The 57,671-nt window shown below is 69.8% G+C and carries 36 protein-coding genes and 2 pseudogenes (1 of these 38 running past the window's edge); 19 read left to right on the forward strand and 19 right to left on the reverse strand.

Features of this window, described 5'->3' with window-relative positions:
• Positions 1-903 carry the 3' portion of a ribonuclease D gene (locus AB0937_RS25170; protein WP_366714442.1) on the forward strand. Its footprint begins 387 nt before the window's first position, so 903 of the gene's 1,290 nt are visible here — the last part of the coding sequence; the start codon falls outside the window, past its left edge; its stop codon occupies positions 901-903.
• 81 nt (positions 904-984) lie between these two features.
• Here AB0937_RS25170 and AB0937_RS25175 read toward each other — a convergent pair whose 3' ends face one another.
• The 3 genes and pseudogenes from AB0937_RS25175 to AB0937_RS25185 form a co-directional block, all read right to left on the reverse strand.
• Positions 985-1,815 carry a carbohydrate ABC transporter permease gene (locus tag AB0937_RS25175; RefSeq protein ID WP_366714443.1) on the reverse strand — a complete coding sequence of 277 codons (831 nt, stop codon included), beginning with the start codon at positions 1,813-1,815 and terminating at the stop codon, positions 985-987.
• Positions 1,812-2,762 carry a sugar ABC transporter permease gene (locus tag AB0937_RS25180; RefSeq protein ID WP_366714444.1) on the reverse strand — a complete coding sequence of 317 codons (951 nt, stop codon included), beginning with the start codon at positions 2,760-2,762 and terminating at the stop codon, positions 1,812-1,814. Before AB0937_RS25180 ends, AB0937_RS25175 begins: the two co-directional genes overlap by 4 nt.
• A pseudogene (locus AB0937_RS25185) lies at positions 2,762-3,661 on the reverse strand (ABC transporter substrate-binding protein); the annotation flags it as partial. The gene AB0937_RS25180 and the pseudogene AB0937_RS25185, both read right to left, overlap by 1 nt.
• Between AB0937_RS25185 and AB0937_RS25190 the strand changes: the two are divergent.
• The 6 genes and pseudogenes from AB0937_RS25190 to AB0937_RS25215 form a co-directional block, all read left to right on the forward strand.
• A pseudogene (locus AB0937_RS25190) lies at positions 3,656-3,934 on the forward strand (glycoside hydrolase family 2 protein); the annotation flags it as partial. The pseudogenes AB0937_RS25185 and AB0937_RS25190 sit on opposite strands and share 6 nt — an antisense overlap.
• Positions 3,931-4,974, forward strand: a complete 1,044-nt coding sequence (locus AB0937_RS25195; RefSeq protein ID WP_366714445.1) for a LacI family DNA-binding transcriptional regulator — start codon at positions 3,931-3,933, stop codon at positions 4,972-4,974. The pseudogene AB0937_RS25190 and the gene AB0937_RS25195, both read left to right, overlap by 4 nt.
• A gap of 120 nt (positions 4,975-5,094) precedes the next feature.
• Entirely contained in the window at positions 5,095-6,312 is a 1,218-nt protein-coding gene (locus AB0937_RS25200) for an acetyl-CoA C-acyltransferase (RefSeq protein WP_366714446.1), read from the forward strand.
• The gene (locus tag AB0937_RS25205; protein WP_366714447.1) at positions 6,309-8,438 is read left to right on the forward strand and encodes a 3-hydroxyacyl-CoA dehydrogenase NAD-binding domain-containing protein; all 2,130 of its coding nucleotides are present in this window, start codon (positions 6,309-6,311) and stop codon (positions 8,436-8,438) included. The genes AB0937_RS25200 and AB0937_RS25205 overlap by 4 nt, the downstream gene beginning before the upstream one ends.
• A gap of 162 nt (positions 8,439-8,600) precedes the next feature.
• On the forward strand, positions 8,601-10,049 hold the full coding sequence (locus AB0937_RS25210) for a cellulose binding domain-containing protein (protein WP_366714448.1): 1,449 nt from the start codon (positions 8,601-8,603) through the stop codon (positions 10,047-10,049).
• The gene (locus AB0937_RS25215; RefSeq protein ID WP_366714449.1) at positions 10,046-11,533 is read left to right on the forward strand and encodes a polysaccharide deacetylase family protein; all 1,488 of its coding nucleotides are present in this window, start codon (positions 10,046-10,048) and stop codon (positions 11,531-11,533) included. Before AB0937_RS25210 ends, AB0937_RS25215 begins: the two co-directional genes overlap by 4 nt.
• A gap of 84 nt (positions 11,534-11,617) precedes the next feature.
• On the opposite strand, the gene AB0937_RS25220 is transcribed toward AB0937_RS25215, so the two are convergent.
• The 3 genes from AB0937_RS25220 to AB0937_RS25230 form a co-directional block, all read right to left on the reverse strand.
• Complete coding sequence (locus AB0937_RS25220) at positions 11,618-13,387, reverse strand: glycosyltransferase (protein WP_366714450.1); 1,770 nt, start codon at positions 13,385-13,387, stop codon at positions 11,618-11,620.
• Positions 13,384-14,655, reverse strand: coding sequence for a nucleotide sugar dehydrogenase (locus AB0937_RS25225; RefSeq protein ID WP_366714451.1), 1,272 nt, complete (start codon positions 14,653-14,655; stop codon positions 13,384-13,386). The genes AB0937_RS25220 and AB0937_RS25225 overlap by 4 nt, the downstream gene beginning before the upstream one ends.
• Positions 14,656-14,884: 229 nt before the next feature.
• Positions 14,885-15,904: a hypothetical protein gene (locus AB0937_RS25230; RefSeq protein WP_366714452.1), complete on the reverse strand. Its 1,020-nt coding sequence runs from the start codon at positions 15,902-15,904 to the stop codon at positions 14,885-14,887.
• Between the two features lie 83 nt (positions 15,905-15,987).
• On the opposite strand from AB0937_RS25230, the gene AB0937_RS25235 reads away from it, so the two are divergent.
• A complete protein-coding gene (locus AB0937_RS25235; protein ID WP_366714453.1) occupies positions 15,988-16,359 on the forward strand; it encodes an NTP pyrophosphohydrolase in 372 nt (123 codons plus the stop codon).
• A gap of 174 nt (positions 16,360-16,533) precedes the next feature.
• Here the strand turns inward: AB0937_RS25235 and AB0937_RS25240 are convergent, their stop codons facing one another.
• From AB0937_RS25240 to ngcE, 9 genes are all read right to left on the reverse strand, one after another.
• Entirely contained in the window at positions 16,534-18,048 is a 1,515-nt protein-coding gene (locus AB0937_RS25240; RefSeq protein WP_366714454.1) for an amino acid permease, read from the reverse strand.
• Between the two features lie 162 nt (positions 18,049-18,210).
• Entirely contained in the window at positions 18,211-20,133 is a 1,923-nt protein-coding gene (gene dxs / locus AB0937_RS25245; RefSeq protein ID WP_366714455.1) for a 1-deoxy-D-xylulose-5-phosphate synthase, read from the reverse strand.
• A gap of 182 nt (positions 20,134-20,315) precedes the next feature.
• A complete protein-coding gene (locus AB0937_RS25250; RefSeq protein ID WP_366714456.1) occupies positions 20,316-21,608 on the reverse strand; it encodes a sugar ABC transporter permease in 1,293 nt (430 codons plus the stop codon).
• A complete protein-coding gene (locus tag AB0937_RS25255) occupies positions 21,605-22,396 on the reverse strand; it encodes an ATP-binding cassette domain-containing protein (RefSeq protein WP_010033972.1) in 792 nt (263 codons plus the stop codon). The genes AB0937_RS25250 and AB0937_RS25255 overlap by 4 nt, the downstream gene beginning before the upstream one ends.
• Positions 22,397-22,585: 189 nt before the next feature.
• A complete protein-coding gene (locus AB0937_RS25260) occupies positions 22,586-23,686 on the reverse strand; it encodes a sugar ABC transporter substrate-binding protein (RefSeq protein WP_366714534.1) in 1,101 nt (366 codons plus the stop codon).
• Between the two features lie 133 nt (positions 23,687-23,819).
• The gene (locus AB0937_RS25265) at positions 23,820-25,031 is read right to left on the reverse strand and encodes an ROK family transcriptional regulator (RefSeq protein ID WP_366714457.1); all 1,212 of its coding nucleotides are present in this window, start codon (positions 25,029-25,031) and stop codon (positions 23,820-23,822) included.
• Between the two features lie 476 nt (positions 25,032-25,507).
• Positions 25,508-26,431: a carbohydrate ABC transporter permease gene (locus AB0937_RS25270; RefSeq protein WP_366714458.1), complete on the reverse strand. Its 924-nt coding sequence runs from the start codon at positions 26,429-26,431 to the stop codon at positions 25,508-25,510.
• Between the two features lie 3 nt (positions 26,432-26,434).
• Entirely contained in the window at positions 26,435-27,361 is a 927-nt protein-coding gene (locus AB0937_RS25275; protein WP_366714459.1) for a sugar ABC transporter permease, read from the reverse strand.
• 42 nt (positions 27,362-27,403) lie between these two features.
• Positions 27,404-28,858 carry an N-acetylglucosamine/diacetylchitobiose ABC transporter substrate-binding protein gene (ngcE, locus tag AB0937_RS25280; RefSeq protein WP_366714460.1) on the reverse strand — a complete coding sequence of 485 codons (1,455 nt, stop codon included), beginning with the start codon at positions 28,856-28,858 and terminating at the stop codon, positions 27,404-27,406.
• 367 nt (positions 28,859-29,225) lie between these two features.
• Between ngcE and AB0937_RS25285 the strand changes: the two genes are divergently transcribed.
• The 8 genes from AB0937_RS25285 (at position 29,226) to AB0937_RS25320 (ending at position 44,057) form a co-directional block, all read left to right on the forward strand.
• Entirely contained in the window at positions 29,226-33,023 is a 3,798-nt protein-coding gene (locus AB0937_RS25285) for a GH92 family glycosyl hydrolase (RefSeq protein WP_366714535.1), read from the forward strand.
• A gap of 404 nt (positions 33,024-33,427) precedes the next feature.
• Entirely contained in the window at positions 33,428-34,486 is a 1,059-nt protein-coding gene (locus AB0937_RS25290) for a lytic polysaccharide monooxygenase (RefSeq protein ID WP_366714536.1), read from the forward strand.
• 98 nt (positions 34,487-34,584) lie between these two features.
• Positions 34,585-36,270: a murein biosynthesis integral membrane protein MurJ gene (murJ, locus tag AB0937_RS25295; RefSeq protein ID WP_366714461.1), complete on the forward strand. Its 1,686-nt coding sequence runs from the start codon at positions 34,585-34,587 to the stop codon at positions 36,268-36,270.
• 246 nt (positions 36,271-36,516) lie between these two features.
• Positions 36,517-39,441, forward strand: a complete 2,925-nt coding sequence (locus tag AB0937_RS25300; protein WP_366714462.1) for a SpoIIE family protein phosphatase — start codon at positions 36,517-36,519, stop codon at positions 39,439-39,441.
• The gene (locus AB0937_RS25305; RefSeq protein ID WP_366714463.1) at positions 39,441-40,523 is read left to right on the forward strand and encodes a substrate-binding domain-containing protein; all 1,083 of its coding nucleotides are present in this window, start codon (positions 39,441-39,443) and stop codon (positions 40,521-40,523) included. The genes AB0937_RS25300 and AB0937_RS25305 overlap by 1 nt, the downstream gene beginning before the upstream one ends.
• A gap of 14 nt (positions 40,524-40,537) precedes the next feature.
• Positions 40,538-41,317 carry an ATP-binding cassette domain-containing protein gene (locus AB0937_RS25310; RefSeq protein WP_366714464.1) on the forward strand — a complete coding sequence of 260 codons (780 nt, stop codon included), beginning with the start codon at positions 40,538-40,540 and terminating at the stop codon, positions 41,315-41,317.
• The gene (locus AB0937_RS25315) at positions 41,314-42,615 is read left to right on the forward strand and encodes a sugar ABC transporter permease (RefSeq protein ID WP_366714465.1); all 1,302 of its coding nucleotides are present in this window, start codon (positions 41,314-41,316) and stop codon (positions 42,613-42,615) included. The genes AB0937_RS25310 and AB0937_RS25315 overlap by 4 nt, the downstream gene beginning before the upstream one ends.
• 86 nt (positions 42,616-42,701) lie before the next feature.
• Entirely contained in the window at positions 42,702-44,057 is a 1,356-nt protein-coding gene (locus AB0937_RS25320) for a sugar ABC transporter substrate-binding protein (protein ID WP_366714466.1), read from the forward strand.
• A gap of 97 nt (positions 44,058-44,154) precedes the next feature.
• Here the strand turns inward: AB0937_RS25320 and acnA are convergent, their stop codons facing one another.
• Positions 44,155-46,872 (reverse strand): aconitate hydratase AcnA, encoded by a 2,718-nt coding sequence (gene acnA, locus AB0937_RS25325; RefSeq protein ID WP_366714467.1) that lies wholly within the window; start codon positions 46,870-46,872, stop codon positions 44,155-44,157.
• Positions 46,873-47,173: 301 nt separating this feature from the next.
• On the opposite strand from acnA, the gene AB0937_RS25330 reads away from it, so the two are divergent.
• From AB0937_RS25330 to AB0937_RS25340, 3 genes are all read left to right on the forward strand, one after another.
• Positions 47,174-47,374: a DUF4236 domain-containing protein gene (locus tag AB0937_RS25330; RefSeq protein WP_366714468.1), complete on the forward strand. Its 201-nt coding sequence runs from the start codon at positions 47,174-47,176 to the stop codon at positions 47,372-47,374.
• Positions 47,375-47,458: 84 nt separating this feature from the next.
• Positions 47,459-48,988 carry a UDP-N-acetylglucosamine 1-carboxyvinyltransferase gene (locus tag AB0937_RS25335; RefSeq protein ID WP_366714469.1) on the forward strand — a complete coding sequence of 510 codons (1,530 nt, stop codon included), beginning with the start codon at positions 47,459-47,461 and terminating at the stop codon, positions 48,986-48,988.
• A 190-nt stretch (positions 48,989-49,178) separates the two neighbouring features.
• Entirely contained in the window at positions 49,179-50,144 is a 966-nt protein-coding gene (locus AB0937_RS25340) for an alpha/beta hydrolase (protein WP_366714470.1), read from the forward strand.
• Here AB0937_RS25340 and fxsT read toward each other — a convergent pair.
• The 3 genes from fxsT to fxsB all read right to left on the reverse strand — a co-directional run bounded on the left by fxsT (position 50,114) and on the right by fxsB (position 57,314).
• Entirely contained in the window at positions 50,114-54,043 is a 3,930-nt protein-coding gene (gene fxsT / locus AB0937_RS25345) for an FxSxx-COOH system tetratricopeptide repeat protein (RefSeq protein ID WP_366714471.1), read from the reverse strand. The genes AB0937_RS25340 and fxsT overlap by 31 nt on opposite strands.
• 360 nt (positions 54,044-54,403) lie before the next feature.
• The gene (locus AB0937_RS25350; RefSeq protein ID WP_366714472.1) at positions 54,404-55,174 is read right to left on the reverse strand and encodes an AAC(3) family N-acetyltransferase; all 771 of its coding nucleotides are present in this window, start codon (positions 55,172-55,174) and stop codon (positions 54,404-54,406) included.
• Positions 55,167-57,314 carry a radical SAM/SPASM protein FxsB, inactivated metallohydrolase extension form gene (gene fxsB / locus AB0937_RS25355; RefSeq protein ID WP_366714473.1) on the reverse strand — a complete coding sequence of 716 codons (2,148 nt, stop codon included), beginning with the start codon at positions 57,312-57,314 and terminating at the stop codon, positions 55,167-55,169. Before fxsB ends, AB0937_RS25350 begins: the two co-directional genes overlap by 8 nt.
• Between the last annotated feature and the right edge of the window lie 357 nt (positions 57,315-57,671).

Raw genomic sequence — 57,671 nt, forward strand, 5'->3', positions numbered from 1 at the left:
CGCGAGATAGGCATGGTGCCCACCCGCCTGTTCGACACGGAGCTGGCCGGTCGGCTCGCCGGGTTCCCCCGGGTCGGCCTCGGCGCGATGGTCGAGAGCGTGCTGGGCTTCGTCCTGGAGAAGGGCCACTCCGCGGTCGACTGGTCGACCCGGCCCCTGCCCGAGCCCTGGTTGCGCTACGCGGCGCTGGACGTCGAGCTGCTCGTCGACCTGCGCGACGCGCTGGAGAAGGAGCTGGACCGGCAGGGCAAGCTCGAATGGGCCCGCCAGGAGTTCGACGCGATCGCCTCGGCTCCCCCGCCGGAGCCCCGCAAGGACCCGTGGCGGCGTACGTCCGGCATGCACAAGGTGCGCCGGCGGCGGCAGCTGGCCGTCGTACGGGAGCTGTGGCAGACCCGGGACCGGATCGCGCAGCGGCGGGACGTCTCGCCGGGCAAGGTGCTCGGGGACGCGGCCATCGTCGAGGCCGCGCTGGCGCTTCCGGCCAATGTGCACGCGCTGGCCGCGCTGAACGGTTTCGGCCACCGTGTCGGCAAGCGGCAGCTGGAGCAGTGGCAGGCGGCGGTGGACCGGGCGAAGGCGCTGAGCGAGGCGCAGTTGCCTCAGCCGGGGCAGCCGGTGGCCGGCCCTCCGCCGCCGCGCGCCTGGGCCGACAAGGACCCCACGGCCGCGGCACGGTTGTCCGCGGCACGGGCCGGGGTGACGGCGCTGGCCGAGCAGCTGAACATGCCGCAGGAGAACCTGATCACCCCGGACACGGTGCGGCGGGTGTGCTGGGAGCCTCCGGCGGTGGTGGACCCGGAGTCGGTTGCCGCCGCTCTGGCCGGGCACGGCGCCCGGCCGTGGCAGGTGGAGCAGGTGACGCCGGTTCTCGTGACGGCGCTGTCCGCCAAGGAGGCCTAGCCGCCGTAGGGCTTCGCGTCGTACGGCGGCTGGGGGATGTCTTCGGCTTGTCGCGCGGTTCCCCGCGCCCCCGAGGGGCCTCTACTTCGTGGCACCTCGGGTGAAACCGTTGTAGATGAACCGCTGGAGGAGCAGGAAGACGACCAGAGTGGGGACGATCACCAGGATCGCTCCCGCCGAGATCGTCTCCCAGTGGGCTCCGAACGGGCCCTTGAAGCGGAACAGCGACGTCGAGATCACGCCAAGATCTTCCGAGGGCATGTAGATGAAGGGGATGTAGAAGTCGTTGTAGACGGTGATCCCCTTCACGATCATGACCGTCGCGATCGCCGGTTTCAGCAGCGGGAAGATGACCTTGCGGTAGACCGTGAAGGCGTTGGCGCCGTCGATGCGGGCCGACTCGTCCAGCGAGACCGGGATGGACCGGACGAACTGCAGGAAGATGTAGATCGAGACGATGTCCGTGCCCGTGTAGAGCGCGATCGGCGCCCAGAGGCTGTCGAACAGGCCGAAGCTGTTGACGATCTGAAAGGTGGCCACCTGGGTGGTCACGCCGGGGACCAGCGCGGCGACCAGGAACAGGGCCAGGACCCAGGCGCGGAAACGGAACCGGAAGCGGTCGATGGCGTAGGCCGTCATCGAGCCGATGAGGACCGTGCCGCCGATGGCGACGAGCAGGATGACGGCCGTATTGCCGAAGGCCGGGAGCATCCGGCCGTCCTGGAACGCCGTCACGTAGTTGTCGACGTTGAACGGATCATCGGGCAGCGCGAGCGCTCCGCTGCCGTCCGCCATCTCCTTCCCGGTCTTCAGGGACGTCAGGAAGACCGCGCCCAGCGGGAGCAGGACCACCGCGGTCGCGGCGATCAGGGACAGGTACACGAGGACGCGGGCCACCGCGCGGCGTGTCATACGAGGTCCGCCTTGTCGTCGGGGGCGAGGCGCCGCTGCACCCAGGTCACCGCCAGGACGATCAGCAGCAGCACGACCGCGGCCGCCGAGGCCAGCCCCGTCTTGTTGAACTGGAACGCCAGCTTCACGGTCTGGATCACGAACGTCTCGGTGCCGGTCGCCCCTCCGGTCATGATGTACGGGATCTCGAAGACCGAGAGCGAACCGGAGATCGAGAGGATCACCGTCAGGCTCAGGACCGGCCTGATGCCCGGCGCGATGATGTGGCGGAACTGGTGCCAGCGGTTGGCGCCGTCCAGTTCGGCCGCCTCGTACAGCTCCCCGGGGATCGACTGGATCGCGCCGAGGAACAAAACGAAGTTCAGGCCCAGGTAGCGCCAGACGGAGACGGCGGCCAGGGAGGTGTTCGCCGACTCCGGGGTGCCGAGCCAGGCGCGGTCGCTCTCCACGCCGGACAGGCTCAGCACCGAGTCGAGGGTGCCGCCGTCCTGGAAGAAGTAGAGGAAGACGAAGCCGATCGCCACGCCGTTGATCAGGTACGGGAAGAACAACATCCCTTTGAAGAAGTTACGGAAGCGGACGTCGAAGCTGAGGATCGTGGCGAAGTAGAGCGCGGCCACGATCTGCACGACGGAGGCCACCAGGTAGTAGCCGCTGACCCAGAAGACCTCGAACAGCTGCGGCCGGGTGAAGAGTTCGGCGTAGTTCTCGGTGCCCGTCCAGTGCAGTTCGGGGCTCACTCCGTCCCAGTCGGTGAAGCTGTACGCGACCATGTTGGCGATCGGCGCGTAGGTGAAGACGATCAGGAGGGCCAGCGGAGCGGCCAGGAAGAGCCAGGGGGTGGCCCCGCGCCACAGACGCGCCCGGCGCGGGGCGGGGGCCGGAGCGGGGGCGGCGACCGCCCCCGGGGCGGCCTCGGCGGCCGCCGTCTCGGTGGTGCCCGTCATCAGGACCCCAGCGACTTCTGAGCCTCGGTCCACCTCTCGCCGAGGCCGTCGAGGAAGTCGTCCGGATCGCCCTTCCTGGCGCCGCGGGCCATGTCGACGAGTTCCTTGCGGTAGTCGGGCGTGCTGATGCCGGCCTCGGACCGGCTCTCGACGGTCTTCAGCTCGGCGCCCTTGCTGTCGTCGAGGTCGAGGAGTTTGACGCCCGCCTGCTCGTAGGGCTTCAGGACGCCGGGCAGCGGGGCGTCCTTGAGCGGGGACAGCGCCAGGTTGTCCTGGGCGTAGCCGGACTTGTCGGTGAACCAGTCGATCCAGGCGCGGGCGGCCTCCTTGTGCGAGGAGTGGAGGTTGACGGCCTGGTTGTAGTCGGGCGACGTCACCGCGCAGAACGTGCCGTCCTTCTGGGCGGGGAAGGGCATGAACCCGATGTCGTCCGGGTCGGTGCCGGCCTGCTTCGCCGCGCCCCGCATCTGGATGACCGCCCAGGAGCCGAGCCACATGGTGGCGATCTCGCCCTTGGCCAGCCTGGGCTTGGACGCCTCCCAGTTGGTGGTCGTCGGGTCCTTCTCGACGAGTCCCTCGTGCACGATGTCGTACAGCAGCTCGTCCGCCACCCGCAGTTCGCCGCCCTCGGACCAGGGGTTGCCCTCGGCCCACAGGGTGGTGGCCTGCTCGTCGCAGCTGACCGAACCTCGGACCCCCGTCCACTGGCTGAGCGGCCACCCGTCCTTGAAGTTGGTGTAGTAGGGGATCGCGTCGGTCTTCGACTTGACCGCCTTGAGGGCGGCGAGGAACTCGGCCGGTGTGGTGGGCCAGTCGGTGACCCCGGCCTCCTTCCAGACCTTCTTGTTGTAGACGAACCCGGGGACCGCGCCGAGCGGGCTCCGGCCGTAGACCTTGCCGCGCTGCACTTCCCGGTGCCCGACCGCGACGTCCCCTACCCCGCTCCGGAGTTCGACGTCAGGCTCGCGCCGGGTGGCGTCACCGTGACCACCCGCACCCTGGTCCGGGACCTGCTGCTCCAGGCCGACCGGCTGGAGCCGGGGGCGCGGGCCGACCGGGGGCTGGTGACCCTGCTGCCGGGCGAAGAGGTGACCATCGGGGTGCGCGGCTGGAAGACTCCGGACGCGAAGACCGCCCGTTCGGCCCTGTACTGCGTGGAGCCCACCCGATGACGGCAACGCCGACCCCCCGCGTCACCATCAAGGACGTCGCCGCGCGGGCCGGCGTGTCCAAGGGTGCCGTCTCCCTCGCGTTCAACCACAAGCCGGGGCTTTCGGAAGCCACCCGGGACCGGATCTTCCGGGCGGCGCGCGACCTGGGCTGGGCACCGAGCCTCACCGCTCGGACCCTGGCCGGATCGCGCGTGGACGTGGTGGGACTGGCGGTGTGCCGGCCGGCCCGGGTCCTGGGGCTCGAACCCTGGTACATGGAGTTCGTGTCCGGTGTGCAGAGCGTGCTGGCCGAGCACTCCAGCTCGCTGCTGCTGCGACTGGTGCGGAACATGGACGAGGAGGTGGGCGTCCAGGAGACGTGGTGGCGAGCGCGGCAGATCGGCGGGTCGATCCTCGTCGACTTCCGCGCCGACGATCCCCGGGTGGCCCTGACGGAGCGCCTCGGGATGCCGGTGGTGGCCGTCGGGCATCCCTCGCTGACCGGGGGGCTCACGTCGGTGTGGACGGACGACGCCACGGCCGTGACGGAGGCGGTGCGGTATCTGGCCGCCCTGGGGCACCGGCGGATCGCCCGGGTGGGCGGTGCGGCGGACCTCGGGCACACGGCGATCCGGACGGCGGCGTTCGACGAGGCGGCGGGAGCGCTGGCGCTGGCCGGGGCGTGGCAGGTCGCGACGGACTTCTCGGGGGACGCGGGGGCGCGGGCGACGCGCTCGCTGCTGACCGCGGCGGCGGCCGACCGGCCGACCGCGATCGTGTACGACAACGACATCATGGCGGTGGCGGGCCTGTCGGTGGCGGCGGAGATGAGGCTGCGGGTGCCGGCGGACGTGTCGCTGCTGGCCTGGGACGACTCGCAGCTGTGCCGGCTGACGCACCCGACGCTGTCGGCGATGAGTCATGACGTGCACGGTTTTGGAGCGGAGGTGGCCCGGACGTTGTTCTCGGTGATCACCGGGGGCGCGGAAGCGGCCGGATCACACCCCGTGCCCACGCCGGTACTGACGCCGAGAGGGTCCACGGCACCTCCGAAGGTGTGACCTTCACCGCTCCCCCCGCCAGGACTGTGCAGCTACGTTACTCATAAGTAGCATGGGCCTGAGCGCGCGCTCAGCGCATCGCAGCAGCAATGCAGATCCTGACCCTGGAGGAGAGCCATCGTGCCTCGTACCGTCAGGGACGTCGTCTTCGTCGACGGCGTCCGCACCCCGTTCGGCAAGGCGGGCCCGAAGGGCATCTACCACGAGACCCGCGCCGACGACCTCGTCGTGAAGGCGATCCGGGAGCTGCTGCGCCGCAACCCCGGACTCGACCCGAAGAAGATCGACGAGGTCGCCATCGCCGCGACCACGCAGATCGGCGACCAGGGCCTGACCATCGGCCGTACCGCCGGGATCCTCGCCGGTCTCCCCCAGTCCGTGCCGGGCTACTCCATCGACCGCATGTGCGCCGGCGCCCTGACCGCCGTCACCTCGGTCGCCGGTTCCGTGGCCTTCGGCGCCTACGACATCGCCATCGCGGGCGGCGTCGAGCACATGGGCCGTCACCCCATGGGCGAGGGCGTGGACCCGAACCCGCGGTTCGTCTCCGAGAAGCTGGTCGACGAGTCGGCTCTCTTCATGGGCATGACCGCGGAGAACCTGCACGACCGCTACCCGCAGATCACCAAGCAGCGTGCCGACGAGTACGCCGTGCGCTCCCAGGAGAAGGCCGCCAAGGCGTACGCCAACGGCAAGATCCAGGCCGACCTGGTGCCGGTCTCGGTGCGCCGCACCAACGCCGAGGCCGGTGAGACGGGCTGGGGCCTGGTCACCGCCGACGAGCCGATGCGCCCGGGCACGACCCTGGAGAACCTCCAGGGCCTGAAGACCCCGTTCCGCGTCCACGGCCGGGTCACCGCCGGCAACGCGGCCGGTCTGAACGACGGCGCCACCGCCTCGCTCATCGCCTCCGAGGACTTCGCGCGGGAGCACGACCTCCCCGTGAAGATGCGCCTGGTCTCCTACTCCTTCGCGGGCGTGGAGCCTGAGGTCATGGGTTACGGCCCGATCCCGGCGACGGAGAAGGCGCTGGCCCAGGCGGGTCTGTCGATCTCCGACATCGGCCTGTTCGAGATCAACGAGGCCTTCGCCGTCCAGGTCCTGGCCTTCCTGGACCACTACGGCATCGCCGACGACGACGAGCGCGTCAACCAGTACGGCGGCGCCATCGCGTTCGGCCACCCGCTGGCCTCCTCCGGCGTCCGCCTGATGACGCAGCTGGCCCGCCAGTTCGAGGAGCAGCCGCACGTCCGCTACGGCCTGACCACCATGTGCGTCGGCTTCGGCATGGGCGCGACGGTCATCTGGGAGAACCCGCACTTCGAGGGGGACAAGTGAGCACCACCGCCGAGCTTCTCAAGCAGGCTTCCGAGCTGTTCCCGGACGAGGTCGTCACGAGTGCGCACGTACGCCACTTCGACCTCCCCCTCGGTGCCGGGCGCTTCGCCCTGATCACCCTGGACAACGGCCACGACCACACCAAGCCGACCACCTTCGGCCCGGCCTCGCTGGCGAACCTCAACGCCGCCATCGACCAGGTCGAGAAGGAGGCCGCGGACGGCGAGATCGTCGGCGTCGGCCTCACCGGCAAGCCGTTCATCTTCGCGGTCGGCGCCGACCTCAAGGGCGTGGAGATCCTCAAGGAGTACGAGCACGCCCTCGCCATCGGCAAGGGCGGCCACGAGGTCTTCAAGCGGCTGTCGAAGCTGGCCGTGCCGACCTTCGCGTACTACAACGGCGCCGCGATGGGCGGCGGTGTCGAGGTCGGTCTGCACTGCACCTACCGCACCGTCTCCGCGGCCCTGCCGGCGTTCTCGCTGCCCGAGGTCTTCCTCGGTCTGGTCCCGGGCTGGGGCGGCTGCGCCCTGCTGCCGAACCTGATCGGCCCCGAGAAGGCCGTCTCGGTGATCATCGAGAACAGCCTCAACCAGAACAAGCAGCTCAAGGGCAAGCAGGTCTTCGAGCTCGGGATCGCCGACGCGATCTTCGAGGGCGCGGACTTCCTGGAGCAGTCGCTGATCTGGACCGCGGCCGTCCTCAAGGGCGAGCTGGAGATCGTGCGCCCGGTCATCGACCGCGGCGAGGCCTGGGACCAGGCCGTCGCCAAGGGCCGCTTCATCGCGGACTCCAAGGTGCACGGCGCCGCCCCGGCCGCCTACCGCGCCCTGGACATCATCGCCGCCGCCAAGAACGGCGACCTCCAGCAGGGCTACGACGCCGAGGACAAGGCTCTCGCCGACCTCATCATGGGCGGCGAACTGCGCTCCGGCATCTACGCCTTCAACCTGGTGCAGAAGCGCGGCAAGCGCCCGGCCGGCGCCCCGGACAAGAACCTGGCCCGCCCGGTCACCAAGGTCGGTGTCGTCGGCGCCGGTCTGATGGCCAGCCAGCTCGCGCTGCTGTTCCTGCGCCGCCTCGAGGTGCCGGTCGTGCTGACCGACATCGACCAGGAGCGCGTCGACAAGGGCGTGGGTTATGTCCACGCCGAGATCGACAAGCTGCTCGGCAAGGGCCGCATCAACCAGGACAAGGCCAACCGCCTCAAGGCGCTGGTGTCCGGTGTGCTGGACAAGGCCGAGGGCTTCGCGGACGCCGACTTCATCATCGAGGCGGTCTTCGAGGAGATCGGCGTCAAGCAGCAGGTGTTCGCGGAGGTCGAGGCGGTCGCCCCGGCGCACGCCATCTTCGCGACGAACACCTCCTCGCTGTCGGTCTCCGAGATGGCGTCGAAGCTCAAGAACCCCGAGCGGGTCGTGGGCTTCCACTTCTTCAACCCGGTGGCGGTCCTCCCGCTCCTGGAGATCGTCCGCGGCGAGAAGACCGACGACGCCTCGCTGGCCACGGCCTTCGCCGTCGCCAAGAAGCTGAAGAAGACCGCGGTCCTCACCAAGGACGCCCCGGCGTTCGTCGTGAACCGCATCCTGACCCGCTTCATGGGCGAGATCCAGAACGTCATCGACGAGGGCACGCCGGTCGAGGTCGCCGAGAAGGCCGTGGAGCCGCTCGGTCTGCCGATGTCCCCGCTGGTCCTGCTGGAGCTGGTGGGCCCCGCGATCGGTCTGCACGTCTCCGAGACCCTCAACCGGGCCTTCCCGGACCGCTTCACGGTCTCCCCGAACCTCGCGGCCGTCGTCAAGGCGGGCAAGCGCGGCTTCTACGTCTACGACTCCGGCAAGCCGGAGCTGGACCCCGAGGTCGCCGCGCTGCTGAAGCAGGGCGACACCGTCCTGACGGAGGAGCAGGTCCGCGACCGCGTGCTCGACGCGGTGGCGCAGGAGATCGGCATCATGCTCGACGAGGGCGTCGTCGCCGAGGCGCAGGACATCGACCTGTGCCTCATCACGGGCGCCGGCTGGCCCTTCCACCTGGGCGGCATCACGCCGTACCTGGACCGCGAGGGTGTCTCCGAGCGCGTGAACGGCAAGAGGTTCCTGGCGCAGGGCGTCGCGAGCGTCCCGGCGTAACGCGTTACCCCTGAGGGGGGTGGGGCGTACGGTAACAATCCGTGCACCCGCCCCCCTTTCTGTATGCCGCCACAGATAGGATCCTCACACAATCCGACCATTGTTTACCTGACTCTGACGGTCTCCACACCGGACCGCCGGGTGTCCTCGAAGGAGTCCTGCGTGGCGTCCCCTCGTCGCCGAACACCCCGACGCCGGGTCTGGCCCAAGATCAGGCTCCTGCTCCTCGTGGCGGTGGTCGCCGCAGGCGGCACGGCGCTGTATCCCGTGTGGAAGGCGGCGAACCCGGATCCGCCCGAGCTGAAGGTCCGCTACCGGACCGACACCCCGGCGACGGCCACGGCGGCCAAGCCGTCGTTTGAAATCTTCAACGACACGGACAAGTCAGTGCCGTTGAGCGATGTGACGCTCCGGTACTGGTTCACGGCCGACGGCGCGGCGGGCGCCTCCTCGTACGCCTTCAACTGTGTCAACGTCGTCTTCGGCTGCTCGAACGTGGCCGGGCGGATCGTCGCCATGGACAAGGCCACCGACACCGCCGACCACTATCTGGAGGTCCGGTTCACGGCCGCCGCGGGCAGCCTGAAGCCCGGCGCCAACAGCAAGGGCATCGACCTCCAGCTGTTCCGCACCGACCACAAGGAGCTGAAGCAGTCCGACGACCGCTCCTTCGACGCGGAGATGACCAGTTACAAGGCGGCGGAGAAGGTCACCGCCTACAAGCGGGGCGTCCTCGTCTGGGGCGAGGAGCCGGACGGCACCGAGGCGAGCGACGAGAAGAAGACAGCGGCGAAGACCGCGCCCGAGCCGCTGCCCGCCCAGCCCGCCGGGGTGCTGTTCGACGACTTCACCTACCAGGGCCCCAAGGACCCGGCCCTGTTCAAGCACGGCTGGCTGGTCCGCACCAGCAAGGGCGGCCCGGGCGTCGAGAACACCTGGTCCGCGAGCGGCGTCAGTTTCCCCACCGCCGAGGGCTCCCACGCCGACGGCCAGGTGCTCAACCTGCGGGCGAGCACGGACGGCACCAAGGCCGGCACGAAGCAGGCGAGCCTCGGCACGGCCGCGAGCAAGTTCCGCGACGGCACCTACGCGGCCCGCATCCACTTCAGTGACGAACCGGCCGCCGGGGACAGCGGCGACCACGTCAACCAGACCTTCTACACCATCGGCGGCACGGGCTCGAAGTACAGCGAGCTGGACAACGAGTACATGCCGAACGGCGGCTGGGGCCGTCCCGGTCCCAAGCTCGACACCGTGACCTGGTACGACCACAAGGCGAACGACCGGGTCTACCGGACCACCAACAAGAGCCTCGACACCTGGCACACCGTGCTGATCCGGGTGAAGGACGGCGTCGTCGCCTACTGGCTCGACGGCAAGAAGCTCTTTCTCAGCAACGGCAAGTACGCCCCGCGCGCGGACATGTCCGTCAACTTCAACCACTGGTTCATCGACCTGCCGTTCAAGGGTGAGCGCGCCTGGGACATGAAAGTGGACTGGCTCTACTACAACGCGAACGAGACCCTGTCGGCGAAGCAAGTGCAGTCCGCTGTCGACGGCTTCACCGACGAGGGCATGAACTACTTCGACACGGTTCGGGAGTCCCGGTGAGGAAAAGGCGGTCCGGCGCCCACAGGCACGCGGCGGAGGCGACGGAGGACAAGCCGGTGGTCAGCAGGCGCTCCGCCCTGTTGATGGGCGGTACGGGAGGCGTCGCCATGGCCGGCGGCGGCGCATGGCTGGGCAAGGTGGTGGCGCAGCCCGCCGCCGCCCCGGCCGCCGCGGGAGGCATCGGTGGCCTCACCATGCCTCCCCTTTACGCCCCCTCGGGGCGCCGCCCCAAGTACCGCCGGGCCACCTGGTCCCAGCAGTTCCAGTCCGGCCACGGCTGGACGCCCGGAGGGGCGGGCACCGCGTCGGCCGAGGCGAACGACAAGTCCGTCTTCGTGCGCGGCACCCAGTCGGTCCGGGTGACCACGGGCGGCAACGGCAAGCAGAGCTACGTCCGCAAGACGGGCCTGCCGGCGATGAGCCTGACGGGCAAGATGATCCGGCTGGTCTTCCGCGTCGAGGACGTGACGAACCTGGCCAAGCTCGTCTTCTACCTGGGCAGTGGCTCCCTGGCGAACCACTTCGCCTGGACCCACCACGTGCATTCCAAGACCTCGGCCAACTACGTCCAGTCCGGGGAGTGGGTGACCGTCCACCTCCAGTGGGCGGACGTGGGCGCGGCGGCCGGGACGTACTCCATCGGCGCCGACGGCAAGCCGTCCACGAAGACCGGCTTCACCGACATGTCGTTCGCCGTGTACGACGACGCGGGCGGTCCGGTGACCTACCGGCTCCAGGCGGTCGAGCTGATACCGGACACCGTCTCGGTCTTCCCCAAGGGTGTCGTCTCCATCACCTTCGACGACTCCCACAAGTCGGTCCACGACCTGGCCCGGCCGGTCATGGACCGCTTCGGCTTCCCCGGCACGGTCTACAACATCGCCGACGCCATCGGCACCGGCAGCTTCCTGACGCTGAACCAGATGCGGTCCATGCAGGACTTCTCCGGCTGGGAGATGGGCGGCCACTCGTACGCGAACGCCGTCCACACGGCCAGCTACCCCAAGCTCACCGCCGAGCAGGCCGACGACGACTTCCGCAAGCTGCGCGAGTGGCTGGTGTCCAACGGCTTCACCAGCGAGCACTTCGCCTATCCGCACGGCGCGTTCCAGAAGACGTCCGACGGGGTCCCGGTCGACCAGATCGCGAGCCGGCACTTCACCACGGCCCGGTCGATCATCTCCGAGACGATCGAGTCGTTCGCCCCGGCGATGCCGTACCGCCTGAAGGCGCTGACGGGCATCAACGACGGCACGGGGATCGGCGGTACGGCCCTGTCGAAGCTCACGGGCGCGGGCGGCCGGCTCGACCGGTGCGTCAACAGCGGCGACTGGCTGATCCTGTGCCTGCACAAGGTCGTCGACGGTGCTCCCGCGACGAGCACCGAGATCGGCAAGGCGGGCCTGGAGACGCTGATGAAGGCGATCGACGACCGGGACATCCCGGTGCTCACGGTCGAGGAAGCGATGGCCTCCTACACCTGAGGCCCGAGGCTCGCACACCCAGCGCCCGGACGCACAAGAGAGGGGCGGCCCCCCGGCCGCCCCTCTCTTCGTTCTCCTGCGGCTCTACCAGCCGCCCTGCCCGTAACCCTGGCCCTGGCCCTGGCCCTGGCCCTGGCCCTGCTGCCACGACGGGTCCTGGTGCGGATAGCCGCCCTGCCCGTAGCCCTGGCCGGGGTACTGCTGCTGGTACGGGTCCTGGTGACCGGGGTGTCCGCCCTGCCACTGCTGCTGACCGGCCGGCTCCGGCGCCCCCCAGCTCACGCGCTGCTGCGGGACACCCGCGTGGTGCTCCTCGTGGTAGCCGGGGATCGGCTGCGGCTGGGAGGGGATGCCGCCCGCCGGGCGGGGCCGGGTGCGCAGCGCCACACCCTCCAGACGCATCAGCTGGAGCGTCTCGGTGACCTTCTTGTCGGAGTACGGGTCCTCTTCCTCGAAGATCTCCGTCACGTCGCTCTCGTGGTCCCCGGCCACGGACACCTCGACGCCGCCCTGGCGGGTGCCCCAACTGCCCTTGTGGAGGGTGAACAGGGCGTAGAAGCGCAGCGGGGTCAGCAGCGTCAGCTGGATCACGCCGTAGATCGGCGCGAGCAGGAACATGCCGAACCGCTTGATGAAGCCCATCCCGCGCCGCGGGAAGTCGAGGTAGCGCACGTTGCGCAGATAGCCCATCAGCACCATGAAGACCAGGTAGTCGCCGATGTGGTTGACGAACTGGGCGGGCTTCATGATGGGCAGGATGACCATCGAGTAGAACATCGCCGAGCCGAAGACCAGCCACAGGGCGAGTTCCATGCAGGTCAGCCAGAAGGCCGGCCGGTACTTCTTCTGGTGCCGGAACGCCCACAGCGACTCGCGGAAGAAGGACTTGTTCCAGCGCACCTGCTGGCGCAGGAAGTGCGGCAGCTTCTCGGGGACGGCCGTGTAGCCGACGGCGGTCTCCTGGAAGACGACCTGGCCCTCCATCAGGCAGTAGTTGGTCATGCGGCGGTCGTCACCGAAGACGGCCGGCTTGCCCAGGAACTGCTGGTTGAGGAAGTCCGGCAGGTACTTGCGCACCAGCGTGCCGCGGTACGCGGAGAGCGCGCCGCAGCAGCACAGGACCGACTTCAGCCGCGAGTAGGCGGCCCGCTCGAACAGGAACGAGTTGCCGTAGCGCAGGTCCTGGAGGCGGGTGAAGATGTTGCTGTCGTGGTTGAGCGCCAGCACCATGCCGGTGGAGGCCATGATCTTCTCGTCGGCCAGCGGCAGCAGCAGCTCGCGCACGGTGTCCCGGGACAGCACGGTGTCCGAGTCGACGCACAGGAAGATGTCGGAGTACGGGGCGGCCTCGAAGCCGAGTGCCAGTGCCTCGCGCTTGCCCTTGTTCTCGGGCTGGACGCTGACGGTGTACTTGACGCCCTTGGCCTCGAACTCCCGGCGCATCTTCTTCGCGGCCCTGATGCCGGAGTCGTTGGCACTGGCGTCGTCGATGATGTGGATCTCGTTCGGCAGGCGGCTCTGCGCGAGGAGGCTGCGCATGCCCTGTTCGAACATCACCGGGTCCTCGTTGTAGATCGGGATGACCGCGGTGACCCAGGCGTTCTCCAGGTACTCCAGCTCTTCGCGCCCGGCCTTGGCGGGGCGGTAGAAGAGGGCGCCGAACATCTTCAGGGCCAGCAGGCCCATGGCGCCCATGGAGTACAGGTGCAGGGAGCCGGCGTCGAGCCGGGTGGCGATCAGCGCGGCCAGGCCCAGGAAGACGAAGTACGAGACCTTCAGGTGCCGCCGCTTGCGGTGGGCCCGACGGCCACCGGAGTCGACGGCTCCCGGTATGTACGTATCGTCGGCAGTCACAGCTTGACCACCCGCGGGTGGTCGGCGGATTTGCCCCGGGTGTCGAAGAGCGCCCGGGCGCGGTCAGCCAGCTCGTCGAGGTCTATCTCGCGGTGCGGCTGGAGCAGGATCGTCAGGTCGGCGGCCTCGGCGGCGGCGAGGTAGTCCTCGGCCCGCTCGACGGGCGCACCGGCGACGCGCCAGTCCTCGACCCGCGGGTCGAAGTAGACGAGCTCGGCACCGCGCGCGAGGAGGTTCTCCGCGACGGCCAGGGCCGGGCTCTCCCGCTGGTCGGAGATGTCCGGCTTGTAGGTCACGCCGAGCAGCAGGACCCGGGAGCCGCGCACGGCCTTGCCCTGGTCGTTGAGCAGGTCGGCGGCGCGGTTCACCACGTGCACGGGCATGCGCTGGTTGATCTCCTGCGCCAGCTCCACGAACCGGAACGGGATGCCCAGCGAACGCACCTTGTACGACAGGTAGTTGGGGTCGATCGGAATGCAGTGCCCGCCGACGCCGGGGCCCGGGTGGAACGGCGCGAACCCGAACGGCTTGGTGGAAGCACACCGGATGGCGTCCCACAGGTCGACGCCGATCTCGCGGCAGAACATCGACATCTCGTTGACGAGCGCGATGTTGACATGCCGGTACGTGTTCTCCAGCAGCTTGGCCATCTCGGCCTCGCGGGTGCCCTTGGCCTCGACGACCCGGTTCACGAACCGCTCGTAGAGGGCGCGGGCGGCCTTGGTGCAGTCGGCCGTGATGCCGCCGACGACCTTGGGGGTGTTCTCCAGGCCGAAGGAGGGGTTGCCCGGGTCGATGCGCTCGGGCGAGAAGGCGAGGTGGAAGTCGATGCCGACGCGCAGGCCCCCGGCCTCCAGACGCGGCCGGACGACCTCGTCGGTCGTGCCCGGGTACGTCGTGGACTCCAGGACCACGAGCGTGCCGGCGGTGAGGTGGGCGGCGATGTCGTCCACGGCGGCGTGCACGGCACCGAGGTCCGGGGCGCCGTGGTCGGTGAGCGGCGTGGGGACACACACCACGACCGCGGCGGCGTCGGCGATCACGTCGGCCCGGTCGACGGCCTCGAAGCCCCGCTCGCGCATGGCGCGCACTTCGGCGTCGGAGATGTCGTCGACATGCGAACGGCCGGCGTTCAGTCCCTCGACCACCCGTCGGCTGCGGTCGAGACCGACCACCTTCAGGCCCGCGGCGGCGGCGGACCTGGCCAACGGCAGCCCCACGTAACCGAGTCCGACAACGACAAGATCCACCGTGGAGGATCTGCTCACGAATTCATCCCCAACCCCGTTGCCACGGCGTCGGCCAGACGCAGTAGCAACCGGCCCCCCGAGCAAATCGAACAAGTCCGAGGAGGTTAACAAGACCTTCACTTTTTGACCATGTTCACCCTAGGTGCGCCTTGTCACGCACACATCTGTACAACCCTTGACACATCTCATGTGTCTGGTGCGTCAAGAGCCTCAAGATGAAGGGATCAGTTCCGCTTCTTGGAGGCGGTCAGATCTCCCGCCAGGCCTCCAGCGCGAGCCCCGGCTCGTCCTTGCGGCGAGTGAGCAGCACGGTCCCGGTCGACGGCGAGAGAGAGGCGGCGACGACCTCGTCGTGCTCGTCCAACGCCACCGACGGCAGGGCGTCGGCGGGCAGCCGGGGCCCGGACTCGGTCCACCAGGCACCGGCCGACTCCTGCTCGGTCGGGTACGCGGCGAACGCGATCCGGCCGCTCGCCGACCGCTGCGCGAGGACCGTGCAGTCGTGCCCCTCGATCTCGCACCGCACGGCGGACACGGGGCCCGGTCCCGCGCAGGCGAGGAGTGTCACCGGCTTCTCACCGGGGCGCCAGGCGCACAGGTCGCCCGAGCCGTCGGTGAAGAACAGGGTGGTGTGCTCGGCGGACGTGGCGAGCGCGCGCAGGGTGCCCGCCCGGACGGAGGCGTCGACGCCCTCGGTCCGCACGGGCTTCCTGCCGTCCGCCTCCTGCCGCCAGTGCAGGATCCCGCCGGGTACGGAGGCGTACAGCTCGACCAGCCCCGACTCGCCCGTGACGGGGGCCAACTCCCCCTCGACGTCGCGTCCTTCGAGATCCAGCCAGCCTCCCCAGCCGCCCTTCACCTTCTGGTTGCGCAGGCTGACTCCGCCGCTCCCGTTGCGGACGAACACATAACCCCGCCCCGCCCCGTCCACGGTCACGGCGGGTGGTCCCGTACGGTCGCCCTTCTTGTCCGGGTGGCCGATGGGAGTCCAGTCCAGGGCTGCGAGGTGGGGACGGAAGTGCGTGGAGTGCACGAGCCCGGACTCGCCCGGGGCGGTGGGCCGCCAGGCCGCCAGATGCGCGTAGCCGTCGGCGCCTTGTCCGACCGCCGCCCCCGGGTGCAGCTTCTGGGCGCCGCCGACGGTTCGCGGATCGTCTTCCCAGGGGCCGCCGGGGCCGCGTTCCGCCCGGCACAGGACGGCGTCGCCGGAGGGCAGATAGACGGTGAGGCGGCCGTCGCGGCCGCGGATGAGCCAGTCGCCGTTCACGTGTTCACTTTATGCGGCCGCCCGGGCCCGGCGCGCCCGCCCTCCCCCCGCCCCCGGCCCATCTCCCGTGCGACCCTGGCCACATGAACGAGCCATCGCCTCTCCTCGTCGTGGTCGACGCCGCGAACGTCGTCGGTTCGGTGCCGGACGGCTGGTGGCGGGACCGCCGGGGTGCGGCGGAACGGCTGCGGGACCGGTTGGCCTCGGACGGCGTTGCGGCCGTCGCAGGCCCGGTGGAGATCGTCCTGGTCGTGGAGGGGGCGGCAGGCGGGGTGGAGTCCGTGCCCGGGGTACGGGTGTCGTCCGCCCCGGGCAGCGGAGACGACCACATCGTCGAAGTCGTGGCCTCGGCCGGTGAGCGCCCCGTCCTGGTGATCACGGCGGACCGGGAGCTGCGGAGGAGGGTCGGGGAGCTGGGGGCGGACGTGGCGGGGCCGCGGACCGTACGTCCGTAGGTGCGGGCCGTACGGGGCTGGGGCCGAGTGGGCCCGCAGCCCGGCCGAACGGGTGCCTCCCCCCAAGCTCTCGGGTTCGCCCGAGCAAGGGGGACCCCATCGCCGACCCGTGCCGCCCCAGGCGGCACGCGTGCGCGCAGCGGGGGCAGAGCGCGCCCGCACCTCCACCGCCGCTTACGGCGTGCCGCCGCCCGCGGTCGGCTGTTGCTCGCCCGCCTCGCCGCGGGACAGGCGGCTGTGGCTGCGGCCGTACAGGAAGTAGACGAGGAAGCCGACGGCCATCCAGATGGCGAAGCGGACCCACGTCTCGGCCGGCAGGTTGATCATCAGCCACAGTGAGGCGCACACCGACAGGATCGGGATGACCGGCACCCACGGGGTGCGGAACGCCCTGGGCAGGTCGGGCCGGGTCCTGCGGAGGATGATCACGCCGATCGCGACGACCACGAAGGCGAACAGCGTGCCGATGTTGACCAGCGCGGCGAGCTCCGTCAGCGGCGTGAACCCGGCGAGCACGGCGATGATCACGCCGAGCAGGATCGTCGGCCGGTGCGGCGTCTTGAACCGCGGGTGGACCCGCGAGAAGAACCGCGGCAGCAGGCCGTCCCGGCTCATCGCGAAGAACACCCGGGTCTGCCCCAGCAGCAGGATCATGCACACCGTCGTCAGGCCGACCGCGGCGCCGAAGCTGATGAAGCCCGCGTACCACGGGTGCCCGGTGGCCTTGAAGGCATCGGCGAGCGGGGCGTCGACGGACAGCTCGCTGTAGTGCTGCATGCCGGTGACGACGATCGACACGAGGACGTACAGCGTCGTGCAGATGACGAGGGAGCCGAGGATGCCGCGCGGCATGTCGCGCTGCGGGTTCTTGGTCTCCTCCGCGGCCGTGGCCACGACGTCGAAGCCGATGAAGGCGAAGAACACGACCGAGGCGGCGGTGAAGATGCCCATCACGCCGAAGTTGGAGGGTGCCCAGCCGAACATGAGCTGGATCAGAGGGGAGTCGAGACTCGCCCCGGCCTCCACGGGCTGCTCCTTGGGAATGAACGGGTCGTAGTTGTCGCCCTTGATGAGGAACGCGCCCGCGATGATCACGACGAGGACGACCGTCACCTTGATGGCGACGACGATCGACGTGATCCGCGCGGACAGCTTCATGCCGACCACGAGGATGCCGGTGAGGACGAGGACGAGCGCGGCGGCGAGGATGTCGAAGCCGAAGACGTCGGCGCCCTCGCGGCTGCCGAGGGCCGCCGGCATGGTCCAGCCCGCGTTGTCCATGAGCGATTGGATGTAGCCGGACCAGCCGACGGCCACCACCGCCGTTCCGAGAGCGAACTCCAGGACCAGGTCCCAGCCGATGATCCAGGCGGGCAGTTCACCGAGGGAGGCGTACGAGAACGTGTAGGCGGACCCGGCGACCGGGACCGTGGACGCGAACTCGGCGTAACAGAGGGCGGCCAGGGCACAGGCGACGCCGGCCGCCACGAACGCCAGAGCCGTGGCCGGCCCGGCGTTGTTCTTGGCGACTGTGCCGGTGAGAACGAAGATGCCGGTACCGATGATCACACCGACGCCGAAGACGGTCAGATCCAGCGCGGACAAGGACTTCTTGAGCGCATGCTCTGGTTCCTCGGTATCGAGGATGGACTGCTCGACCTTCTTCGTCCGGAAGAGGGTACTGCTCACGGGGTACCTCCCACGCTTGTCGTCCTCGACATGATCGAGAGGTGGCACCATGCGTATGCCCCGGCACGGGCGAATTCACGCCAATGGGCCGGTTCCACCACCCTCATGGTGGCGAAACCGGCCCATCTCCAACCCGTTCGGCCGTGTCGGCGGCCAGTCGCTTCAGTCGCGCGCGGCGTCCACGGCATCCGCCGCACTGCGCTCGTAGCGGCCGTCCAGCTTGGCGACCAGCCCGGTCACCTGCCGGGCGATGTCCGGCGCGGTGAGACCGATCTCGGCCAGGACCTCCGCACGCGAGGCGTGGTCGAGGAAGCGCGGCGGGATGCCGAAGTCGCGCAGCGGCACGTCGACGCCCGCATCGCGCAGCGCCTGCGCGATCGCCGAGCCGACTCCGCCGACCCGGCTGTTGTCCTCGACGGTGACGACCACGCGGTGCTGCTCGGCGAGCGGCGCCATGGCCTCGTCGACGGGCTTGACCCAGCGCGGGTCGACGACGGTCGTGGAGATGCCCTGCTTGTCGAGCAGGGCGGCGATCTCCAGGCACATCGGCGCGAGGGCGCCGACGGAGACCAGCAGCACGTCCGGCCGGTCGGTGCCGGGCTCGCGCAGGACGTCCATGCCGCCGACGCGTCGCACGGCGGGCACGGCGGGGCCGACGGCGCCCTTGGAGAAACGGACCACGGTCGGTGCGTCGTCGACGGCGACGGCCTCGCGCAGCTGGGCACGGACCTGGTCGGCGTCGCGCGGCGCGGCCAGCCGCAGCCCGGGGACGACCTGGAGGATCGACATGTCCCACATGCCGTTGTGGGAGGCGCCGTCGGTGCCGGTGACACCGGCCCGGTCGAGGACGAAGGTCACGCCGCACTTGTGCAGGGCCACGTCCATCAGCACCTGGTCGAAGGCGCGGTTGAGGAAGGTCGCGTACACGGCGAACACCGGGTGCACGCCACCCGTGGCCAGGCCGGCCGCGGAGACGGCGCCGTGCTGCTCGGCGATGCCGACGTCGTAGACCCGCTTGGGGAAGCGCTTGGCGAACTTGTCCAGGCCCACCGGCTGGAGCATGGCGGCCGTGATGGCGACGATGTCCTCGCGCTCCTCGCCGAGCTTGACCATCTCCTCGCCGAAGACGGACGTCCAGTCGGCGCCGGAGCTGGCGATCGGCAGGCCCGTGTCGGGGTGGATCTTGCCGACGGCGTGGAAGCGGTCCGCCTCGTCCTGGAGAGCCGGCTGGTAGCCGCGGCCCTTCTCGGTGAGGCAGTGCACGATGACCGGCCCGCCGAACCGCTTGGCCTTCGCCAGGGCGGACTCCAGCGCCTCCAGGTCGTGCCCGTCGATCGGGCCGACGTACTTCAGGCCGAGGTCCTCGAACATGCCCTGCGGGGCGATGAAGTCCTTCAGGCCCTTCTTCGCGCCGTGCAGGGTGTCGTAGAGCGCCTGCCCGACGACGGGGGTGCGCTCCAGGACCTCCTTGGTGCGGGCCAGGAAGCGCTCGTAGCCGTCCGTGGTCCGCAGGGTCGCCAGGTGGTTGGCGAGGCCGCCGATGGTCGGGGCGTAGGACCGCTCGTTGTCGTTGACGACGATGACGAGGGGGCGGTCCTTGGCGTCGGCGATGTTGTTCAGCGCCTCCCAGGCCATGCCGCCGGTCAGCGCGCCGTCACCGATCACGGCCACGACGTGGTCGTCGCGCTCCATGATCTGGTTGGCCTTGGCGATGCCGTCGGCCCACCCGAGGACGGTCGAGGCGTGCGAGTTCTCGATGACGTCGTGCTCGGACTCGGCCTGCGAGGGGTAGCCGGACAGGCCGCCCTTCATCTTCAGCTTCGAGAAGTCCTGGCGGCCGGTGAGCAGCTTGTGGACGTAGGACTGGTGGCCGGTGTCCCAGAGCACCTTGTCCCTGGGCGAGTCGAAGACCCGGTGCAGGGCGATGGTGAGCTCCACCACGCCGAGGTTGGGGCCGAGGTGACCGCCGGTCTTGGAGACCGCTTCGACGAGGAAGCTCCGGATCTCCTCCGCCAGCTGGTTCAGCTCCTCCTGGTTGAGCCGGTCCAGATCGCGCGGTCCCCTGATACGGGTCAGCAGCGGCACCCGTGCCTCCTTGCAGTAGAGCTGTTGCCGGGCTTGTCGAGTCTAATGTTCCGCCTTTGCGGGCGGCGCCGAGGCTGTGCGTCGTACGTCACGCGTTCGGCTCTACCCATGGTGCGCCACCGCTACGACACAGCTGTGCCCGGTACCCCACAGGTACCGGGCACAGCGGGTGCTACTCAGCGCTACGCGCGCCCTGCGGTCTTCTGCGTCTTCCGGGTGACGGCGTCGATCACGACCGTGGCCAGCAGCACACCACCGGTGATCATGTACTGCACCGGGGAGGCGATGCCCTCCAGGGCGAGGCCGTACTGGATGGACACGATCACCAGGACACCCAGCAGGGCGTTCCAGGTGCGTCCGCGGCCGCCGAACAGCGACGTGCCGCCGATGACCGCCGCGGCGATCGCGTTCATCAGCAGGTCACCGCCACCGGCACCCTGGTTGGCCGCCGCGATCTTGGAGGCGATGAACAGACCGCCGACCGCGGCGAAGGTACCGGAGATCGCGAACACCGAGATCCGGACCATCTCCACGTTGATGCCGGCGCGGCGGGACGCCTCGACGCTGCCGCCGAGCGCGAACACCTTCCGGCCGTACGACGTGCGACGCAGCACGAAGTCCGTGACCAGCAGCACCGCGATGAAGATCACCACGGCGAGCGGCAGGCCCTTGTACTGGTTGAAGACGATGGCGACGGTGAAGGAGAGCGCCGCCAGCAGCACGGTCCGCACGATGGTCTCGCTCAGCGGCCGGGACGGCACGCCGGCGGCCTCGCGGCGCCGGTTGCCGAGGAAGGAGCTGAGGAAGAACCCGGCGGTCACCACCGCGGCCAGCGCGTACGCGGCGGCCACGTCGGAGAAGTAGTAGCTGGTCAGCTGGGCCACGACCCCGTCCGGGTCGAGGTTGATGGTGCCGTTGTCGCCGAGGATCTGGAGCATGAAGCCGTTCCAGAACAGCAGACCGGCCAGGGTGACGGCGAACGCGGGGACGCCGATCTTCGCGAAGAAGAAGCCGTGCAGCACACCGGCGACGGTGCCGGTGAGGATCGCCAGCACGAAGGCGAGCCACTCGTTCATGCCGTTGGTGACGTTCAGCACCGCGAAGCTGGCGCCGGCGACACCGGACACCGAGCCGACCGACAGGTCGATCTCGCCGAGCAGCAGCACGAACACGATGCCGACGGCGATCATGCCCGTGCCGACCATGGCGACGGACATGTCGGACAGGTTGCCCGCGGTGAGGAAGTTCGAGTTCAGGCTGGTGAAGATGAGCCAGATGATCGCCAGGCCGATGACGACCGGGATGGAGCCCAGATCACCGGACTTCATCTTCCGCTTGAACTCGCTGACGTAGCCCTTGAGGCCCTGCTCGCGCACCAGCAGCCGGGGGTCGACCACCGTGACGGCGGCCTTGGCCGCCTCGGGGTTCTCCACGACGTGGTCGTCGGGAGCCGTGGAGGTCTTGTCGATGCTCACTTGGAAACCTCCCCGTTCGTGCGCGCCGCACGGCGGGTCACGGCGTTGTCGGTGGCGCCGGTGATGGCGGAGATGATCTCTTCCTGCGAGGTCGACTTGACCTCGAAGACGCCGTTGTTGCGGCCGAGGCGCAGCACGGCGACCTTGTCCGCGACGGCCTTCACATCGGCCATGTTGTGGCTGATGAGGATCACGGCGTGGCCGCGCTCGCGCAGCCGCTCGACCAGGTCGAGGACCTGCGCGGTCTGCTCGACGCCGAGGGCGGCGGTGGGCTCGTCGAGGATGACCAGCTTGGGCTCGCCGAGCATGGAACGGGCGATGGCCACGGTCTGGCGCTGGCCGCCAGAGAGCGAGGCGATCGGGATGCGCACGCTGGGGATGCGGATCGACAGCGTGTCGAGCAGCTCGCGGGAGCGGCGCTCCATCTCCACCTCGTCCAGGACGCCGCGCTTGCGGATCTCCCGGCCCAGGTAGAGGTTGCCGACGACGTCGATGTTGTCGCAGAGCGCGAGGTCCTGGTAGACGGTCGCGATCCCCAGGTTCTGGGCGTCGTGCGGCTTGTTGATCTGGACGGACCTGCCGTCCCATTCGATGACGCCCTCATCGATGGGGTGCACGCCGGCGATCGTCTTGACCAGCGTGGACTTTCCGGCGCCGTTGTCGCCGACCAGGGCGACCACCTCACCGGCGTGGACCTCAAGCTCTACGTCGGTGAGCGCCTGAACGGCACCGAACCGCTTGGAGACCCCGCGCAACGCCAGCACGGGCGTAGCGGACACGTGAACCATCTCCTTCGCCGCCTGACCCGGCGGGAGGTTGTGCAGAAGTGTGGGAGGAGTGATCACTCCGGCGCCCCGCGGAGCTTGCGGGGCTGGTGTGGCGGGGCACCGGAGGAACTCGGGGGCAGCCGGTCCGTGTCCGTGGCTCACGGGAGTCCGCGGGCGGACTCCCGTGTCCCGGCAGGACCTGATGGCTGCTTAGCTGAGACCGGCCTTGTCGCAGGCGGCCTTGAACTTGCCCGCGCAGATCTCGTTCACGGTGTAGATGCCGTCCTTGATGACGGTGTCCTTGATGTTGTCCTTGGTCAGCGAGACGACCGGGACGAGCACGGAGGGCACGGCCTTGGTGGTCGGGCTGTCGACCTTGTCCTTGGCGAGCGAGTCGAGCGACTTGCCCTGGGCGAGGGCGACGGCCATCTCGGCCGCGACGTCCGCCTCCTGCGGGTAGGGCTTGTAGACGCTCATGTACTGCTCACCGGTGACGATGCGCTGCACGCCCGCGAGCTCGGCGTCCTGGCCGGTGACCGGGATGTCGGCGATGCCGGCGGCCTTCAGGGCGGTGATGATGCCGCCCGCCATGCCGTCGTTGGCGGAGTAGACGCCGACGATCTTGTCCTTGCCGAGGGCGGAGATGGCGCCCTCCATGTTGGCGTTGGCGTTCTCCGGCTTCCACTCCTTGGTGTCGTACTCGCGGCCGATCTTCACCTTGCCGTCGAGCACGTCGTGGGCGCCCTGCTTGAACTGGGCGGCGTTCGGGTCGGTGGAGGACCCGTTCATCATGACGATCTGGCCGTCCTTGGCCTTGCCGCCGAGGGCCTTCAGCAGGGCCTCGCCCTGCGTCTTGCCGACGGTGACGTTGTCGAACGAGGTGTAGGCGTCGATCGGGCCCTCGGCCAGGCGGTCGTAGGCGACGACGGGGATGCCCGCGTCCTTGGCCTTCTTCACCGAGCCGGCGATGGCCTTGGAGTCCACCGCGTCCACGATCAGCACGTCGACCTTGTTGGTCACCATCGTGTCGACCTGCTGGTTCTGCGTGCTGGCGTCCTGCTTGGCGTTGGCGTAGACGACCTCGCCCTTGCCGTCGGTGAGCTCCTTGACCTTCTTCTCGATGAGCGGCCGGTCGAACTTCTCGTAACGGGCGGTCGCGTTCTCCGGAAGGAGCAGGCCGACCTTGATGTCGTCGCCCTTCTTGGCGGACCCGGAGGAATCGGCGTTGTCGCCCGACTCCTTGGCGCTGCCACAGGCAGCAAGCGAAACGGCCATCGCACCGGCGGCAATAGCGACAGCGGCGCGGCGCATACGCGTGTTCACTTCACAAACCTCCCTGACGAGGCCGCGACATTGCGGCCGAGGTGGCTGGAAGTCAACTCGGCCACACGTGCGACGTCAAGAAGTAAATCCTTAACGAGATGGCAACGGTGCCATCCGTTCTCTAAGTGAAGGCAGGCGTGGCCGCCTTCAGTGCGCCCGGGGCAGTTCCGTCAAGAAGGGTCGAATCGCCCATCTCGCTGAGGGCGAGAGCGAGCGCTCCGAGCACCTCCGCACGGCCGCCGAGGGCACCGGGGAGAACGGACAGCTGGCGCGCCGCGCTGGGAATCGCGTAGCGGCCGACGGACTCCCGGATCGGCCCGAGCACCAGCTCACCGGCCTCGGCGAGATCACCGCCGAGGACCACCCGGCTCGGGTTCAGCAGGTTGCAGAGATTGGCCACTCCACTGCCGATGTGGCGGCCGACGTCGGCGATCACCCGACGGCAGCCCGGGTCTCCGTCCCGCGCGAGCCGTACGACGCCTTCCATGGTCAGATCGGTGCCGTGACTGGACTGGAGGAGCGGGAGCACGTAGCGCGCGGCCGCGAAGGTCTCCAGGCAGCCACGGTTGCCGCAGCGGCAGACCGGGCCGGATTCGTCGAGTGTAATATGTCCGATTTCTCCGGCGGTGCCGCCGGGTCCCCGGTAGATCTTGCCGTCTATCACCAGACCGGCGCCGACGCCGCTGGCGACCTTGATGTAGGCGAGGTCGCGGACGCCTCGCCCGCTGCCCCAGACCATCTCACCGAGGGCGCCGAGGTTGGCGTCGTTGTCCACGTGCACGGGGACGCCGAGGCGGCCGCGGAGCTCCTCGGCGGGCTTGGTGCCGGTCCAGCCGGGGAGGATGGCGGTCGAGCCGAGCGTGCCGGATTCGACGTCGATGGGGCCGGGGACGCCGAGGCCGACGCCGGCGATCTTGGAGCGGTCCACGCCGGTGGCTTCGATCAAGCGGGTGACCAGCTGTTCCGCGCGGTCGAAGCCCTGGGTCGACGAGGCGTCGACGTCGAGGGGCTCGGATTCCTCGGCGAGGACCTGGTGGGCGAGGTTGCCGATGGCGACACGGAGGTGGGTATGGCCGAAGTCGACCCCGATGACGATGCCGGCGTCGCCGCTCAGCGACACGCTGCGGGCCCGGCGGCCGCCGGCGGAGGTCGGTGTGACCTCGACGGTGCCGCCGTCCTTCAACTCCCGGACGATGTTGGAGACCGTCGCCGCGGACAGGCCTGTCGTCCGCGCGATCTCGGCCTGGGTGAGGGAGCCGGCGAGGCGCACGGCCCGTACGACCCGCTCCAGGTTGGCTCGGTGCAGCGACGACTGCGACCCCGGAGTCTCCACGACGACCTCCTGCGCACGGGGCCGCTTCGATGAGGCCCCGTCTATGTCCAACTAGTGAACTCTAAGCTGAGCCGTTCGGGTTGCCTCCCGTCAAGAGGTTGAACTGATTCCGGGGTGTGCGCGGGTCGTCGCGGAGCGCTATGAGGGGGTACGCGCTTTCTGCCTGCGGCGGCCCGTGCGGCTGTTTCGGGGGTGCGCGCAGCGCCTGTCGCCGGGTGGTGGGTCGGGGCCGCGCCGGGGGGTGTCCGTCCTCGGAACGGCGCGATCGACTTGTGGGCCGACTGGCTGTTCGTTGACGCGCCAACCGCTGCGGGCGGACACCCCCCGGCACGTCCCCTTGCGTCCGACGGCGGCTGCGGGTCCGCTCCGGCTCGGCTGCGGGCGGTCGTGCCGCTGGGGCGGCACGGGTGGGCGCAGGCCGCACCCCGCTCCGCCGGGCCGCGGACCCACCCGGCCCCGGCCCCGACCGGCCCGGGTTACTTCAACGCCCCCGCCGTAAGCCCCTGCACCACCTGCCGCTGGAAGATGATGTACGCCGCCAGCACCGGCAGCATCGCCATCACCAGGCCCGCGAAGAGGCCCGACCAGTCACCCTTGTACCCCTGGCTGACCGCCAGCTGCACCAGGCCCTGGGTGAGGACGCGCTTGTCGGGGTCGGTGTTGAGGACCGTGGGGAGCATGTACTGGTTCCACTGGCCCAGGAAGTTGAAGATGCCGACGCTGATCAGGCCCGGTTTGGCCATGGGCAGCATGATCTGGAAGAACGTGCGGCTGTGGGACGCGCCGTCGACGAAGGCCGCTTCGGCGATCGACGTCGGCAGGGTGCGGAAGAACGCCGTGAGGAAGAACACCGTGAACGGCAGCGAGTAGGCGATGTAGACGAGGATCAGGCCGTGGATGGTGTTCAGCAGGCCCATGTTGTTCACGACGTAGAACAGCGGGACCAGCGCGAGCATGATCGGGAAGCTCATGCCACCGATGAACAGGAAGTAGATGAAGCGATTGCCCGGGAAGTCGAAGCGGGCCAGGACGTAGGCCGCCATGGAGCCCAGCACCAGGGTGCCGATGAGTGAACCGCCCACCACGAGGACCGTGTTGAGGAAGTAGTCGCTCATGTTGGCCTGGGTCCACGCCCGCGACCAGTTGTCGAAGTGCAGGGAGTCCGGGAGCGACCAGGGCGAGCTGAAGATGGAGCGGTCGTCCTTGAAGGACGTCATGACCGCCCAGAGCAGCGGCATGACCACCATGAACGCCCAGATGACCAGGACGCCGTGGGAGAAGACGTTGAGGACCGTGCCCTCCTTCTTCTCCTTCGCGGGAGGAAGGGGCCGGACGTCGGTCTTGGTGATCGGGGCTCCGGACTCGGCCGGCAGCGGCGCGGGGGTTTCGGTCGTCTTCATCGGTCAGTACTCCAGCCGCTCGCGACGGCCCAGCCGCATCACCACGGCGGCGAAGGCCAGCGTGACGACGAGCAGGGCGACACCGATGGTGGTGGCGTAGGCGGCCTGCCCGTCACGGAACGCCTTCTGGTACACGTACAGGACCATGACGGTGGTCGAGTAGTCGGGACCGCCCGGCCCGGTCGTCATGATCTGCACGACCGCGAACGACTCGGCGCCCAGGGCGAGGATGCCCATGTACACCCAGCCGGACTGCACGGTGTCCCAGAGGAGGGGCAGCGTGACCCGGAAGAACGTGGTGACGCGGTTCGCGCCGTCCAGGAGCGCGGCCTCGTACATCTCCGCCGGGATGGAGGCCATGCCCGCGGAGAAGAGGACCACGAAGAAGCCGACCGTCGACCAGACGAGGACCCCCATCACCGCCCAGAGGGCCAGATCGGGGTCGCCCAGCCAGAGGGGCTGGACGCCGTCCAGGCCGATCCCGCGCAGGAGCGAGTTGATCGCGCCGCTGTCCGGGTTGTACGCGAACGCGAACAGCAGCGCGACGATGGCGATCGAGAGGACCTGTGGGAAGAAATAGACGATCTTGTAGAAGGAGGAGCCTCGGACACCGGTGACCACCGGGCCGTTCTTTCTCTTTCTGCCGCCCACGTTGATCATGAAGGCGAAGAACAGCGCGAGGCCGATCGTCACCACCGGCAGCAGGAGGGCGAACAGCAGGCTGTGCTGCAACGACTTCCAGAAGATGTCGTCGTCGAGCATGCGGCTGTAGTTGTCGAACCCGACCATCTTGAATTCGGGGCTGAGGCCGGTCCAGTCCGTGAACGAGTAGTAGATGGACTGGATGAACGGCCAGACCACGAAGAGCGCGTACAGTCCCAGGGGCAACGCGAGGAAGCCCACGATGAACCGGTACTTGCCGTGCTGCATCGCCACTCCGGTGCCGTGTGCGGAATTTGGTTTCCGGTGCCGTTACTGGTGCTTGTAGTGCTTGATGGAGTCGTCCTTGGCGGTCTCGTCGGCGAAGCCCTGGATCTTCTTGATGGCCTCGGCGGGAGTCAGGCGGCCGGCCATCATCTCGCCCAGGCCGGAAACGCCGATCTTCTCCTTCTGCAACTGCACGTACCAGTCCTGCATACGGGGATTCACCACGTTCTCGCCGGCCTTGTCCAGTGCCGCGACACCGGATTTCAGACCGGGGGTGAGGGCGATGCCGTCGGTGCCGCCGTTGTACGCGGTCAGCGACTTCACCTTGCCGGTGAAGTTCTTCGATGAGGCCTCGCTGAGCATGATCCGCAGCTGCTCCATGCCGCCGGCGGCGTTCTTCGCCTTGGCCGGGACGATGAAGGGCTCGCCGCCGGAGGCCCAGATGGTGCCGAACGGCATCTTGTCGGAGGAGTCGAGTCCGGTGGGCGCGGAAACGGCCAGGTCGAAGTCCTTCGGGATGACGTTCGCCGACTCGTTCTCCACCCAGGAGCCGTTGGGGATGAAGAGCGCCTTGCCCTCGGCCCACGCGGTCTGCGACTGGATGTGGTCCAGGCCCGGGGTGCCCTTGAGGACGTAGCCCTTCTTGTAGAGCTCGTAGTACGCCTCGAAGCAGGCCTTGACGGCCGGGTGCTTCCAGGCGTTCGGCTCCAGGTTGTCGATGGCGTCGAGGACCTCACGGCCGCCGACCTTGCCGATCATCGGGTAGAGCGAGAAGGGAAGGTAATAAGGGTATTTGCCCGCATACGTCCAGCCCGCCATGCCCTTCTTCTTGGCCTTGGCGCAGACCGCGAGCATCTGGTCCCAGGTCTCGGGGTACTGCTCGTCGAGCGAGTCCAGGGCCTTCTGCGAGTACCAGACGCCGTACACCGTGTAGGCGTAGTAGAGGATCCAGACCTTCTCGCCGTCGAACTGGCCCATCTCCACGATGCCGGGGCGCAGCGTGTCGCGGACCTTCTTGTTCGGGTCGTCGTAGGAGGGCGCGTCCAGCAGCGGGGTGAGGTCGGTGAGCTGGTTCTTGCCGACCAGGACGCCCATGTCCATCTGCTCGGCACCGGAGTTGTCGATGAGGTCGGGCGGGGTGCCCTGGTTGAAGCGGGGCTGGAGCGTGGACTGGATCTTCTGGGTGGCGGAGAACTTCACCGACGCCTTGGGGAAGTTCTTCTCGTAGATCTTCACGGCGTCCTCGGCGTACTCCTTGCCGAAACCGCCGTCGAACAGGACGAATTCCATGCCGGCCGTGTCGTTGACGGCGAGCGGGTTCTTCGCGGTCTTCTTGCCTGCTTTGGCCTTGTCCCCGCTGTCGTCGCCGCCGCTGCTCGCGCAGGCGGACAGGAAGCTCATGGTGGGAACGGAGATCAGCCCGAGCGCGGCGGACCTCTTGATCAGATCACGGCGGCCGACGCCTTCGGTGCCGTGGTGCTCGGCGGAAGTGGATCCCATGCTCAAGTCCTCGCCTTCTCCAGGACTCAGGCGGTGAACCGGATCCCTCCCGGCACCGCGATCGGGTCAAGCTGGGTCGTGCAGGAAGTGCGGGTGGTGACGTGCGGATCGTGTGAAGCGTGCGACAGGTATAGTCCACTTCCCGTCAGCGGATCAAGATCGAACGCAAGGTTGGCCGTGGGTCTTATCCGAGTTGAGACCTCGCGGAAGTATGCGCGGCCTGTGTGTGCTCCGCCGGAAATATCCCGGTCGCCGCACCCGAATGCCGCAGGCAACACCCTTGACACTCCTCGCCACTTGGGCAACTACTGGTCCTTGCGCATCGAAGGTGACAACGTTGTCCACTGCGCAGGGAGGGTACCCGTTGATACAGCGGAAAGCTCGGCACAGATGGGGTTCGGCGGTCGTGTCGGCGACCGCCTTCGCCTTGGCCCTGGGTTCGCAGGGCATTGCGGTCGCACTGCCGCAGGCCCCAGGAAAACCCGATCGGGAATTCGTGTCCTCCTTCGAGGCGGACGACCCGGTTCCGGACTGGGTGAACACCGTCGACACCGGCCCCGACGGCGCCAAGCGGGCCTTCGGAGTCGACGGCGGCCACAGCAGTGGCATACCGGGCAATGTGACCGACCGGGTCACCGACGTCCGGGCCAGTGCCGAGAACGCGGGCGGCGGAGAGGTGAAGGAGAATCTGGTCGACGGCGAGCCGAGCACCAAGTGGCTCACCTTCGAACCCACCGGCTGGGCCGAGTTCGACCTGGACAAACCGGTTCAATTGGCGCGTTACGCGCTGACGTCGGCCAATGACCACGATGAGCGCGACCCGAAGGACTGGAGCCTGAAGGGCTCCGTCGACGGCAAGGAGTGGAAGACGCTCGACACGCGCTCCGGTGAGTCCTTCTCCGAACGCTTCCAGACGAAGACCTACGACCTCGCCGAACCCGGCGAGTACCGGCACTTCCGGCTGGACGTCACCGGGAACAACGGCGGCGGCATCCTCCAGCTCGCCGGCCTCCAGCTGTCCACGGGCGGCACCGACGGGCCCGTCCCGCAGGACATGCTCTCCCTGGTCGACCGCGGCCCGAGCGGCTCCCCCACCGCCAAGGCCGGCGCCGGGTTCACCGGAAAGCGCGCCCTGCGGTACGCCGGCCGGCACACCGCCGACGGGCGGGCGTACTCGTACAACAAGATCTTCGACGTGAACGTGGCCGTCGGCAGGGACACGCGGCTGGCCTACCGCGTCTTCCCGTCGATGGCGGACGGCGACCTCGACTACGACGCCACGAACGTATCCGTCGACCTCGCGTTCACCGACGGCACCCACCTGAGCGAACTGGGCGCCACCGACCAGCACGGTTTCCCGCTGACCCCGCGGGGACAGGGCGCGGCGAAGATCCTCTACGTCAACCAGTGGAACGACGTGGCTGCGCGGATCGGGTCGGTCGCGGCCGGGAAGACCGTGGACCGGATCCTGGTGGCGTACGACTCCCCCAAGGGCCCGGCCAGGTTCCGGGGCTGGCTGGACGACGTGAGCATCGAGTCCGTCGCGCCCGAGCGGCCGAAGGCGCACCTGTCGGACTACGCGGTGACGACCCGCGGCACCCACTCCAGCGGCGGCTTCTCACGCGGCAACAACGTTCCGGCGACGGCCGTGCCGCACGGCTTCAACTTCTGGACACCGGTGACCAACGCCGGTTCGCTGAGCTGGCTGTACGACTACGCGCGTGCGAACAACGCGGACAACCTGCCGACGATCCAGGCGTTCAGCGCCAGCCACGAGCCGAGCCCCTGGATGGGTGACCGGCAGACCTTCCAGGTGATGCCGTCCACGGCCGCCGGGACCCCGGAGTACGGGCGCGATGCCCGGGAGCTGGCCTTCCGGCACGAGAACGAGACGGCTCGGCCGTACTACTACGGGGTGCGGTTCGAGAACGGGCTGAAGGCCGAGATGGCGCCGGCCGACCACGCGGCGGTGCTGCGCTTCACCTACCCCGGCGACGACGCGAGTGTCCTCTTCGACAACGTGACGGACCAGGCGGGCCTGACGCTCGACAAGGAGAACGGGATCGTCACCGGCTACTCGGACGTGAAGTCCGGGCTGTCGACGGGCGCGACCCGGCTCTTCGTGTACGGCGAGTTCGACAAGCCGGTCAGCGAAGGGGGCTCCAGCGGCGTCAGGGGCCATCTGCGTTTCGAGGCCGACGACCGGACCGTCACCCTGCGCCTTGCGACCTCGCTGATCAGCCTCGACCAGGCCGAGGACAACCTCCGCCAGGAGATCCCGGAGGGCCGGTCCTTCGAGGCGGTGAAGAAGAGCGCCCAGCGGCAGTGGGACCGGCTGCTGGGCAAGGTCGAGGTGGAGGGCGCGACCCCCGGCCAGCTGACGACGCTGTACTCCAGCCTGTACCGGCTGTACCTGTACCCCAACTCCGGGCACGAGAAGGTCGGGGGCGAGCACAAGTACGCCTCGCCCTTCTCCCCCATGCCCAACCCGGACACCCCGACGCACACCGGCGCGAAGATCGTCGACGGCAAGGTGTACATCAACAACGGCTTCTGGGACACCTACCGGACGACCTGGCCCGCGTACTCCCTCCTCACTCCGTCGCGGGCGGGTGAGCTGGTCGACGGGTTCGTGCAGCAGTACAAGGACGGCGGCTGGACCTCCCGCTGGTCTTCCCCCGGCTACGCGGACCTCATGACGGGCACGTCCTCAGACGTGGCGTTCGCCGACGCGTACGTCAAGGGCGTGGACTTCGACGCGGAGGCGGCCTACGAGGCGGCGGTGAAGAACGCGACGGTCGTGCCGCCGAACCCGGGCGTCGGCCGCAAGGGCATGGCCACCTCCCCGTTCCTCGGCTACACGAGCACCGAGACCCACGAGGGCCTTTCCTGGGCGCTGGAGGGCTACCTCAACGACTACGGCATCTCCCGCATGGGCCGGAAGCTGTACGAGGAGACCGGCGAGCGGCGCTACAAGGAGGAGTCGGAGTACTTCCTGAATCGCGCCCGCGACTATGTGAACCTCTTCGACTCGAAGGCCGGGTTCTTCCAGGGCCGGAACGCGAAGGGCGACTGGCGGGTGGAGTCCTCGAAGTACGACCCGCGCGTCTGGGGCCACGACTACACCGAGACCAACGGCTGGGGGTACGCCTTCACCGCCCCGCAGGACAGCCGGGGCCTGGCCAATCTGTACGGCGGCCGCAAGGGCCTCGCCGACAAGCTGGACGCGTACCTCTCCACCCCCGAGACGGCCTCCCCCGAGTTCGCCGGCTCCTACGGCGGAGTCATCCACGAGATGACCGAGGCCCGGGACGTGCGGATGGGCATGTACGGCCACTCCAACCAGGTGGCCCACCACGCCCTGTACATGTACGACGCGGCCGGGCAGCCCTGGAAGACGCAGAAGAACGTCCGCGAGGTGCTGTCCCGTCTGTACACGGGCAGCGAGATCGGGCAGGGGTACCACGGCGACGAGGACAACGGTGAGCAGTCGGCCTGGTTCCTGTTCTCCGCGCTCGGCTTCTACCCGCTGGTGATGGGCAGCGGCGAGTACGCGATCGGCTCGCCCCTGTTCACGAAGGCGACCGTGCACCTGGAGAACGGGCGCGAGCTGGTGGTGAAGGCGCCGCGGAACAACGCGCGCAACGTGTACGTGCAGGGGCTGAAGGTCGACGGCCGCACGTGGACGAGGACCTCGCTGCCGCACGCGCTGGTCGCCAAGGGCGGTGTCCTGGAGTTCGACATGGGCGCGCGGCCGTCGTCCTGGGGCACGGGCAAGCACGCGGCGCCCGTGTCGATCACCCGGGGCGACGAAGTGCCCGCGCCGCGCGCGGACGTGCTGGAGGGTGACGGCGCCCTGTTCGACGACACGTCGGCGACGGACGCCGCGGTGACCTCCGTGGACCTGCCGGTCCCGAAGGGTGCCGAGGCGGTCCGGTACACGCTGACCTCGTCGGCGGACCGGGCGAAGGCACCGGCCGGATGGACGCTCCAGGGCTCCTCCGACGGCACGACCTGGCGCACGCTGGACCGGCGGTCCGGGGAGTCCTTCGCGTGGGACAGGCAGACCCGCGCGTTCTCCGTGAGGTCGCCGGGTACGTACGAGAGGTACCGCCTGGTCCTCGACGGCGAGGCCACCCTGGCGGAGGTCGAACTGCTCGCCTGAGCGGCCGAGTTGGGGGTCCGATAGAGATCCCCCCGGATCATGATGGCCGAGCCCGCAGCCAACCGCAAAGGCAGGTAAAGTCAACTCCCCCTGCGCGCGGGCCTGTTGGATCGCCCACTTCGGGCCCTCGGGCTCGGCGATGACGTGCTTCGCCGAGGCCGCCCCCGGCACAGCATCGGCGAGGGAGCCCGCCCGGGCCCGTGCGCGGGAGCCGTTTACATCTGCGCCGCTGGGCGCTAACTTCCGCAACAGGCGGGGTGGGAGCGCTCCCATCAACGGTGGACCGGAACCCGCCGGCGAGTCGCTCCCACCCCGCGCATCCGTGCACACACATCCGCAGGCCCAAACCCCCACGAACGGATGATGCTGTCATGATCCTGACCAAAAGGCCCGGAGGGTCCACGATGCCCCGGCCGGCGCTTCCCGCCCGGGGAAGAGCCCTCTTCCTCGTACTGCTCTCCTTCCTGGTCACCGTCCCGGCCATCGGCCTGGTCATGACGGCCGGTGGTGAGGCGGAGGCGCACGGCACCCCCATGAAGCCCGGCAGCCGCACCTTCCTGTGCTGGCAGGACGGAATGACCGACACCGGCGAGATCAAGCCGGTCAATCCCGCCTGCCGGGGCGCGCAGCAGGTCAGCGGCACCACGCCGTTCTACAACTGGTTCTCGGTGCTCCGTTCCGACGGCGCCGGCCGCACGCGGGGCTTCGTACCGGACGGCGAGCTGTGCAGCGGCGGCAACACCGACTTCACCGGGTTCGACACGCCCAGCAAGGACTGGCCGCTCACCCATCTCACCTCGGGCGCGACCGTCGACTTCTCGTACAACGCGTGGGCGGCGCACCCGGGCTGGTTCCACGTCTACATCACGAAGGACGGCTTCGACCCGACCAGGACGCTCACCTGGAACGACATGGAGGAGCGGCCGTTCCTGAGCGTCGACCACCCGCCGTTGAAGGGCTCCCCGGGCACGGTCGAGGCCAACTACTCCTGGACGGGCGAACTCCCCGAGAACAAGTCGGGGCGCCACATCGTCTACATGGTCTGGCAGCGCTCCGACAGCCAGGAGACCTTCTACTCCTGCTCCGACGTGGTCTTCGACGGCGGCAAGGGCGAGGTGACCGGGATCAAGGAACCGGGCAACCCGTCCGAGCCGGTGCCCGGCACCTGCACGGCCACCCGCAGGACCACGGGCAGCTGGAACGGCGGCCACCAGTCCGAGGTGACCGTCACCAACACCGGCACGGTGCCGATGCTCGGCTGGATGGTCGACTGGACACTCCCGGCGGGCCAGAAGGTCGAGAGCCTGTGGAGCGGCAGCGCGACCTACAACGGCCAGGCGGTGATGGTCCACAACGCCGGCTGGAACGGCTCCCTGGCGCCGGGCAAGAGCACGACGTTCGGCTACACCGTCTCCGGGGCGGGAGGTGACAGTACGAGCAGTCTGCCCTGCCGGGTGGGCTGAACCTCCGCACGGGGCGGGCCCGGTGACCGGCGAGCGCCGGTCACCGGGCCCGTCGGGCCGGTTCCCTCCCCGGATTCCCGACCGCATAGGCTGGCGCCATGGTGGAGGGGGCGAAGGCCGCGGCCGATTCGGCGGCCACGAGCGAGCGAGCCGGAGGGCGGCCCGCACGGGGCGGCAGGGCGGAGCGGAGCGGACCCGTCCGCTCGTCCCTGCTGATGGCACTGGGCACGATCGTGTCCCGGGCGACGGGGCTGATCCGGCAGGTACTTCAGGCGGCGGCTCTGGGCACGGGACTGCTGGCGAGCACGTACAACACGGCGAACACCGTGCCGACCAGTCTGTACACCTTGTTCATCGGCGGTGCGCTCAACGCCGTGCTGGTGCCGCAGCTGGTCCGGGCACGGGCCACCGAGGCCGACCGCGGAAGGGCCTACGAGCAGCGGCTCGTGACGCTCGTGGTGTGCGTCCTGGCCGTGGGGACGGTGCTGGCGGTGTGGGCCGCGCCGCAGATCGTGGGCCTGTACATGCGCGACACCGCGGACAGCCACCGGGCGTTCGAACTGACCGTGGTCTTCACCCGGTTCCTGCTGCCGCAGATCTTCTTCTACGGACTGTTCGGCATCCTGGGACAAGTGCTGAACGCCCGGGAGAAGTTCGGCGCGATGATGTGGACGCCGGTGCTGAACAACGTCGTTCTGATCGGCATGTTCGCCGCGTATCTGGGCCTGATGACCGTCCCGGACCGGGTGGCGGACATCACCGCGGCACAGGTGCGGCTGCTGGGGCTGGGCACCACGGCCGGGATCGCGCTTCAGGCACTCGCGCTGATCCCCTTCGTGCGCGCCGCGGGTTTCCGGTTCCGGCCACGGTTCGACTGGCGGGGTGCCGGCCTGGGCAAGAGCGTCCACGCCGCGAAGTGGACGCTGCTGTTCGTCCTGGTCAACCAGGTCGCGCTGACCGTGGTGACGAACTTCGCCAACGCGGCGGACCAGGCGCTGCCGGATGCCGGGGCCGGCTACTCGGCCTACATGTACGCGCAGACCATCTGGATGCTGCCGCAGTCGATCGTGACCGTCTCGCTGGTGACCGCGCTGTTGCCGCGGATGAGCAGGGCCGCCGCACAGGGCCAAATCCCCGAGCTGCGGGCGGATCTCTCAGCGGCGCTGCGTGTCACCGGGGTCGTCATCGTGCCGGCCGGGTTCCTCTTCCTGGCGCTCGGCCCCTGGATCTCCTCGCTGCTGTTCGCCCACGGGGCGGCGGACGCGGCGACCGCCCAGCCGCTCGGGCAGATGCTCCAGGCGTTCGGTCTCGGACTGATCCCGTTCTCGGCGCAGTACCTCCTCCTGCGGGGTTTCTACGCCTTCGAGGACACCCGCACGCCGTTCTTCATGGCGACATGGGTCGCCACGGTGAACATCGCGCTGGTCACTTTCTGCCACCTGGTGCTGCCCGCGCGCTGGGCGGTGACCGGCATGGCCGGCGCCTACACGGTGTCGTACCTGGCCGGGCTGGCCGTCACGGCACGGCGGTTGCGCCGTACGCTCGGCGGCAGCCTCGACGAGGGCGAGGTGCGCCGGACGTACACGAAACTGGTGTGCGCCGCCGCCCCCGCCGCGGGGCTGGGCTGGGTGGCTGCCCGTGCCTGTGCCGCGTCACCGGGCACCGGCACCTGGTCCGCCGCGGTGGGTCTCACCGCCGGAACGGCCACGATGGCGGCGGCGTACCTCGCCCTGGCCCGGCTGATGAGGGTCGACGAGCTGCGCGGCCTCACCGGCCGGCGGTGACGGCGCCCGGCCGGCGCGCCCGAGAGGGGTTCGGCTCGGGGAACGGAGGCCGGACGCCCCATATGTCCGGGATATCCAGGTGTGCGATTCTGTTGTGTGGGTGCCCTGCCGCTCATGTGCGGCGTGGAACCGCCATGGGAGGCGCGACCCCGCGCCGCCGGTCCCGTGCCCGCGTCCGTCGTCGCCTGAGTCCCGGGGACTCCCACCTGCCGGTGGCCGCGGCATGGACGGGAGGTGGATGCGGACATGCCCCATTACGGCGATGCCCGGGCCTCGTTCCCCGGTCTTCGGGCGCCGGGGGACGGGAGCACCGGACCGTCTCGTCCCTCGCCGGAGCAGGCCGCCCGGGCGCGGCTCCTGGCGTTCGCCGGGGTGGCGCTGGCCGCGGTGTACGTACGCGGCGAGGACGGGACCGGACTCCGGCTGGTGGAGTCCGCCGGGGGCGAGTCCGAGCAGCGGTACCGGATGCCGGAACGGGTGACCCTGCCGGCTCCCGGGGCATCTCCCCCAGCGGGATCGGGCAGTTCTCCCGGGCCGGTGCCGGAAGCCGCTGCCCACGGCGACCGCTCCATCGGGCCGACGCCGGGAGCATCGGGCTCCGCTGCCCACGGTGCCCCGTCCCCCGTCCCGGCGTCGGAGGCCGCCGCTCATGGTGGTCTCTCCCCCGGTGCCCGTCCCGGCGCCCGCGGGGCCCCTGCCGGTCCGGACACGGGAGGCGGCGGTCCTGCCGTCGCCGAGGCCTATCTGCGGGGGCGGCCCGTGTGGCTCGCGAGCGTGGTGCTCGCCGGGGCGGAGGAAGGCGCGGCCGCCTCCGCCCCGTTCGGGGCTCTGCCGCTGGGGGCCGCGGGTGGATGGCTGGGATGTCTCGCCGTGGTGGGAGAGGCCGGGGAGGGGTTCGGGGCCGAGCAGCGGGAGTTCCTGGAGCGCTACGCCGAGGCCGTCGCCGAGCGGCTGCGGGGCGAGGCCGACCGCTCGGCGCCCTCGCCGCTGCTGGACTCGGCCCTGCGCGCCATGGGAGTGGGTTCCTTCGCCCTGTCACCCGGCACCGGGCTGGTCGAGACGGACCCGGCCCTGCTCGAACTCGTCGGCATCCCCGAGGGCGGGTTCGACGGCAAGACCGACACCCTGCTGTCGGTGAGCGTCCCGGAGGACGTCCCCGCGCTGATGTCGGTCATCGAGCCGTCCGCGCAGACCCCGGGCCGCCGTGAGCTGGAGTTCCGCATTCGGCGGCCCACCGGTGAACTGTGCTGGCTGCGGCTGAACTGCCGGGTTCTGAAGGGGTCCGACGGCGCCCCGGAGCGGGTGCTGGGCGTGGTCGGCGCGGCGCCCGTGCTGCGCCGCAGCGCCAGTGACGTCGCCCGGATCCAGTGGCTCACGGCCGCGCTCGACGACGCCACGACCGTCCGGGACGTCAGCCGTGTCGTCGTCGCCGCGTTGCGCGAGCCGCTGGACGCCGACCGGGTGGCGCTCGCCGAGCTTCTGGAGGACCGGCTGGCGGTCACCGTGCTCGATCCGCCGGGTGCCGACGCCTGGCCGGAGCTGTGGCGCCGGGAGTGGCGCTCGGAGTGGCCCGACGCGCCGGTCACCGCGCTGCCCACGCTCCAGGCGGCGCTGCGCGACGGGCGGATGAGTCTGTGGCCGGCGGGTTCCGAGCTGGAACCGGGGCTCGCGGGGATCGGCCCCGGCGGGCTCGCGGTGCTGCCGCTGCCGGCCAGGAGCGGGGTGGCCGGGGTGTGTCTGGTCGGCTGGGACACCCCGCACGAGTTCGCCCCCGAGGAGCGGGCCCTGCTGACCGCGACCGCGGGCCTGGTCGGGCAGGCCCTGAAGCGAGCGCACGCCTACGACGCCGAGCAGGAGCTCGCGACGATGCTCCAGCGCAGCCTGCTGCCGCGCCGGCTCCCGCGGCTGCCCGGGGGCACGGCCGTGGCCCGCTATCTGCCCGCCCGGCGGGGACTCCAGGTGGGCGGCGACTGGTACGACGTGATCGCGCTGTCGGATAACAAGGTGGCCCTGGTCATCGGGGATGTGCAGGGCCACAGCGCGGGGGCCGCGACGATCATGGGCCAGATGCGTACGGCGGTCCGCGCCTACGCCGTGGAGGGGCACCCGCCGGACGTGGTCGTCGCGCACGCCAACCGGCTGCTCGTCGGCATGGAGACCGACCTGTTCGCCACCTGCTGCTACGTCGAACTGGACATGGAGGAGGGCAACGCGCTGTTCGTCCGGGCCGGGCACCTGGCCCCGCTGGCGCGGCACCCCGACGGCAGCACCGAGGAGATCGCGGTCGAGGGCGGACTCCCGTTGGGCGTCCTCGCGGACGCGGAGTTCCCGCTGACGGCCCTCGCGCTCGCCCCCGGATCGGTGCTCGCGCTGGTGACGGACGGCCTGGTCGAGTCGGCGGACCTCCAGGTGGACGAAGGGATGCGGCTCGTGCGCCAGGCGCTCGCGGCGGCGGATCCCGCCGACCCCGGCCGGATGGCCGACGCGCTGCTGGGCGAGGCCGGGCGGCGTGAGGACGACGTGGCGGTGCTGCTGCTGCGCTACGACGGGATGCGGGTACGGCCGGTGCGGGCGGGCTGGGTGGTGTGGCGGCTGCCGGACGCGGTGATGCACGCCCGCCGGTTCAGCGCGCGCACCCTGCGTTCCTGGGGCATCGTCGCGGAGGCCGACACCGTCCTGCTGGTGGTGTCGGAGCTGGTCACGAACGCCCTGGTGCACACACAGGGCGCGGTCCGGGTGGAGCTGACCCTGGCGGCGGACCGGCTGCGGGTGACTGTGAGCGACTCCTCACCGCGGGCGCCGGCCAAGCCGGTGGTCGTGGACTGGGAGTCGACGGGCGGACGCGGGCTCTTCCTGGTCGAGGCCATGTCGGCGGCCTGGGGTTCGGTACCGGTCGGCGGCGGCAAGCAGGTGTGGAGCGAGATCGTCGTCACCCGTCGGGAGACGGAGCCCGGTGAGGAACCCGACGAGGAGCCGGAGACCGAGCCGGAGGAGGAGCGCAAACCGGGCCGGGGCTGGGGCCTGGGCCGCGACCGGACCTGGGGCCTGGGCCGCAACCGGGACCGCCGCAGGACCCGCGACGACGAAGGCTCGCGCCACCACGACGAACAGGCCGCGCACCACGACCGCGAGCAGCCGCACCCGCACGCCTCCCGCGAGGGAGGCCCCTGATGCGCGGCCAGGGTCTGCGCGGGGCCGCCGGGCTGCTGGCGGTTCTCCTCGCCGTGTCCCTCACCGCATGTGCGGACAACGGCGGGGAGGGCGAGGGCGAGGTGACCATCGGGCTGCTGCTGCCGAGCCGGGCCGTGCCCCGGTGGGAGAAGTCCGACAGGCCCCTGATCGAGAAGCGGGTCAAGGAGCTGTGCTCGGAATGCCGGATCCTGTACGCCAACGCCGAGAACGACGCGGCGAGCCAGCGGCAGCAGATGACCTCCATGATCACCCGGGGCGTCTCGGCCCTGCTCCTGGACGTCGTGGACCCCAAGGCCCTGCGCTCCTCGGTCCACGCGGCGCAGCGCGAGGGCATCCCCGTCGTCGCCTACGACCGGCTCGCCGAGGGCCCGATCTCCGGTTTTGTCAGTTTCAACGGCGCCGAGGTCGGCAGGCTCCAGGGCCACGCCCTCCTCCAGGGCATGGGCGCCAGGGCCGACGGCGGCGGTGTCGTCATGATGAACGGCGACCCGTCCAGCCCCAACGCCGCCTGGTACGAGGGCGGTGCACGGTCCGTCCTCCGGGACGAGGTGCGGATCCTGAAGTCCTACGACACCCTCGGGTGGCGTACGGAGAACGCGCACGACCACATGTCCGCCGCGATCAACGACCTCGGTCCGGCCGCGATCGACGGGGTGCTCGCGGCGAACGACTCCATCGCGGCCGGTGTCATCTCGGCGCTCAAGAGCGCCCGTGTCTCGCCGCTGCCCCCGGTCACCGGGCAGGACGCCGACCTCGACGCGCTACGGCGGATCGTCGAGGGCGAGCAGTACATGACCGTGTACAAGCCCTTCCGGCTGGAGACCGAGGCGGCGGCCGCGATGGCCGTCGCCCTGGCACGCGGCAACGACATCGACTCCCTGGTCACGACGACGGTGGACAGCCCCACGACCGAGGAGGTCCCGGCGATCCTGCTCACCCCGACCGCGGTGACGCGCGAGACGATCGGCCGGACGCTCGTCCGGGACGGTGTCTACACGCTCGACCAGATCTGCACCCAGAAGCTCCGCCCGGCCTGCGCCCGGGCCGGACTCACCCGGTGAGCGAGGTGGTCCCCGTGGCCCATCCCCCCGTACTGGCGTTGCGCGGCATCACCAAGCGGTTCGGCGGCGTCCAGGCACTGGTCGACGTCGATCTGCAGGTCCGGGCCGGTGAGGTCGTGGCCCTGGCGGGCGACAACGGAGCGGGCAAGTCCACGTTGATCAAGGTGATCTCCGGGGTCAGCCCCGCCGACCGGGGCGTCATCGAGTGGGAGGGGCGTCTCGTCCAGATCAAGCGCCCGCACGACGCCCACGCCCTGGGCATCGCGACCGTCTACCAGGATCTCGCCATGTGCGACAACCTGGACGTCGTCGGCAATCTCTTCCTCGGCCGCGAGATCGACCGGGTGGGCGTCCTGGACGAGGTGGAGATGGAGCGCCGCGCCCGTGACCTGATGCGCACGCTGTCGATCCGCATCCCCGACGTGCGGATGCCGGTCGCCGCGCTGTCGGCCGGGCAGCGGCAGGCCGTCGCGATCTCCCGCTCGCTGATGGGCTCCCCCAAGGTGCTGCTGCTCGACGAGCCCACCGCCGCCCTCGGCGTGGAGCAGACCAGCCATCTGCTCGACCTGATCGAGGAGGTCCGCGACCGCGGCATGGCGATCATCCTCATCAGTCACAACATGGGCGACATCAAGGCCGTCGCGGACCGGGTCGCCGTGCTGCGCCTGGGCCGCAACAACGGTCTGTTCGACGTGAGCACCGTGACCCAGGAGCAGATCATCTCCTCCGTGACGGGGGCCGCGGACAATGCAGTGGCCCATCGTTCGAAGAGCGACGAGGAGGCGTGGCCGTGAGCCGCGGCGGACCGCACCGGGAGGGCGGACCGGCGGGGCCGGGCAGCGCGGGGCCGGTCGCCGCCGCCGGTACGGAGCGGGCCGCCGCCCGCGGCTGGCGGGACAGCGTGCGGGAGTACGCGCGGGGGGTCCGCAGCGGTGTGCGCGACGGTGAGCGGGGGCCGCTCCTGGTCGTCGCCGGGCTGATCGTGATCTGGATCGTCTTCCAGGGGCTGGACGACAAGTTCCTCTCGCCGCGCAACCTGTCCAATCTGAGCGTGGACATCGTCGGCACCGGGCTGGTGGCCGTGGGGATCGTGTTCGTGCTGCTGATCCGGGAGATCGATCTGTCGGTCGGCTCGGTGAGCGGTCTGGCGGGCGCGGCGTTCGCCGTGCTGAACGTGAACCACGGCGTGCCGGAGTGGCTGGCGGTGCTCGTGGCGGTGGCAGCGGGGACGGCCGTGGGCGCCTTCCACGGGTTCTTCCACGCCTGGCTCGGTGTGCCCGCGTTCGTGGTGACGCTGGCCGGGCTGCTGATCTGGAACGGCCTGACGCTCTACCTGCTGGGGGCGAGCGGCACCATCAACATCGACGAGGAGGGCCTGGTCGCCTCCCTGACCAGCCGGCACTTCGGCAACGACATGGTGGCGTACGCGGTCGCCGCGCTCGGCACCGCCGGGTACGTCCTGGCGGCCCGCCGTCGGCGCAGCCGCCACCGGGCGGCGGGCATGCCCTACCGGCACGGAGGCGACATCTGGCTGCGCACCGGTCTCCTCGCGGTGGTGGCCTTCGCCGGTGCGTACACCCTCAACCGCTTCCAGGGGCTGCCGCTGGCGCTGCTGATCTTCCTGGTGGTCCTGGTCGTCTCGGACTACGTGCTGCGCCGCACCCGCTACGGCCGGCGGGTGTACGCGCTGGGCGGAGGGGTCGAGGCGGCGCGGCGGGCCGGCATCGGGGTGGAGCGGGTGCGGGTCGCGATGTTCATGGTGTCGGGGACGCTGGCGGCGTTCGGCGGGTTGTTCGTGGCGTCGGGGCTGACCTCGGCGAGCCCGACGACGGCCCGTGCCGCCGGTTCGGGGATGTTGCTGATCAACGCGATCGCGGCGGCCGTCATCGGCGGGACCAGTCTGTTCGGCGGGCGGGGCTCGCCCTGGTCGGTGCTGCTGGGTGTCGTGGTCATCCAGTCGATCGCCTCGGGGATGGCGCTGCTGGGGGTCCAGGACGCGGTGCAGTTCATGATCACAGGCGGGGTGCTGCTGGCCGCCGTGGCCGCCGACGCGCTGTCCAGACGTGCTCAGGCCAGACGCGGCCGGCCGTGACGGCAGCGCGCCGGCAATCTGCCTGTCATTACGTTATGCAACGTAATGCCTAATAAAGGGCAAAGTTGGGTAAGCGGCGAGATGTCATGAAACGCAGCCGCCTCACCCACGTGGCCGTGGCCGTCACGGTCGCCGCCGGTCTGGCTCTTGCCGGGTGCGGTGACACCGACCTTCCCGGCGGCGAGGAGCGGGCCGATCTCAGCGTGCTCGCGACGGACGTGCCGCAGATCCAGACCCTGAAGAAGCTCACCAAGCGGCACTTCACGGCGGAGACCGGTATCGCCGTCGACTACACGCTGCTGCCGGAGAACGAGGCGCGGGAGAAGATGAACCGCGAGTTCGCGACCCAGGCCGGCACCTACGACGTGGCGAGCGTCAGCGCGTACGAGGTGCCGATCTACGCGGAGAACGGCTGGCTCGCCCCGCTGGACTCCTATGTGAAGGCCGACGGGGACTTCGACCAGGACGACGTCTTCCCGAACCTGGTGTCCTCGCTGACCGGCGAGGACGGCAAGGTCTACGCCGAGCCGTTCTACGGCGAGGGGTCCTTCCTGATGTACCGCAAGGACCTGTTCCGCAAGGAAGGGCTGACCATGCCGGCGAATCCGACCTGGAGCCAGGTCGCCGACCTGGCCGCCCGGGTCGACGGCTCCGAGGGCGCGAGCGGCATCTGCCTGCGCGGCCTGCCCGGCTGGGGTCAGAACCTCGCCCCGATCAACACGGTCGTCAACACCTTCGGCGGCGCCTGGTACGACATGGACTGGAACGCCCGCCTGACCTCGCCGGAGTTCAAGAAGGCCGTCGGGTTCTACGTCGACCTGCTGCGTTCCCACGGCCAGCCCGGCGCCGAGCGGATGGGCGTGCTGGAGATCCTCGACAGCTTCGTCGAGGGCAAGTGCGCCATGATGTACGACGCCACGTCGCTGGCCTCGTCGATCGAGGCCGACAGTTCCCCGGTCAAGGGCAAGGTGGGCTACGTCGCGGCCCCGCACGAGAAGACCGAGAAGGCCGGCTGGCTGTGGACCTGGGCGTGGGGCGTGCAGCAGGCGTCCGGGAAGAAGGACGCCGCCTGGGACTTCATCTCCTGGGCCTCCTCCAAGCAGTTCCAGGAACTGGTCGGGCAGGAGATGGGCTGGACCTCGGCCCCCGCCGGGAACCGCAGGTCGCTCTACGAGAAGCCCGAGTACCAGCAGGCGGCCGGCGCCTGGTACCGGCAGGAGTACACGGCGGCGACGGACTCCGCCGACCCGAAGGACCCGGGCGTCGGCCCCCGCCCCTACACCGGCATCGGCTTCCTGGGCATCCCCGAGTTCGCCGTGCTGGGTACGGCGGTGTCCGAGCAGATCGCCACGGCCATCGCCGGCCGGCAGTCCGTGGACGCGGCCCTCGACAAGGCCCAGGACCTCGCCCAGGCCGCGGCGGCGAAGTACCGCGGCGGGTGACCCTGCCGCCGCCCGGCGGGGTTGCGCCCGTGAACGGCGCGGGCCGCGCCCCCGGTCACCCGGGAACGCGGCCCTCGAACTGCCGTGACGGGTCCGCTTACTTGCGGATCAGGCTGCGCAGCACGTACTGCATGATGCCGCCGTTGCGGTAGTAGTCCGCCTCGCCGGGGGTGTCGATGCGGACCACCGCGTCGAACTCGACGCCGGTGTCGGTGGTGACCTTCACCGTGCGCGGGGTGGTGCCGTTGTTGAGCTCCTCGACGCCGGTGAAGTCGAAGGTCTCCTCACCGGTGAGGCCGAGGGACGCGGCCGACTGGCCCTCCGGGAACTGGAGCGGGAGCACACCCATGCCGATGAGGTTCGAGCGGTGGATGCGCTCGTAGGACTCGGCGATGACGGCCTTGACGCCGAGGAGCGCGGTGCCCTTGGCGGCCCAGTCGCGGGACGAGCCGGAGCCGTACTCCTTGCCGGCCAGGACGACCAGCGGGATGCCCTGCTCGATGTAGTTGCGGGAGGCGTCGTAGATGAACGACACCGGACCGCCGTCCTGGGTGAAGTCGCGGGTGTAGCCGCCCTCGGTGCCCGGCGCGATCTGGTTGCGCAGGCGGATGTTGGCGAACGTACCGCGGATCATGACCTCGTGGTTGCCGCGGCGGGAGCCGTAGCTGTTGAAGTCACGGCGCTCCACACCGTGCTCGGTGAGGTACTTGCCGGCCGGGGTGTCGGCCTTGATGGCGCCGGCCGGGGAGATGTGGTCGGTGGTGACCGAGTCGCCGAGCTTGGCGAGCACGCGGGCGCCGGAGATGTTCTCCACCGGGGCCGGCTCGTGGGCCATGCCCTCGAAGTACGGGGGCTTGCGCACGTAGGTGGACTCGGCGTCCCACTCGAAGGTGTTGCCGGTCGGGATCGGCAGCGCCTGCCACTGGGCGTCGCCGGCGAAGACGTCGCTGTAGGACTTGGAGAACATGTCCTCGCCGATGGCGTTGGCGACGACCTCGTTCACCTCGGCCTCGGAGGGCCAGATGTCCTTCAGGAAGACCGGGTTGCCGTCCTGGTCGGTACCCAGGGCCTCACGGGTGATGTCCACCTTCATGGAGCCGGCGAGCGCGTAGGCCACGACCAGCGGCGGGGACGCCAGGTAGTTCATCTTGACGTCGGGGTTGATCCGGCCCTCGAAGTTCCGGTTGCCGGAGAGGACCGAGGTGACCGCGAGGTCGTGGTCGTTGACGGCCTTGGAGACCTCCTCCGGCAGCGGGCCGGAGTTGCCGATGCAGGTGGTGCAGCCGTAGCCGACGAGGTTGAAGCCGACCTTGTCGAGGTACGGGGTCAGGCCCGCCTTCTCGAAGTAGTCGGTGACGACCTTGGAGCCCGGGGCGAGGGTGGTCTTGACCCACGGCTTGCGGGTCAGGCCCTTCTCCACCGCCTTCTTGGCCACCAGCGCGGCGGCGACCATGACGTACGGGTTGGAGGTGTTGGTGCAGGAGGTGATGGCCGCGACCGTCACGGCGCCGTGGTCGATCTCGTACGACGTGCCGTCGGGGGCGGTCACGGTGACCGGGTTGGACGGGGCGCCGTTCGGGATCGTCGAGGGCGCGTCGGAGCTGGGGAAGGACTCCTTGCTGGCCTCGTACTCGTCGTTGACGTAGGCGCGCACGTCCGTCTTGAACTGCTCGGCGGCGTTGGCGAGGACGATGCGGTCCTGCGGGCGCTTGGGGCCGGCGATGGACGGCACGACGGTCGCCAGGTCGAGCTCGAGCTTCTCGGAGAAGTCGGGCTCGGCGGCCGGGTCGAGCCAGAGGCCCTGCTCCTTGGCGTACGCCTCGACCAGCGCGAGCTGCTGCTCGCTGCGGCCGGTGAGCCGCATGTAGTTGATGGTCTCGCCGTCGATCGGGAAGATCGCGGCGGTGGAGCCGAACTCCGGCGACATGTTGCCGATGGTGGCGCGGTTCGCGAGGGAGGTGGCGGCGACGCCCTCGCCGTAGAACTCGACGAACTTGCCGACGACACCGTGCTTGCGGAGCATCTCGGTGATGGTCAGCACGAGGTCGGTGGCGGTCGTGCCGGGCTGCAGCTCACCGGTCAGCTTGAAGCCGACGACGCGCGGGATGAGCATGGAGACCGGCTGGCCGAGCATGGCGGCCTCGGCCTCGATGCCGCCGACGCCCCAGCCGAGCACGCCGAGGCCGTTGACCATGGTGGTGTGCGAGTCGGTGCCGACCAGGGTGTCCGGGTAGGCCTTGCCGTCGCGGACCATCACGACACGGGCCAGGTGCTCGATGTTCACCTGGTGGACGATGCCGGTGCCGGGCGGGACGACCTTGAACTCGTCGAAGGCGGTCTGGCCCCAGCGCAGGAACTGGTAGCGCTCCTTGTTGCGGCCGTACTCCAGGTCGACGTTCTGCTTGAAGGCGTCGTTCGTGCCGAACTTGTCGGCGATGACGGAGTGGTCGATGACCAGCTCGGCCGGCGCCAGCGGGTTGATCTTCGCCGGGTCGCCGCCCAGCTCCTTCACGGCCTCACGCATGGTCGCGAGGTCCACGACGCAGGGAACGCCGGTGAAGTCCTGCATGATCACGCGGGCCGGCGTGAACTGGATCTCCTGGCTGGGCTGGGCCTGCGAGTCCCACCCGCCGAGGGCACGGATGTGGTCGGCGGTGATGTTCGCGCCGTCCTCGGTGCGGAGCAGGTTCTCCAGCAGGACCTTGAGGCTGTAGGGAAGGCGGGCCGAGCCCTCCACCTTGTCCAGCCGGAAGATCTCGTACGACTCGTCGCCCACCTGCAGCGTGCTGCGGGCGTCGAAGCTGTTCGCCGACACGACAGTCTCCTTCATTGATGTGCGCGTACCACCACGATCCTGCCGCCACGGCATCTTGGCCGATCCGCTAAGGTAAGGCTAAGTTAGGTAACCCTTACCGCCGGACTCGATGGCGGCGTGCGGCTGCGGTGCTCTCTCGGCAGATATCTCGATGTCGAGATAACTCTAGTACACGAGCGCCGGATGGTCATGCCCCGGCGCCCCCCGGCGGCCATGTACGCCCTTTTCCCGGGTATCCGAACCAGGCCTCCACGCACCACACAGGCAGACGGACAGCCACGCACAGGAGAGGAGACAGGGCATGCCGCTCACGTTCCGCAAGAGTTTCCGGATCCTTCCGGGGGTGCGACTGAACATCAACAAGTGCTCCTGGTCCATCACCACCGGCGGCGGAAAGAACGGCCCGCGGTACACCCGCAGCAGCACGGGACGCCGCACGACCTCGATGGACCTGCCCGGACCCTTCGGCTGGCGGCGCACCACCAAGGCGCGTCGACACTGAGAGGGGCGGGCGGGTTTGACATCCCATCACCCGTTCGGACCCCCCGATCGGACCTCATCTCATATCTGAGATAACCTCAGCCTCATGTCAGACGACTACCTCGTACGCATCGGCAAGCTCATCCGTGACGCCCGGCAGCACCGTGGCTGGACCCAGTCGCAGCTGGCCGAGGCGCTCGGCACCAGCCAGAGCGCCGTCAACCGGATCGAGCGCGGCAATCAGAACATCAGCCTTGAGATGATCGCGCGCATCGGGGAGGCCCTCGACAGCGAGATCGTGTCGCTCGGCTACGCCGGTCCCATGCATCTGCGGGTGGTCGGCGGGCGCCGGCTGTCCGGTGCCATCGACGTGAAGACGAGCAAGAACGCGTGCGTGGCACTGCTGTGCGCCTCGCTGCTCAACGAGGGGCGCACGGTGCTGCGCCGCGTCGCCCGCATCGAGGAGGTGTACCGCCTTCTCGAGGTGCTGGGCTCCATCGGGGTGCGCACCCGGTGGATCAACGACGGCGTCGACCTGGAGATCGTGCCGTCGGCGGAGCTGAACCTGGCGGCGATCGACGCGGACGCGGCCCGCCGCACCCGCTCCATCATCATGTTCCTCGGCCCGCTGCTGCACCGCATGGACCACTTCAAGCTGCCGTACGCCGGCGGCTGCGACCTCGGCACGCGCACGATCGAGCCGCACATGATCGCGCTGCGCCGGTTCGGCCTGGACATCGCCGCCACCGAGGGCCTGTACCACGCCCAGGTGGACCGCGCGGTCAGCCCCGACCGGCCGATCGTCCTGACCGAGCGCGGCGACACGGTCACCGAGAACGCCCTGCTCGCGGCCGCCCGGCACGACGGCATCACCGTCATCCGCAACGCCTCGTCCAACTACATGGTCCAGGACCTCTGCTTCTTCCTGGAGGCCCTCGGCGTCAAGGTCGACGGCATCGGCACGACCACGCTCACCGTGCACGGCGTGCCCACCATCGACGTCGACGTGGACTACTCCCCCTCCGAGGACCCGGTCGAGGCGATGAGCCTGGTGGCCGCGGCCGTGGTGACGGAGTCGGAGCTGACGGTGCGCCGCGTTCCCATCGAGTTCCTGGAGATCGAGCTCGCGGTCCTGGAGGAGATGGGCCTCGACCACGACCGCACGCCCGAGTACTTCGCCGACAACGGCCGCACCCGGCTGGTGGACCTCACGGTCCGGCCCTCCAAGCTGGAGGCACCGATCGACAAGATCCACCCCATGCCGTTCCCGGGCCTGAACATCGACAACGTCCCGTTCTTCGCGGCCATCGCGGCGGTCGCCCAGGGCCAGACCCTCATCCACGACTGGGTCTACGACAACCGCGCGATCTACCTGACCGACCTGAACCGCCTCGGCGGCCGCCTCCAGCTCCTGGACCCCCACCGCGTCCTGGTCGAGGGCCCGACCCGCTGGCGCGCCGCCGAGATGATGTGCCCGCCGGCCCTGCGCCCCGCGGTCGTCGTCCTGCTGGCGATGATGGCGGCCGAGGGCACGTCGGTGCTGCGCAACGTGTACGTCATCAACCGCGGTTACGAGGACCTGGCGGAGCGGCTGAACTCGATCGGGGCGCAGATCGAGACGTTCCGGGACATCTGAGGCCGCCCCGGGGCAAGCCTCCGTCGAGCCGGGCGTATCCGGGCGCGGCCCGGACGCTGCGGTGACACACCCGCCCGTCCCTCGTTGTGCCTGTTCGGCACGGAGCCGAAAGCGATGGTGCCGGCTGGACGAGTGAGTCAAGTTCCGGCAGCTTGGGACCTGGTCTGTGGGTTGGGAGAGGGGACACATCGTGCGGGACCTGACGTCGACGCTGGACCACGTCCGGACGGCGGACGGGAGGCGACTGCGGGTCGAGTGCTCCGGGGACCCGCGGGGGCGCCCCGTGTTCCTGCTCCACGGCACTCCCGGCAGCCGGGTCGGCCCCAGACCACGCCCCATGTACCTGTATCAGCGCGGAGTCCTGCTGATCAGCTACGACCGTCCCGGATACGGAGGATCCGACCGCCAGCCCGGCCGCCGTGTCGTGGACGTCGTGCAGGACGTGACCGCCGTGGCCGACGCCCTGGGCATGGACCGCTTCGCGGTCGTCGGCCGCTCCGGCGGCGCCCCGCACGCCCTGGCCTGCGCGGCCCGGCTGCCGCACCGGGTGACCCGTGCGGCAGCCCTCGTCACCCTCGCCCCCCGGGACGCGGAGGGCCTCGACTGGTTCGCCGGGATGGCGCCCTCCAACATCGACGAGTACAGCACGGCGCTCGCCGACCCCGAGGAGTTCGAGGCCCGGCTCATCCCCCGCACCGACTCCATTCGCTCCGACCCCGCGCGGCTGCTGGAGGAACTGCGCGCGGAGATGACCGACGACGACCGGAAGATCATCTCCGACAACGGCGTCCGCTCGATGCTGCTGCGCAACTACTGCGAGGCGCTGCGCAGTTCGCCGTACGGCTGGATCGACGACTCGTTCGCCCTGACCGAGCCCTGGGGATTCGACCCGACCTGTATCCAGGTGCCCGTCCTGCTGTGGCACGGTGCCCGCGACGCCTTCTCACCGGTGGCCCACTCCTCATGGCTCGCGGAGCGCATCCCACGGGCCACGTCCGTGATCGAGCCGTCCGCGGCCCACTTCGGAGCCCTGCGTGTGCTGCCGGACGTGCTGAGATGGTCGCTCATCGACACCTCGCCGAGCGAAGCGCTCCCCTTCCAGGAGGAACGGCCCACCGGGTCGCGCTACACGGCCAGCGGTTCCAGGTCGCGGTAGAGGCGTCGTTCGTGCCGCACGGACCGCATGTTCATGACCTCGTCGCCGAGCAGTCGCCTCAACTCGCCGAGGCTCTCCTCCCGCAGGCGGTCCGCCTCGGGGCTGCCCAGTGAACGCAGCGTCAGTGCCGAGTTGGCGACCGCGGTCAGGGCGTCCGGGTGGTGCCGCCCCAGCACCGCGCTCAGGCCGGCGGCGGCCTTGCTCTCCAGGTCGTACGCCTCTTCGAAACGGCCCTGGTCGGCGAGCACGTTGGCGAAGTTGAGGCCGGAGATCAGCGTGTGCGGGTGGTCCTTGCCCAGCATGTCCCTCAAGCGCGGCAGGACCCCCTGGAACACCTCCTCGGCCTCTGCCAGGTCCCCGCAGCCCCAGTGGAAGATGCCGAGGTTGTTGAGGGCGCCCTGGGTGTAGGGATGGGCCTCGCCCGGGACCTTCATGTACCCGGCGAGCGCTTGGCGGGCGACCTCCCGGGCCTGCTCCTTCTCGTCGGCGGCGTACAGGTCCGACGCGAGGTTCAGGTCGCAGGCCAGCCAGTCCGGATTCGGCGACGAGTACTGCTCGCGGTACCTCGCCAGGGTGGCGGTCGTCAGCCGCAGCGCGTCCTCCACCCGCCCCACTCTGCGCAGCGAGACGGCGAGCGACTTGGCGCAGCTGAGCGTGGAGGGGAAGTGCTCCCCCAGGATGCGCTTGTGGTCCTCGTACACGCGGGACAGGATCTCCACGGCCTCGTCGTAGCGGCCGATCTCCCGCAGGTCGCGGCCGAGGCTGGAGGCCGAGCCGAGGGTGTAGGGATGCGTGGGGCCGAGAACGACCAGGCGGCGGTCGTAGACGTCCTGGTCCACGGCGCGGGCTTCGTCGTAGCGGCCGACCATGCGCAGCGCGAGTGCGAGGTTGTTGGCCGCGCTGAGGGTCCGCTGGTGCGACTCGTGGAAGATGTCGCGGAATCCCCGGTGCGCGGCCTCGGCCAGCTCCACGGCCGAACGGTACTCGCCGAGGGCGGCCAGGTCGCTCGCCAGGCTGGACGCGGTGATGTAGGTGTGCGGATGGTTGGAGCCCAGGACCTCGCGCTGCCGCTCCAGCAGTTCCTCGTCGATCGTGCGGGCCTCCATGTAGCGGCCCTGCGAACGGAGCACGTTGGCGAGCTGACAGCGCAGGTAGAGGCATTGCATGTCGTTCTCACCGAGGCGCTCGATCCAGCGCTCCAGCACATCCATCGCGAGCTGGCGGGCGCTCGGCAGGTCGCCGCGCTTCCACAGGTACCGCACCCGGTCGATGAGCAGTCGCCGGGGTTCGGGTTCCGAGCAGTCCTGGATGCCCGAGGCCAGCAGGTGTGACCAGATGGAGTCGAAGAGCGGCCAGGTCGACGGGTCGTCGGTGGGCTCGTCCCCGTCGGGGCGAGCGCTGGCGAGAACGGTGTGCACGACGTGCCGCGCCTCTTCCCGTTCCCCCTCCGAAAGCTGTGAGCGGATGACGGCCTGGACCAGCCGGTGGACCTGGATGCTGCCGCTGCTCTGATCGACCTTGGCCAGGGCGAAACGCCCGATCTCGCGGATCACCCGGCCCAGGAGCAGACTCTCCTGGAGCGAGGGGTCCCACTCCCGCAGGGCGTCCAGCATCTCCTTGTTGTAGAGCACGCGCACGGAGATCGGTTCCGGCGCCATGAAGGCGCACAGCTGGAGGAGCCGCACCGAGGCCGGTGAGCGTTCCTTGAGGCGGGCGATGGAGATGTTCCAGGTGGCGGCCACCGGCTGCGGGTAGTCCTTGGGGTGGTTGAGACCCAGCACAGCGGTGGTCTGTTCGGTCAGTTGCCGCAGGTACTCGTCGGTGGGGGTGGCCGTCTCCGCGAGCCAGGCGGCGGCCTGTTCGACGGCCAGCGGCAGGTCGCCCACGGCGTCCGCCACCCGGTCCGCCTCGTCGACGGTCAGGCCGGGGGCCTGCCGGGTGAGGTGCTCGATGCTCTCCTCACGCGGGAACACGTCGACGGACAGGGACGCGCCCTGCTGGGCCCACGCCTGGTTCCGGGACGTGACGAGGATGTGCCCGCCGCCGGACGGGAAGTACGGCTTGAGCGTCTCGGGGTCGTCCGCGTTGTCGAAGACGAGCAGCCAGCGGGTGGCCGGCGCACCGGTTGCCAGCATCTGCACCACCTCGGCGCTGGCCAGGGCCATGTCGTCGCCTCCGGAGGCACCGAGCCTCGAACCGAGTTCGGCGAGGGAGGCGATGATGGTGTCCTTGTGCTCCGCGGAGATCCACCACACCAGGTCGTAGTCGGCGACGAAGCGGTGCACGTACTCCAGGACGATCTGCGTCTTGCCCACGCCGCCGAGCCCGAAGAGCGTCTGCGGCTGGGGCAGCACCACGGAGATGCCTTCGCCGAGCTGCGAGCGCAACTGTTCGAGCACCGCGGCCCGGCCCGTGAAGAGGGTGTTGCGGCTCGGGGCGTTGAAGATCCTCGGCCAGCTGCCCGGGAATCGGGGGCCGGCCGTACCGGTGGGCACCAGATCGGTCGTCAGGTTCAGCGCCCTGAAGACCCTCTGGACGCACTCGGCCTCATCCGCCCGGTGGAGGTCCACCGAGGTGTACTCCACGTCGGCGCCGGGCATCTGCGCACGGTCCAGTCGCAGGCGTGTCACCTGGAGAGCCGGCAGGCCCGGAGCGGAGTCGGTGAGGGCCCGCCACGCGGCCCGTCCGTGTCTGGCCTGCAGGAAGGCGTCCGACGTGAGGATCAGCGCGCGCGTGGCCGGGTCCGGGCGCTCCGGAACGCGGATGGCCACGTCGTGCAGCGTCACCCGCGAGCAGTACGGCTTGAGGGTCCCCTCCAGCCACTCCGCCCACATGCGGTCCTCGCCCGCGAACACCACGAAGACGTCCGCGGCCAAAGTCGTCGGCCTGCGCCGCGTGTAGGCGGCCAGACAGCGCTGCCGTACCGGTTCGGGGATCGGCGGCAGCCGGGTCACCTCTCCGTCGGAGATGACCTCCGTAAGGCGCTCGAAGGCGGACAGCAGTGAGCTCGACACCCCGCTCTGGTCGCCGATGGCCGCGAGCAACTCCTCGTAGGCGTAGTACGGGCGGTACGGGATCTCGACGGCGCCCCAGTACTCGTTCAGCTGCGCCGGGTCCAGCGGTTCGCCGTCCTTCCCCTTGGGCAGTCCGTCGAATTTCAGCCGGGCCAGCGCCCGTCCCGCGTCGGCCTTCTCCTTCTCGCCCTCGTCGACCCGCATCGGCACGGGGAGCACCCGGATGCGCCGGTCGCGGTAGTCGGCCTCGACGGTCCGGGCCACGGCGGCACCGCCGTCCAGCGCCTGGTCGCTGAGCGTGAAGCAGTCGACGAGGACGTCGGGCATCTGGATGGTGCAGATGTCCGCGCTGTCCGACAGGCCGGTGCGGCTGTCGATGAGGACGTAGTCGTACGACGCCTTCATGTCCTCGCGCAGGGCGTCCAGGAAGATGCCGCCGCCGAGCCGGTCGTAGAAGTTGTCCCATTCGAAGGAGGAGACGGTGGCCGAGTACGCGCGGTTCTGCTGACCGGCGGACAGGAAGTCGAGCGAGCCTCCGTCGGAGAACGACAGTCCGAGGGCTTTCGGATTGAGGGAGACCGCGTGCCGGCCGGCGCGCGCGTACTGCCGGTGCCAGGTGCCGGAACGATGGCTTCCGCTGGTCGCCGCCCAGGAGTACTCACTGATCATGTCGATCACGCCGGGGGTGGCCTCGAGTGTGCTGGGGTCGAGGAACGGATGGAAGAAGCGGTGCAGTCCGGGGGCTTCGAGGTCCCAGTCGACGGCCAGCACACGCGCACCGTTGGCGGCGAGGATCCACGCCGTGTTCGCCAAGGCCATCGTGCGGCCCGTACCGCCCTTGTAAGAGTAGAACGTGATGATACGTCCACTCCGGCGCGCCATCATGCATTTCCTCCGTTGTCGACCCCTGGTACGTAGGCAGGGAGTTGGCGGGCTCGATGGGACGAGGCCGGGGTGGGGGCACCCGTCCGCGTCTCCGGGGGACTGCGGAATCGTGCGCACGTCGGTCGCGTGGAGAACGCCCGCCTGAGTATTCCCCACGACGGCCCGGCCTCGGAGACGGCGGCCGCGGCCCGGCGCCGCGGGTTGACGCGGCCCGAGCGGGGACAGGGGTGGTGAGCACTGATCCGATGCCGCATCTCCACACGTCCCCCTGCCGGTTGAAGCCCTGGGAAGTCACCCGACGGCGTCATGTGGCCGGAATCAACACTGTGCCCCACCCGCCTGTCCGACGGGTGGTTAGTTTTACGCCGTTCTCCACCTGTATCCGGACATCTGACGCTCAGCGGCGTCCACAGTCTCCCGCATCTCCACGAGGGTGGCCGTCTTTCCGGCGAATTCGCCTTTGGTCAGGAGTTCGTGCGGGATCCGGGCTCCGATCGCGGCGAAGTCGCTGTCGTCGAGCACGATGTCCTCGTAGGAGGTCCACGCTCCGCCGCCCACCGCACAGCGGTATCTCCGCGTCTTGGGTCCCGGTGTCATGCGGTACTCGGCCAGATGGAGTGCGCTGCACGCCTCGAACCCCACGCGGAACAGCAGGATCTGCGCATGGAGCTGGTACATCCGCCCCAGCGGGGACCGTTCTCCCAGATGGCAGTCCGGGTCGTGGCCGGTGAGCAGGTCGCGGGCCCGGGGGCCGATCGCGGCGAACGAGGTCTGCGGATGCGCGCTGCGCACCGCGCCGGGGGTGGCCCGTACGCAGTCGGCCAGCGCGCCGACCGCCGGGCACGGGGTGACGTCCGGATCGAAGGCCGGCATGCCCGCCCGGTAGGCCTCCCTCTGCTGTTCGGTCAGGCCTGCGGTGAGCGCACGGTGGCGGTCGGAGGTGTCGGAGTTCTCCGGGGTGAAGGCCGGGGTGACGAGCGTGCCCACCGGACCGAGGGCGGCCAGAAGGGCGTCTCGTACCACGGCGGGAGGCAGGCCGGTGCCGCTCAGGGAGGCGTGCACCAGCAGAACGCCGCCGCGCCGGACCCCCAACTCGCTCAGGAAACGGACCAGTCGGGTGCCGTCAGTCATGAAGAGTCATCCATTCCGCTCGCAGCTCGTCGGCCACGTAGCTGCCGTTCTCCGTGAGTTCACGCGGGGGAAGGCCGGCCAGCTCGCGCAGGGCCCGGTCCGCCAGGATGCGCGCCGGACCGGCTTCCGGCGACGGACGGGCGGCTCTGCCGACGTACTCGCTGGCCAGATCGAGCAGTGGCCCTGCCGGGCTGCCCGGCAGATGCAGGTCGAGGACCTCGCGCAACGCGGCGAGCCTCCCCCGCCGGCCGAGGCGGGGCAGCTCGCGGACGAATTCCTCCGGCTCGACGTCGATCGCCACCCCCAGTGCGCCGCTGCCGCAGGCGCCCAGGCGCAGTCCGGCGCCTGCGGTGAGCGGGGTGATCGTCGTCGCGGCGGGCGCGTTGGCGCTCTGCCACCAGCCGGGCTCACGCCGGCCCAGAAGGCCGTACGCGTTCCGCAGCCGGTCGCGGAACGCGTCCAGGGCGCCGGGGTCGAGCGCGGGGGTGACGACCGCGGCGAAGCAGTCCCGTCCCGGGTCGGCGTCGTCGATCAGCAGCCGCGGGCCGTGGCCGAGAGGCAGCGACGCCAACGGCCGCCAGCTGCGCAGGACGAGCGGAGTGCCGTCGTCACCGGCCGAGGATGCGCCGCCGCGTACGCGGAAGTCACCCTTGCCGACACGGAATTCCACCTGGCCGGGCCGGGACAGGCGAACGGTGCCCAGGGTCGGGAGGTGGATCAGCGGGCTCGGCTGTTCCCAGCGCAGGGTCGCTTCGGCGCCCGCGGCGAGCGCAGCGGCCGTCGCCACCGCCATGAAGCGCGGCAGATCCGCCGTGCCGTTCCAGGAGCGGATCAGGGAGGGTCTGAGATAAGGATGGGAGATGACCGCGTCGAGGTGCGGGGCTGTGGATTCTTCGGAGTCCAGGCGGATCAGGAGGCTCCAGGCCTCGTCCCAGCCGGCACGGCCGGCGAGCTTGGCGTTCACTCCTGCGAGCAGCGCGCGATCCACCCGTAGCCGCGCCCGTTTGAGTTCGCCGGCGCTCGTCACGGCCGGAGCCAGCGAGCGATCCGTGATCCGTTCGGCGATTCCCTCGATCAGGGCACGCAGGTCCGCGCAGTACACCGACGGATTGTCGAAGTCCCGTCCGGTGCTGTAGCGATGTGCGACCAGTCCCCCGCCGCACGTGGCGAGAACGGGGCACCGCCGGCAGGTCTCGCTGATCCCGCCGCGGCGGACGGGCGCCTGTGCGCCTTCGGTGAACTCCCGGAAACCGTGCCGGAAGACGTCGTATCCCGTGGCGGGTGCGCCGTCATAGGCGACCTTGAGCGAGTCGGACCGTGTGAGGGTGCCGTCCGTGTCGACGACCGCGATGCCGTCGTCCGCGGCTCCCAGCGCCTCCGTGAGTGCGGGGCCACCGCGCAGCGTGCTGAGGATCGAGTCGAAGGTCCGTACGGGCACCGGGCGCCCCTGTTCCTCCCACCGTTCGAAGACCCTCAGCAGCCAGTCGGCGTAGGGCGTGGAGGATCCCGGGCGCCCCGGGGGCGGCGGTGCGTCCCAGGTGGCATGGGGCAGGAGGTAGTCGATCCGCGGCGGGTCCAGGGCGATCAGCGCGTCGTGCACGAGGACCGGATCGCCGGCCACGTCGACGGTGCACAACAGCCCCTGGAAGAGGTGCCGGTACTCCGGGAGCCGCAGCAACTCCAGCCCGCGCAGCACTCGTTCGTAACTGCTGCGGCCCCGATGATCGAGCCGGTGCCGGTCGTTCGCGGCCCGGTCGCCGTCCAGGGAGAGCCCTACCTTGACGTCGAACTCCCTGAACACCTCCAGGTGCGCGCGGTTCAGCCGCACACCGTTGGTGTGGATGTGCAGATCGAGGTCGGTCATCGGAGCCAGCGCACGGGTGAGCTCCGCGCAGATCGACCGCAACCGTGCCGGACCCGCGAGCAGTGGCTCGCCGCCGTGCAGGATGACCGCGAGCTGCGGGAGCCGCTCCTCGTGTACGTACTCGGCGAGCCGACGGGTCACCTGGCGGAGCGTCCCCTCCGAGATCAGCGGCGGCATCCTCCGCCAGCTCTGGTCCGCGTGCCGATAGACATAGCAGTGGTCACACGCCAGGTCGCATCTGCTGTGGACCTTCAGGACGAGCTCCCGCAGGGCCACGTCCTCACACCTCGCCGGCCGCGCCGCGCGTCCGCATCGGGCGACCGGCTAGACGGCGGAGTTGAAGGTGGGGTGCGTCCGGGCCCCGTCGTCTCCCAGAGCCGGAGTCACTCGCCTCACGACCGTGGTGACCTCGATCCCGTGGGTGCGGATCTCCGCGAGCGGGGTTCTCCCGGAGGCCGGGACTCCCGTAGGAGGCTTGTCTGCGGGTTTCGTGACCGGAATCTTCATCTGCGTCGGCTTCACCTTGGTTCAGGGCCGTCTCCCACACACCGGGGACGGCGAGAGTCCGGGGATGGAGTGGACACGGTGCGCGTAGACGTTCCGCCAAGCATGCCTCTGCCATCTTCGCAGCCC

It is taken from the genome of Streptomyces sp. NPDC047880, assembly GCF_040706515.1.
In the GTDB taxonomy this organism is placed as follows: Bacteria; Actinomycetota; Actinomycetes; order Streptomycetales; family Streptomycetaceae; genus Streptomyces.

Bases quoted from the DNA above. Each gene is read 5' to 3' on its own strand.
- AB0937_RS25175 (WP_366714443.1), bottom strand. From the start codon at position 1,815: ATGACACGCCGCGCGGTGGCCCGCGTCCTCGTGTACCTGTCCCTGATC.
- AB0937_RS25180 (WP_366714444.1), bottom strand. From the start codon at position 2,762: ATGACGGGCACCACCGAGACGGCGGCCGCCGAGGCCGCCCCGGGGGCG.
- AB0937_RS25195 (WP_366714445.1), top strand. From the start codon at position 3,931: ATGACGGCAACGCCGACCCCCCGCGTCACCATCAAGGACGTCGCCGCG.
- AB0937_RS25235 (WP_366714453.1), top strand. From the start codon at position 15,988: ATGAACGAGCCATCGCCTCTCCTCGTCGTGGTCGACGCCGCGAACGTC.
- AB0937_RS25255 (WP_010033972.1), bottom strand. From the start codon at position 22,396: ATGGTTCACGTGTCCGCTACGCCCGTGCTGGCGTTGCGCGGGGTCTCC.
- AB0937_RS25260 (WP_366714534.1), bottom strand. From the start codon at position 23,686: ATGCGCCGCGCCGCTGTCGCTATTGCCGCCGGTGCGATGGCCGTTTCG.
- AB0937_RS25270 (WP_366714458.1), bottom strand. From the start codon at position 26,431: ATGAAGACGACCGAAACCCCCGCGCCGCTGCCGGCCGAGTCCGGAGCC.
- AB0937_RS25275 (WP_366714459.1), bottom strand. From the start codon at position 27,361: ATGCAGCACGGCAAGTACCGGTTCATCGTGGGCTTCCTCGCGTTGCCC.
- ngcE (WP_366714460.1), bottom strand. From the start codon at position 28,858: ATGGGATCCACTTCCGCCGAGCACCACGGCACCGAAGGCGTCGGCCGC.
- AB0937_RS25290 (WP_366714536.1), top strand. From the start codon at position 33,428: ATGCCCCGGCCGGCGCTTCCCGCCCGGGGAAGAGCCCTCTTCCTCGTA.
- murJ (WP_366714461.1), top strand. From the start codon at position 34,585: ATGGTGGAGGGGGCGAAGGCCGCGGCCGATTCGGCGGCCACGAGCGAG.
- AB0937_RS25300 (WP_366714462.1), top strand. From the start codon at position 36,517: ATGCCCCATTACGGCGATGCCCGGGCCTCGTTCCCCGGTCTTCGGGCG.
- AB0937_RS25305 (WP_366714463.1), top strand. From the start codon at position 39,441: ATGCGCGGCCAGGGTCTGCGCGGGGCCGCCGGGCTGCTGGCGGTTCTC.
- AB0937_RS25320 (WP_366714466.1), top strand. From the start codon at position 42,702: ATGAAACGCAGCCGCCTCACCCACGTGGCCGTGGCCGTCACGGTCGCC.
- AB0937_RS25330 (WP_366714468.1), top strand. From the start codon at position 47,174: ATGCCGCTCACGTTCCGCAAGAGTTTCCGGATCCTTCCGGGGGTGCGA.
- AB0937_RS25335 (WP_366714469.1), top strand. From the start codon at position 47,459: ATGTCAGACGACTACCTCGTACGCATCGGCAAGCTCATCCGTGACGCC.
- fxsT (WP_366714471.1), bottom strand. From the start codon at position 54,043: ATGATGGCGCGCCGGAGTGGACGTATCATCACGTTCTACTCTTACAAG.
- AB0937_RS25350 (WP_366714472.1), bottom strand. From the start codon at position 55,174: ATGACTGACGGCACCCGACTGGTCCGTTTCCTGAGCGAGTTGGGGGTC.